52 protein-coding genes and 1 riboswitch (1 of these 53 only partly in view) are annotated in these 55,178 nt (G+C 56.1%); of the genes, 26 read left to right on the forward strand and 26 right to left on the reverse strand.

Going from position 1 to position 55,178, the window contains the following annotated elements:
• Window positions 1–326, reverse strand: partial view of an ADP-glyceromanno-heptose 6-epimerase gene (gene rfaD, locus DBY66_RS13745; RefSeq protein WP_039381236.1) — the beginning only. The gene continues 607 nt to the left of window position 1, outside the view; 326 of the gene's 933 nt are visible here — the first part of the coding sequence; it begins with the start codon at window positions 324–326; the stop codon falls past the left edge of the window.
• A 230-nt stretch (window positions 327–556) separates the two neighbouring features.
• Here rfaD and DBY66_RS13750 point away from each other — a divergent pair, with 230 nt between their 5' ends.
• Together DBY66_RS13750 and tdh are read left to right on the forward strand one after the other, a co-directional pair.
• On the forward strand, window positions 557–1,768 hold the full coding sequence (locus tag DBY66_RS13750; protein ID WP_039381234.1) for a glycine C-acetyltransferase: 1,212 nt from the start codon (window positions 557–559) through the stop codon (window positions 1,766–1,768).
• A complete protein-coding gene (tdh, locus tag DBY66_RS13755) occupies window positions 1,765–2,793 on the forward strand; it encodes an L-threonine 3-dehydrogenase (RefSeq protein ID WP_039381231.1) in 1,029 nt (342 codons plus the stop codon). The genes DBY66_RS13750 and tdh overlap by 4 nt, the downstream gene beginning before the upstream one ends.
• A 30-nt stretch (window positions 2,794–2,823) precedes the next feature.
• On the opposite strand, the gene DBY66_RS13760 is transcribed toward tdh, so the two are convergent.
• The 4 genes from DBY66_RS13760 to envC all read right to left on the reverse strand — a co-directional run bounded on the left by DBY66_RS13760 (window position 2,824) and on the right by envC (window position 7,264).
• Window positions 2,824–3,735: a hypothetical protein gene (locus DBY66_RS13760; RefSeq protein WP_094111633.1), complete on the reverse strand. Its 912-nt coding sequence runs from the start codon at window positions 3,733–3,735 to the stop codon at window positions 2,824–2,826.
• Window positions 3,728–4,957, reverse strand: coding sequence for a glycosyltransferase (locus tag DBY66_RS13765; RefSeq protein ID WP_108570142.1), 1,230 nt, complete (start codon window positions 4,955–4,957; stop codon window positions 3,728–3,730). The genes DBY66_RS13760 and DBY66_RS13765 overlap by 8 nt, the downstream gene beginning before the upstream one ends.
• 102 nt (window positions 4,958–5,059) lie before the next feature.
• The gene (locus tag DBY66_RS13770; protein WP_071668660.1) at window positions 5,060–5,959 is read right to left on the reverse strand and encodes a divergent polysaccharide deacetylase family protein; all 900 of its coding nucleotides are present in this window, start codon (window positions 5,957–5,959) and stop codon (window positions 5,060–5,062) included.
• 3 nt (window positions 5,960–5,962) lie between these two features.
• Window positions 5,963–7,264, reverse strand: a complete 1,302-nt coding sequence (gene envC, locus DBY66_RS13775) for a murein hydrolase activator EnvC (RefSeq protein WP_039381228.1) — start codon at window positions 7,262–7,264, stop codon at window positions 5,963–5,965.
• A gap of 249 nt (window positions 7,265–7,513) precedes the next feature.
• Here envC and DBY66_RS13780 point away from each other — a divergent pair, with 249 nt between their 5' ends.
• The 5 genes from DBY66_RS13780 (at window position 7,514) to cysE (ending at window position 10,623) form a co-directional block, all read left to right on the forward strand.
• A complete protein-coding gene (locus DBY66_RS13780; protein WP_039381227.1) occupies window positions 7,514–7,945 on the forward strand; it encodes a rhodanese-like domain-containing protein in 432 nt (143 codons plus the stop codon).
• An 18-nt stretch (window positions 7,946–7,963) separates the two neighbouring features.
• Window positions 7,964–8,218 carry a glutaredoxin 3 gene (grxC, locus tag DBY66_RS13785; protein ID WP_039381226.1) on the forward strand — a complete coding sequence of 85 codons (255 nt, stop codon included), beginning with the start codon at window positions 7,964–7,966 and terminating at the stop codon, window positions 8,216–8,218.
• Between the two features lie 40 nt (window positions 8,219–8,258).
• Complete coding sequence (gene secB / locus DBY66_RS13790) at window positions 8,259–8,723, forward strand: protein-export chaperone SecB (protein ID WP_039381225.1); 465 nt, start codon at window positions 8,259–8,261, stop codon at window positions 8,721–8,723.
• Entirely contained in the window at window positions 8,723–9,742 is a 1,020-nt protein-coding gene (gene gpsA / locus DBY66_RS13795) for an NAD(P)H-dependent glycerol-3-phosphate dehydrogenase (RefSeq protein ID WP_039381224.1), read from the forward strand. The genes secB and gpsA overlap by 1 nt, the downstream gene beginning before the upstream one ends.
• Window positions 9,743–9,807: 65 nt before the next feature.
• On the forward strand, window positions 9,808–10,623 hold the full coding sequence (cysE, locus tag DBY66_RS13800) for a serine O-acetyltransferase (RefSeq protein WP_039381223.1): 816 nt from the start codon (window positions 9,808–9,810) through the stop codon (window positions 10,621–10,623).
• On the opposite strand, the gene trmL is transcribed toward cysE, so the two are convergent.
• The 3 genes from trmL to cpxR are packed head-to-tail and all read right to left on the reverse strand — an operon-like array spanning window position 10,620 to window position 13,203.
• A complete protein-coding gene (trmL, locus tag DBY66_RS13805) occupies window positions 10,620–11,093 on the reverse strand; it encodes a tRNA (uridine(34)/cytosine(34)/5-carboxymethylaminomethyluridine(34)-2'-O)-methyltransferase TrmL (RefSeq protein WP_039381222.1) in 474 nt (157 codons plus the stop codon). The genes cysE and trmL overlap by 4 nt on opposite strands.
• A gap of 35 nt (window positions 11,094–11,128) precedes the next feature.
• Window positions 11,129–12,505: an envelope stress sensor histidine kinase CpxA gene (cpxA, locus tag DBY66_RS13810; RefSeq protein ID WP_039381221.1), complete on the reverse strand. Its 1,377-nt coding sequence runs from the start codon at window positions 12,503–12,505 to the stop codon at window positions 11,129–11,131.
• Window positions 12,502–13,203 carry an envelope stress response regulator transcription factor CpxR gene (gene cpxR / locus DBY66_RS13815; RefSeq protein ID WP_039381220.1) on the reverse strand — a complete coding sequence of 234 codons (702 nt, stop codon included), beginning with the start codon at window positions 13,201–13,203 and terminating at the stop codon, window positions 12,502–12,504. Before cpxR ends, cpxA begins: the two co-directional genes overlap by 4 nt.
• Before the next feature lie 150 nt (window positions 13,204–13,353).
• On the opposite strand from cpxR, the gene cpxP reads away from it, so the two are divergent.
• The 5 genes from cpxP to DBY66_RS13840 all read left to right on the forward strand — a co-directional run bounded on the left by cpxP (window position 13,354) and on the right by DBY66_RS13840 (window position 18,146).
• Entirely contained in the window at window positions 13,354–13,866 is a 513-nt protein-coding gene (cpxP, locus tag DBY66_RS13820; protein ID WP_039381219.1) for a cell-envelope stress modulator CpxP, read from the forward strand.
• 188 nt (window positions 13,867–14,054) lie between these two features.
• Entirely contained in the window at window positions 14,055–14,957 is a 903-nt protein-coding gene (fieF, locus tag DBY66_RS13825; protein ID WP_104086058.1) for a CDF family cation-efflux transporter FieF, read from the forward strand.
• 207 nt (window positions 14,958–15,164) lie between these two features.
• Window positions 15,165–16,127, forward strand: coding sequence for a 6-phosphofructokinase (pfkA, locus tag DBY66_RS13830; RefSeq protein ID WP_039381217.1), 963 nt, complete (start codon window positions 15,165–15,167; stop codon window positions 16,125–16,127).
• 140 nt (window positions 16,128–16,267) lie between these two features.
• Window positions 16,268–17,257 (forward strand): sulfate ABC transporter substrate-binding protein, encoded by a 990-nt coding sequence (locus tag DBY66_RS13835; RefSeq protein ID WP_039381216.1) that lies wholly within the window; start codon window positions 16,268–16,270, stop codon window positions 17,255–17,257.
• Between the two features lie 133 nt (window positions 17,258–17,390).
• A complete protein-coding gene (locus DBY66_RS13840; protein ID WP_108570141.1) occupies window positions 17,391–18,146 on the forward strand; it encodes a CDP-diacylglycerol diphosphatase in 756 nt (251 codons plus the stop codon).
• 52 nt (window positions 18,147–18,198) lie between these two features.
• Here DBY66_RS13840 and tpiA read toward each other — a convergent pair whose 3' ends face one another.
• The 4 genes from tpiA to DBY66_RS13860 form a co-directional block, all read right to left on the reverse strand.
• A complete protein-coding gene (gene tpiA, locus DBY66_RS13845) occupies window positions 18,199–18,966 on the reverse strand; it encodes a triose-phosphate isomerase (protein WP_108570140.1) in 768 nt (255 codons plus the stop codon).
• Window positions 18,967–19,087: 121 nt separating this feature from the next.
• Window positions 19,088–19,675 (reverse strand): YiiQ family protein, encoded by a 588-nt coding sequence (locus tag DBY66_RS13850; protein WP_039381214.1) that lies wholly within the window; start codon window positions 19,673–19,675, stop codon window positions 19,088–19,090.
• Between the two features lie 103 nt (window positions 19,676–19,778).
• Entirely contained in the window at window positions 19,779–20,525 is a 747-nt protein-coding gene (gene fpr / locus DBY66_RS13855; RefSeq protein WP_039381212.1) for a ferredoxin--NADP(+) reductase, read from the reverse strand.
• 59 nt (window positions 20,526–20,584) lie between these two features.
• Window positions 20,585–20,812, reverse strand: a complete 228-nt coding sequence (locus tag DBY66_RS13860) for a hypothetical protein (RefSeq protein WP_104086060.1) — start codon at window positions 20,810–20,812, stop codon at window positions 20,585–20,587.
• Here DBY66_RS13860 and emrD point away from each other — a divergent pair.
• Window positions 20,811–22,007, forward strand: coding sequence for a multidrug efflux MFS transporter EmrD (gene emrD / locus DBY66_RS13865; RefSeq protein ID WP_039381210.1), 1,197 nt, complete (start codon window positions 20,811–20,813; stop codon window positions 22,005–22,007). The genes DBY66_RS13860 and emrD overlap by 2 nt on opposite strands.
• Here the strand turns inward: emrD and glpX are convergent.
• The 3 genes from glpX to DBY66_RS13880 all read right to left on the reverse strand — a co-directional run bounded on the left by glpX (window position 21,997) and on the right by DBY66_RS13880 (window position 25,494).
• Window positions 21,997–23,007 carry a class II fructose-bisphosphatase gene (gene glpX, locus DBY66_RS13870; protein ID WP_071668634.1) on the reverse strand — a complete coding sequence of 337 codons (1,011 nt, stop codon included), beginning with the start codon at window positions 23,005–23,007 and terminating at the stop codon, window positions 21,997–21,999. The genes emrD and glpX overlap by 11 nt on opposite strands.
• 97 nt (window positions 23,008–23,104) lie before the next feature.
• Window positions 23,105–24,616, reverse strand: coding sequence for a glycerol kinase GlpK (glpK, locus tag DBY66_RS13875; protein WP_039381204.1), 1,512 nt, complete (start codon window positions 24,614–24,616; stop codon window positions 23,105–23,107).
• Window positions 24,617–24,645: 29 nt separating this feature from the next.
• A complete protein-coding gene (locus tag DBY66_RS13880) occupies window positions 24,646–25,494 on the reverse strand; it encodes an MIP/aquaporin family protein (protein ID WP_039381201.1) in 849 nt (282 codons plus the stop codon).
• A gap of 407 nt (window positions 25,495–25,901) precedes the next feature.
• On the opposite strand from DBY66_RS13880, the gene zapB reads away from it, so the two are divergent.
• Entirely contained in the window at window positions 25,902–26,141 is a 240-nt protein-coding gene (zapB, locus tag DBY66_RS13885; RefSeq protein ID WP_039381198.1) for a cell division protein ZapB, read from the forward strand.
• Between the two features lie 51 nt (window positions 26,142–26,192).
• Here zapB and rraA read toward each other — a convergent pair whose 3' ends face one another.
• The 6 genes from rraA to priA form a co-directional block, all read right to left on the reverse strand.
• On the reverse strand, window positions 26,193–26,678 hold the full coding sequence (rraA, locus tag DBY66_RS13890) for a ribonuclease E activity regulator RraA (protein ID WP_039381195.1): 486 nt from the start codon (window positions 26,676–26,678) through the stop codon (window positions 26,193–26,195).
• Window positions 26,679–26,833: 155 nt separating this feature from the next.
• A complete protein-coding gene (gene hslU, locus DBY66_RS13895; RefSeq protein WP_108570139.1) occupies window positions 26,834–28,168 on the reverse strand; it encodes an HslU--HslV peptidase ATPase subunit in 1,335 nt (444 codons plus the stop codon).
• An 11-nt stretch (window positions 28,169–28,179) separates the two neighbouring features.
• Entirely contained in the window at window positions 28,180–28,710 is a 531-nt protein-coding gene (hslV, locus tag DBY66_RS13900) for an ATP-dependent protease subunit HslV (RefSeq protein ID WP_071668633.1), read from the reverse strand.
• Between the two features lie 176 nt (window positions 28,711–28,886).
• On the reverse strand, window positions 28,887–29,831 hold the full coding sequence (gene ftsN, locus DBY66_RS13905; protein ID WP_108570138.1) for a cell division protein FtsN: 945 nt from the start codon (window positions 29,829–29,831) through the stop codon (window positions 28,887–28,889).
• A gap of 210 nt (window positions 29,832–30,041) precedes the next feature.
• The gene (cytR, locus tag DBY66_RS13910) at window positions 30,042–31,073 is read right to left on the reverse strand and encodes a DNA-binding transcriptional regulator CytR (protein WP_108570137.1); all 1,032 of its coding nucleotides are present in this window, start codon (window positions 31,071–31,073) and stop codon (window positions 30,042–30,044) included.
• A gap of 164 nt (window positions 31,074–31,237) precedes the next feature.
• Window positions 31,238–33,436 carry a primosomal protein N' gene (priA, locus tag DBY66_RS13915; RefSeq protein WP_039381185.1) on the reverse strand — a complete coding sequence of 733 codons (2,199 nt, stop codon included), beginning with the start codon at window positions 33,434–33,436 and terminating at the stop codon, window positions 31,238–31,240.
• A gap of 221 nt (window positions 33,437–33,657) precedes the next feature.
• On the opposite strand from priA, the gene rpmE reads away from it, so the two are divergent.
• A complete protein-coding gene (rpmE, locus tag DBY66_RS13920) occupies window positions 33,658–33,873 on the forward strand; it encodes a 50S ribosomal protein L31 (protein ID WP_039381182.1) in 216 nt (71 codons plus the stop codon).
• A 73-nt stretch (window positions 33,874–33,946) separates the two neighbouring features.
• Here rpmE and metJ read toward each other — a convergent pair whose 3' ends face one another.
• Entirely contained in the window at window positions 33,947–34,264 is a 318-nt protein-coding gene (gene metJ / locus DBY66_RS13925; RefSeq protein ID WP_065648453.1) for a met regulon transcriptional regulator MetJ, read from the reverse strand.
• Window positions 34,265–34,539: 275 nt separating this feature from the next.
• Here metJ and metB point away from each other — a divergent pair, with 275 nt between their 5' ends.
• Both metB and DBY66_RS13935 read left to right on the forward strand, forming a co-directional pair.
• Entirely contained in the window at window positions 34,540–35,700 is a 1,161-nt protein-coding gene (gene metB, locus DBY66_RS13930) for a cystathionine gamma-synthase (RefSeq protein WP_039381178.1), read from the forward strand.
• Between the two features lie 2 nt (window positions 35,701–35,702).
• Entirely contained in the window at window positions 35,703–38,135 is a 2,433-nt protein-coding gene (locus tag DBY66_RS13935; protein ID WP_039381176.1) for a bifunctional aspartate kinase/homoserine dehydrogenase II, read from the forward strand.
• A 57-nt stretch (window positions 38,136–38,192) separates the two neighbouring features.
• On the opposite strand, the gene ppc is transcribed toward DBY66_RS13935, so the two are convergent.
• On the reverse strand, window positions 38,193–40,844 hold the full coding sequence (gene ppc, locus DBY66_RS13940) for a phosphoenolpyruvate carboxylase (RefSeq protein ID WP_094111625.1): 2,652 nt from the start codon (window positions 40,842–40,844) through the stop codon (window positions 38,193–38,195).
• Window positions 40,845–41,093: 249 nt separating this feature from the next.
• A complete protein-coding gene (gene argE, locus DBY66_RS13945; RefSeq protein ID WP_039381171.1) occupies window positions 41,094–42,242 on the reverse strand; it encodes an acetylornithine deacetylase in 1,149 nt (382 codons plus the stop codon).
• Between the two features lie 164 nt (window positions 42,243–42,406).
• On the opposite strand from argE, the gene argC reads away from it, so the two are divergent.
• The 5 genes from argC (at window position 42,407) to oxyR (ending at window position 48,146) form a co-directional block, all read left to right on the forward strand.
• Complete coding sequence (gene argC / locus DBY66_RS13950; RefSeq protein ID WP_039381168.1) at window positions 42,407–43,411, forward strand: N-acetyl-gamma-glutamyl-phosphate reductase; 1,005 nt, start codon at window positions 42,407–42,409, stop codon at window positions 43,409–43,411.
• An 18-nt stretch (window positions 43,412–43,429) separates the two neighbouring features.
• Window positions 43,430–44,206 carry an acetylglutamate kinase gene (gene argB / locus DBY66_RS13955; protein ID WP_039381166.1) on the forward strand — a complete coding sequence of 259 codons (777 nt, stop codon included), beginning with the start codon at window positions 43,430–43,432 and terminating at the stop codon, window positions 44,204–44,206.
• 14 nt (window positions 44,207–44,220) lie between these two features.
• Window positions 44,221–45,438: an argininosuccinate synthase gene (locus tag DBY66_RS13960; protein ID WP_039381164.1), complete on the forward strand. Its 1,218-nt coding sequence runs from the start codon at window positions 44,221–44,223 to the stop codon at window positions 45,436–45,438.
• A 68-nt stretch (window positions 45,439–45,506) separates the two neighbouring features.
• Complete coding sequence (gene argH / locus DBY66_RS13965; protein WP_039381161.1) at window positions 45,507–46,880, forward strand: argininosuccinate lyase; 1,374 nt, start codon at window positions 45,507–45,509, stop codon at window positions 46,878–46,880.
• A 348-nt stretch (window positions 46,881–47,228) separates the two neighbouring features.
• Window positions 47,229–48,146, forward strand: a complete 918-nt coding sequence (gene oxyR / locus DBY66_RS13970; protein ID WP_039381159.1) for a DNA-binding transcriptional regulator OxyR — start codon at window positions 47,229–47,231, stop codon at window positions 48,144–48,146.
• Here the strand turns inward: oxyR and sthA are convergent.
• Window positions 48,129–49,529, reverse strand: a complete 1,401-nt coding sequence (gene sthA, locus DBY66_RS13975; RefSeq protein WP_039381156.1) for a Si-specific NAD(P)(+) transhydrogenase — start codon at window positions 49,527–49,529, stop codon at window positions 48,129–48,131. The two genes, oxyR and sthA, sit on opposite strands and share 18 nt — an antisense overlap.
• Window positions 49,530–49,722: 193 nt before the next feature.
• Between sthA and fabR the strand changes: the two genes are divergently transcribed.
• Window positions 49,723–50,367, forward strand: coding sequence for an HTH-type transcriptional repressor FabR (fabR, locus tag DBY66_RS13980; RefSeq protein WP_039381154.1), 645 nt, complete (start codon window positions 49,723–49,725; stop codon window positions 50,365–50,367).
• Between the two features lie 18 nt (window positions 50,368–50,385).
• Window positions 50,386–50,742 (forward strand): YijD family membrane protein, encoded by a 357-nt coding sequence (locus DBY66_RS13985; protein ID WP_039381151.1) that lies wholly within the window; start codon window positions 50,386–50,388, stop codon window positions 50,740–50,742.
• A 31-nt stretch (window positions 50,743–50,773) separates the two neighbouring features.
• Here the strand turns inward: DBY66_RS13985 and trmA are convergent, their stop codons facing one another.
• Window positions 50,774–51,877, reverse strand: a complete 1,104-nt coding sequence (gene trmA / locus DBY66_RS13990; RefSeq protein WP_108570136.1) for a tRNA (uridine(54)-C5)-methyltransferase TrmA — start codon at window positions 51,875–51,877, stop codon at window positions 50,774–50,776.
• A 112-nt stretch (window positions 51,878–51,989) separates the two neighbouring features.
• A riboswitch (cobalamin riboswitch) is annotated at window positions 51,990–52,171 on the forward strand.
• A 68-nt stretch (window positions 52,172–52,239) separates the two neighbouring features.
• On the opposite strand from trmA, the gene btuB reads away from it, so the two are divergent.
• Together btuB and murI are read left to right on the forward strand one after the other, a co-directional pair.
• Window positions 52,240–54,105: a TonB-dependent vitamin B12 receptor BtuB gene (btuB, locus tag DBY66_RS13995; RefSeq protein ID WP_108570135.1), complete on the forward strand. Its 1,866-nt coding sequence runs from the start codon at window positions 52,240–52,242 to the stop codon at window positions 54,103–54,105.
• Entirely contained in the window at window positions 54,050–54,901 is an 852-nt protein-coding gene (gene murI / locus DBY66_RS14000; RefSeq protein ID WP_039381143.1) for a glutamate racemase, read from the forward strand. The genes btuB and murI overlap by 56 nt, the downstream gene beginning before the upstream one ends.
• Window positions 54,902–55,178 lie beyond the last annotated feature (277 nt).

Below are 55,178 nucleotides of genomic sequence, written 5' to 3' on the forward strand. Positions count from 1 at the left end.
ATCTCGCGCTCAAGGCAGAAATGCAGCAGATCTTTAGAGTACTGATAGTTGTTATCCATCATGTACTTGCCATCCCACTCGGTGGTGGCGGAACAGGCACCTTGATGGAATACCGCTTCAATCGGCCCCAGATCTTCGCCTGACATGATGTAAGAGAGAAACTCCTCTTTATCCATATAATCAGCGATATCCAGATCCGCCAGATTGACGAATTTGGTGCCATCTTTCAGGTTATCCACGACCAGAATGTCGCTATGACCGCGATCGTTAAGCGCTTTAACGATGTTGCTGCCAATCATGCCAGCGCCGCCGGTAACGATAATCATATGCTTAGCCTTTAATCAGTTAGGGTGAAACAGAAGGTTTCACGCACGAATACTCATTATCATAACATTTCAGCCCTGTCCGGACAGCCAGATGCGTGAGGCGTATCGCACAAACGCTGACTACGGCGTGAACTATGCTGCAAAACGAACATTTAACTGGCTGAAATATCGTCTGCCTGCTATTTGCTCAGTAAGATGCTCCGGTAATTTGCGATCTAAGGAGCAGAATCATGTCCAATCAGTTTTATTCGCAAATCCGTCAGCAGCTTGAGACAACGCGTCAGGACGGATTGTTCAAACAGGAACGTCGCATTACGTCAGCCCAGCAGGCGGAGATCAGCGTTGATCACGGCACGCCGGTCATTAACTTTTGTGCCAATAACTATCTCGGTCTGGCGAATCATCCGGCGCTGATTCAGGCAGCGAAAGAGGGTATGGATTCCCACGGCTTTGGTATGGCGTCGGTGCGCTTTATCTGCGGTACGCAGGATACGCATCAGCAGCTGGAGCGTAAGCTGGCTGACTTTCTTGGTATGGAAGCGTCTATTCTTTTCTCCTCCTGTTTTGACGCTAACGGCGGCCTGTTTGAGGCGCTGCTGGGTCCGGAGGATGCCATTATTTCCGATGCGCTGAATCACGCCTCCATCATTGATGGCATACGCCTGTGTAAGGCGCAGCGCTATCGCTACGCCAATAACGATATGCAGGCGCTGCGTACCTGTCTGCAGGAGGCGCGTGATAAAGGTGCCCGGCATATCGCGATCGCTACCGATGGCGTGTTCTCTATGGATGGCGTGATTGCCAATCTGCAGGGGATTTGCGACCTGGCGGAGGAGTTTGATGCGCTGGTCATCGTCGATGACTCTCATGCGGTGGGCGTTATCGGCGCAGCAGGGCGCGGCACGCATGAATACTGCGACGTGATGGATCGCGTTGATATCCTCACGGGAACGTTAGGTAAAGCGCTGGGCGGTGCCTCCGGCGGCTATGTAGCCGCGAAAAAAGAGGTCGTGGAGTGGCTGCGTCAGCGTGCTCGTCCCTATCTGTTTTCTAACTCGCTGGCTCCGGCAATTGTCGCGGCCTCGCTGCGGGTGCTGGATCTGCTGAGTGAGGGTGACGGTCTGCGCCAGCGGCTATGGGATAACGCGCGCTTCTTCCGGGAGAAGATGACCGCGGCAGGCTTCACGCTGGCCGGCGCCGATCACGCCATTATTCCGGTGATGCTGGGTGAGGCTAACGTGGCGCAGCAGTTTGCCACGCTGCTGCAGCAGGAAGGCATTTACGTCACCGGCTTTTTCTATCCGGTGGTGCCGCAGGGTCAGGCGCGCATCCGCACGCAGATGTCTGCCGCTCACACGCAGGCGCAGCTGGAACAGGCTATCGCCGCTTTTATCCGCGTCGGCCAGCGGCTGGGCGTGATTGCTGCAGGAGCAGAAAAATGAAAGCACTTGCCAAACTGAAAGCTGAAGAGGGGATCTGGATGGTGCAGGATGCACCGGTGCCGGAACCGGGTCATAACGATCTGCTGATTAAGATCCGTAAAACCGCTATTTGCGGTACGGATATCCACATCTACAACTGGGATGAGTGGTCGCGTAAAACCATTCCGGTCCCGATGATCACCGGACATGAGTATGTCGGTGAAGTGGTTAGCATGGGACAGGAGGTGAAAGGCTTCGCCATTGGCGATCGCGTTTCCGGAGAGGGGCATATTACCTGCGGCCACTGCCGTAACTGCCGGGCAGGGCGAACGCACCTGTGCCGCAATACGGTGGGCGTGGGGGTCAATCGCCAGGGCTGCTTCGCGGAGTATCTGGTTATCCCGGCATACAACGCGTTTAAAATTCCCGATAACATTTCTGACGAACTGGCAGCCATCTTCGATCCGTTCGGCAACGCCGTACATACCGCGCTGTCATTTGATCTGCCCGGTGAAGATGTCCTGATCTGCGGCGCCGGGCCAATTGGTATTATGGCTGCCGCCGTCTGCAGGCACGTAGGTGCCCGTCACGTTGTGATCACTGACGTGAATGAATACCGTCTGAGTCTGGCTCGCGAGATGGGCGTGACCCGTGCGGTTAACGTGGCGCAGGAAAATCTGCGCGACGTGATGCAGGATCTCGGTATGACCGAAGGATTTGATGTCGGACTGGAGATGTCAGGCGCACCGGCAGCTTTCCGCACGATGCTGGAAACCATGAACCACGGCGGACGCATTGCGCTGCTGGGCATTCCACCCGGCGATATGTCGATCGACTGGAATCTGGTCATATTCAAAGGCCTGTTTATCAAAGGTATCTATGGCCGTGAGATGTTTGAAACCTGGTACAAGATGGCGGCGTTAATCCAGTCCGGACTGGATCTTACGCCGGTGATCACCCACCGCTATGACATCGACGCGTTTCAGCAGGGGTTCGATGACATGCGCTCCGGACGGTCAGGGAAAGTGGTGCTGAGCTGGGATTAAACGGACTCCGGCCCGCAGGCCGGAGTAGTATCAGCCGCGTTTTTTCTCTTCATCCGTCAGGTAGCGTACTTTGCGCGTATAGTCCTGACCTTTAAACTGCAGCGGCTGCGCCGGGTCCTGCAGATACTTCTGCCATTCGCTTAACGGAAAACCGCCGTGTGCGCCAATGACCTCAGGCGGAATGACCGCTGCCGTTCCGCCGATGCGCTTGGAGACCGGCCAGTTTGCCCACTCGCCCAGGTTAACCGTAACCAGATCGAGCATATCCAGCAGCGCAGAGAGCGGCAGCTGATCGGTGGGGGGCTGATTATCATTCATCAGCTCCCAGGTATCCTGAAACAGCGTCAGCCACAGCGGGCAGATACGCTTCCAGGTCTGACGCGTGGCGGCCAGATAAGCGCCGTTGACATGGTCAACCAGATAGGGCCGGATGGCGGGTTTATAGTAAGCCGGGATCTGCTCCTCAGCCGCGTTTTCAAGTTTGGCAATCATTCTGCCTTCTCTGAAGCTGGAGTAAAGATGGCCTTCACGCAGGCTGAGGGCAGGATCTTTAAGCAGGTTGAGGTCAGAGTCGATCATCAGAACCGCGTCACCGCTGGCCTGCAAAGGCGCCTGCAGTTTGATCAGCCGGCTGCGGTAAATCTGTTTATAACGGTAGCTCTCTTCACGGTGCGGAATGGTCAGCGTGGCAACGCGCGTCTTTGCCGGCAGCTCACCAAATTGTGTCGCGGGCTGGTCGCTGACGATAACAATCTCCGTGACGCTGGTGGCAAAACGGCTGGCAAAGCAGGCGCTGAGCAGCGCTTCTTCAATATAGTCCTCACCCGCACACGGGATCACCACGGAGGTGACAGGAGTCTTGCCCTGCACGCGACTCTGGCTGTAGGGAATATTATGCCGCGCGCGAATATGGCGGAAACGTTTATTAAAAAAATTAAGCATGACTCTTTTCCTGAATAACATTAGCCAGAACCGTTTCTACGCCCTGAATATAGTTTTCAATAGCGTAATGTTCGCGTACCTTTCCGGCAGCCGTGTCGGTTAATTTCTGACGTAATTCTCTGTTCTCCCACAGAGCGATCAGCTGCTGTGTCAGCTCTGCAATATCACCATATTCAAACAGCAGACCGGTCTGGTTGTGTTCAATCAGCTCAGCTGTCCCGGTTACCCGCGATCCGATAACGGCAGTATTGACCAGCATCGCTTCAAGCACCACGCGGGGTAAGCCTTCACTTTGCGAGGCCAGTATGAACGTGTCGAACGCGGCCAGAAAATCCAGCGCATTATTTTTAAAACCGGTGAAAACGATGCGGTCAGCAATCTGCTCTTTTTCTGCCAGCTGTGCAAGGTTAGCCTGTTCCGGACCGGTACCGACAATCAGCATTTTCCAGTCAGCGTGAGGGTAAAGGCGGTGAAACCGGCCCAGTGCGCTCAGCGTATGGTGATTGGCTTTACGCGCTATCAGTGACCCAATAGAGCCAAACACAAAGGTTTCCGGGGCAATCTGCAGCGCCTGACGAACCGCGGTACGATCGGGTAACGGCTGGTGGATATCGATGGCATTGCTGACGGTATGACAGAGATGCTGATGGACACCATGACGCTGCAGCGTATGACTGACACCGTGCGAAACGCAGATAATCGCCTCACAGTCCCGGTTCAGCATCGCGACCAGCTGGCGATTCAGTACCGGGTCAATACGGCAGTGCTGAACCACCGGAATATTAAGCGGGCGGGCTGCCAGATAGCCTTCAGTGTTGGTACTGGGCTGATTATTCATATAAAGCAGGTCAAACTGCCCGGCTTGCAGAAGCGCGCCAATCTTGTGCGCGTTCGGGATAATACGCCATCGGCGATCCACAAAATGAATCGCTTTTTTTCTGCTCTCTTTGCTGAAAAAAAGCAGCGTGCGGACTATTTCTTTGCTGATTTTTGCCCAGAGAGGTTGTCTGCGCTGCGGAATAAACGTCACCGGAATCGTTAACGATCCAAGAATTTGCTCAATGGTTTCGTTATTGCCGCGCGAATAATTATGATAAAAGCAGCAGGTAATATCGAACTGGTTACGATCGATCCGCTTCAGTAATTCCAGCATGCTATTCGTGCCGCCGCCCCACTCGCGACCATTATCAAGCAGTAGAATTTTTCGTTTATGCGGCGTCATTCCTGCTGATGTCCTTGTTCTGTGCCGTGAGTTTTCCGGCAAGAGTATAAACTTTCTGGCTGCAATGTGAATGTCAGCGGTGCGGTGGCCCACACCGCTGCTTTAAAACAGCGCTTTCAGTTTGAGCATGAAAGGGTTCTGCATCAGGCCTTCGCCGATAATTTCCACTGCCCGCTGCTGCGGCACTGGCGCGGCACTGACTTTACAGATGGCAGGCGCGCGGAAGCGCACGCTGGCGGGTTTAGCCGGAGAGGCTGCAGCAGGTTTTGCGCTGTGACGCAGCGGCTCATTCAGCAGCTGTCCTGGCGTAACCAGCGTAATATCAGCCGGAAGGGAAGGCAGCATCTGCTGCAGCACGCGCACTGTTGTCGGGTGCGGATGGCCGATAGCGATAGCAAACCCGTCCCGCTGTGCCAGCTTAACCGCCCGGGTAAACTGCTGTCGTACCATCGCTTCATTTTGATTATCATCAAGAAACACGCGGCGTTTCACGACTTTGACCTGCGTGCCCTGCGCCGCTGCAACGGCCTGACTATTGCCGATGGTCATGCTGTCGAGAAAATAGTAGTTGTAGTGATTCAGCACCTGCATCACTTTCTGCATGCCGGGCAGGCTGGAGGTCATTTTACTGCCCATATGATTGTTCAGGCCAACCGCGTAGGGAACTTTACCGCTGGCTTCACGGATAATGCGGGCGATTTCGTCGCTGCTCATCTCCGGCGTCAGGGTATCTTTTTCCAGCGGCTGTTTGCTGAGCGGCGCCATCGGCAGGTGAATCAATACTTCATGACCGCGCTGATGGGCTTTGGTTGCCATCTCACGCGCATGCGGGGCGTTGGGCAGTACGGCAACAGAGATGGCTGCCGGCATCGCCAGCACTTTGTTCTCTTCAGTGGGACGGTAGCCAAAATCATCAATGACAATCGCTAATTTTGCCGCCTGCACGCTGAAACTCAGAAGCGAGCCGCATAGCAGAGCGGGTAACGTTCGGGATAAAAACAGCACTTATCTTCCTAACCACGGTAGTGGGTTAACAGCTTTGCCCTGACGGCGGATCTCAAAATAGAGTGACGGCGTACCGCGGCCGCCACTGGTGCCTACCAGCGCCACCGGCTGACCAGCTTTGACCTGTGCACCGACGCTTACCAGTGCGCTCTGGTTATAGCCGTACAGGCTCATATCGCCTTTACCGTGCTCCAGTACCACAACCAGCCCGTAGCCCTGCAGCCAGTCGGCCATCAGTACCCGTCCATCCGCAATCGCTTTCACTTCGGTGCCTTCCGGTGCGTCGATTACCAGTCCTTTCCAGCGTAGCTCACCCTGCATCGCCTCACCGAAGCGGTGTTCAATTCTGCCGCGTACCGGCCAGAAAGCCTGGCCGCCTGCGCGCCCCAGTCCGCCGGTACGCGCCATCAGCTCACGCTCGCTCTGCGTGGGGGCATAGCTGGAGCCTTTCGCTTTGGCCTGCGCCTGACGCTGGCGCACCTTCTCGGCTTCACGCGCCTCGCGCTCGGCCCGCTGACGCGCTTCGCGCTCTGCTTTGGCAATTTTATCCTGCAGACGGCTTTCGTTCTGACGCATTTCAACCAGGTCTGCCTGATCTTTTTCCAGCGCGTTCTCCAGCGCGGAGAGGGTCTTTTTGCGGGCGGCGCTGGCGTTTTCCAGTTTGCTTTGCTGCGCCTGCTGCTGAACGAGCAGATTTTTTTGCTGCTGCTGTTTGCTCTGCATGGTCAGACGCTGCTCAGCCAGCTGCTGCCGGGTCTGCCGCAGCTCATCGATATTTTTTTGCCGCGCGGCGTTGAGGTAACCAAAATAGGCCAGGATGCGTTCACTGCGCTGCGCTTCTGCGCCGCCCAGCAGCAGCTGTACACCATTATGCTGCCCCTGGCGAAAAGCGGCGTCGAGCTGCTGCGCCAGCAGGCTTTCCTGCTGCGTCTGCTGCTTTTCAAGGCGGGAGATAGAGGCGGTAAGCTGAGCAACCTCTTTGTCGAGCGTGCTTAAGCTATTGCGCGTTTCGCGTAGCTGACGGCTCGCCTGGGCAATAATCTTCTCCTGACTCCGGAGCTGATCGAGCAGTTTACTGCGCTCAACTTTCTGAGCTTTAACGCTCTTCTCTTTTTCCGCGATACTTTGCTGAATGGTTTTTAGCTGCGCTTTATTGTCGTCAGCGCTGTAACCCGTAACAGGCAGCAAAAAAATACCCGCACACAGCAGGCTGAGGGAGAGGGGGGACCAGCGGAATACCAGCTGAGAAGCCGGGCCGTTGTAATGAGTCCTTGTAGGTGTAATGCGCGCTTTTCCCTTCATAGTTGATAATTATTCCACGATGAACAGCCGCTTACCAGTTATCCCGGCCAGCTTTTAGATTACGAAACGTGTCGCTTTAAAGCTTAGCGCGATAAACATTGTCTGAATTTTGCGATTAAAACATTTTTTTTGGAAAATGACGCACAAATCGTATCTCTGCCCGCATCGCGACTGTACATGCGAAGTGGCGCAGGTATACTCAGAACCCTTGTTTTAGCTTATAAGCCCGGTCTGGAGTCGTTACCTCTCATGCAAGAAATCATGCAGTTTGCAAGCAATCACCCCATCCTTAGTCTGGCATGGGTCGTTTTACTTATTCTGGTGATTGTGACCACCGTTAAAGGGATGTTCTCTAAGGTAAAAACCATCAGCCGTGGCGAAGCGACCCATCTGATTAATAAAGAGAACGCGGTGGTAGTAGACGTGCGTTCACGCGACGATTATCGCAAGGGACATATTTCCGGCGCGGTTAACGTAGCAGCAGCAGATATTAAAAAAGGCAGCTTCGGCGAGCTGGAAAAGCACAAGTCGCAGCCCATAATTGTGGTATGTGCCACCGGTCAGAGCGCGGGCGATTCAGCAGCAACGCTGAGCGCAGCAGGCTTTGAACATGTCGCTGTCCTGAAAGATGGCGTCAGCGGCTGGAGTGGCGAAAACCTGCCGCTGGTTCGCGGTAAATAATCATCTGAGGTATTCCGCATGGCTAATGTTGAGATTTACACCAAAGTAACCTGCCCATACTGCCATCGTGCAAAGGCGTTACTGGATCAGAAAGGCGTTTCTTATCAGGAGATCCCTATCGATGGGGACGCAATGAAACGTGAAGAGATGATCCGGCGCAGTGGCCGCACCACGGTGCCGCAGGTTTTTATCGACGCTCAGCACATCGGTGGTTGTGACGATCTCTACGCGCTGGACGGGCGTCAGGGACTCGATCCTCTGCTTCAGGCTTAACTCTTCTGCACTGATAATTATCACTTAAGGACTTAGTAACATGTCAGAACAAAGCACCAACGAAATGCAGTTCCAGATCCAGCGCGTTTATACCAAAGATGTCTCTTTTGAAGCGCCAAACGCACCACAGGTTTTTCAGAAAGAGTGGGAGCCGGAAGTCAAACTGGATCTGGATACCGCCTCTTCTCAGCTGGCTGATGAAGTGTATGAAGTGGTGCTGCGCGTGACGGTAACCGCAACCGTAGGCGAAGAGACCGCATTCCTGTGCGAAGTACAGCAGGCGGGTATCTTTACCATCAGCGGTATTGATGGCACGCAGATGGCGCACTGCCTTGGCGCATACTGCCCGAACATTCTGTTCCCTTACGCACGTGAGTGCGTGACCAGCCTGGTTTCACGCGGTACGTTCCCGCAGCTCAATCTGGCTCCGGTTAACTTCGATGCGCTGTTCATGAACTACCTGCAGCAGCAAGGTGAAGGCGAAGCGCCACGTCAGGATGCCTGATGACAACAGATAACGCGTCTATCAGCGTACTCGGTGCCGGCTCGTACGGCACCGCTCTCGCTATCACGCTGGCTCGCAACGGGCATCCGGTTCTGCTCTGGGGCCACAATCCGCAAAGCGTCGCCCGCCTGCAGGCTGACCGCTGTAACACCGCTTTCCTGCCCGATGTTCCTTTTCCCGATAATCTGATCCCTGAAGCCGATCTCGCCCAGGTGGTTCGCGCGAGCCGCGATCTGCTGGTAGTAGTACCGAGCCATGTTTTTGGCGACGTGCTGCAGCAGATTAAACCTTACCTGCGTATCGATTCCCGTGTTGTCTGGGCTACCAAAGGCCTGGAAAAAGAGACCGGCCGTTTGCTGCAGGACGTTGCGCGGGAGATCCTGGGCGACGCTATTCCGCTGGCGGTAATTTCCGGGCCTACTTTTGCCAAAGAGCTGGCCGCCGGTTTACCTACCGCTATCGCACTTGCGGCGACCGATGCGGAGTTTGCTGACGATCTGCAGCAGAAGCTGCACTGCGGCAAAAGCTTCCGCGTTTATAACAACGCCGATTTTACCGGTGTTCAGCTGGGCGGGGCCGTTAAAAACGTTATTGCTATCGGTGCCGGCATCTCAGACGGTATCGGCTTCGGCGCTAACGCACGTACCGCACTGATCACCCGTGGCCTGGCAGAGATGAGCCGTCTGGGCGCGGCGCTGGGTGCCGATCCGGTAACGTTTATGGGCATGGCAGGACTGGGCGATCTGGTGCTGACCTGCACCGATAACCAGTCACGCAATCGCCGTTTTGGCATGATGCTGGGTCAGGGCGAGAGCGTTGAAGAGGCGCAACGCATTATCGGACAAGTTGTAGAAGGCTACAGAAATACCAAAGAAGTCAAAGCCCTGGCAGCGAGAATGGGCGTTGAAATGCCGATAACCGAGCAGATTTATCAGGTACTGTATTGCGAAAAAACGGCGCGAGAGGCAGCATTAAGCTTACTGGGTCGTGCAAGGAAGGACGAAAACAGCCCGGGCTAGAGCAGGATGCTCAGCACACCAACCTGTAGCGCCTCTGCGGCGCTTTTTTATGGGAGTAAACAGCAATGTCGTCTGAAGAGTTAGAACTGGTCTGGAACCATATCAAAGCAGAAGCCAGAGCGCTGGCAGATTGCGAACCGATGCTGGCCAGCTTTTATCACGCGACTTTGCTGAAACATGAAAATCTCGGCAGCGCGCTCAGCTACATGCTGGCGAACAAGCTGGCGAATCCGATTATGCCTGCTATCGCTGTGCGTGAAATTGTTGAAGAAGCGTATCGTCAGGATCCGGAGATGATTGTCTCAGCGGCCTATGATATTCAGGCCGTACGCCAGCGCGATCCGGCAGTAGACAAATACTCTACGCCGCTGCTCTACCTGAAAGGCTTCCATGCGCTGCAGGCCTATCGTATTGGCCACTGGCTGTGGAAAGAGGGTCGCCGCGCGCTGGCTGTCTATCTGCAAAATGAGATCTCCGTTTCCTTCGCCGTTGATATTCACCCGGCGGCCCGTATCGGGCGCGGGATCATGCTGGATCACGCTACGGGTATTGTGATCGGCGAAACGGCCGTAGTAGAAAATGATGTCTCTATCCTGCAATCCGTTACACTGGGCGGGACCGGCAAAACCAGCGGCGATCGCCATCCTAAAATTCGCGAAGGCGTTATGATTGGTGCCGGCGCTAAAATCCTCGGCAACATAGACGTAGGTCGCGGAGCAAAAATCGGTGCCGGCTCGGTGGTACTGCAGCCTGTTCCCCCGCATACCACCGCCGCTGGCGTTCCGGCGCGCATTGTGGGCAAACCCGCCAGCGATAAACCCTCAATGGATATGGATCAGCATTTTACCGGCGCCGGTTTTGAATACGGTGACGGGATTTAATCTCTGATCAGCGCGCCGGCGAAATCGAGCTGGCGCCACGCTTCATACACCACCACTGATACGGCATTGGAGAGATTCATGCTGCGGCTTTCGGCGCGCATCGGGATGCGTATCTTCTGTCCGGCAGGCAGGGCGTCAAGGATTTCCGCGGGCAGGCCCCGGCTTTCCGGGCCAAACAGCAGGTAGTCCCCGGCCTGATAGCTGACGGCGCTGTGTGCTGGCGTACCTTTCGTGGTCAGGGCAAACAGACGCTGCGGCGCCTCAGACGCGAGGAAAGCGCTGTAGCTGGCGTGTTTTTTCAGCGCGGTATATTCATGATAATCAAGTCCGGCGCGGCGCAGCCGTTTGTCATCCCACGCAAAGCCAAGCGGCTCAATCAGATGCAGCTGAAAGCCGGTGTTAGCGCACAGGCGGATGATATTACCAGTGTTGGGTGGTATTTCAGGTTCGAATAAAACAATGTTCAGCATAAGGCCCCCGCAATCAGGGGCCGAAGCATAACAAATTACTGGCGGGCAGAGTATAGCGGGAGCCAGAGCGTCAGGCGCAGCCCGCCCAGCGGGCTGTTATCTGCTTTGACCCAGCCGCGGTGCTGCTGTACGGCCGTCTCCACAATTGCCAGCCCAAGCCCGGTGCCGCCAGACTCGCGATCGCGCGCTTCATCAGTGCGATAAAACGGGCGGAAAATCTGCTCGCGATCTTCTTCGCTTACGCCCGGACCGTCATCATCCACGTGAACGGTAATGCCCTGAATATCCACCGAGAAGCTCACGCTGATGTGTGAATCAGAATAGCGCAGCGCATTGCGCACGATGTTCTCCAGAGCGCTCTCCAGCGCATGCGGGTTGCCATACAGCGGCCACGGGCCAGGCGGATAGGGCACTTCCATGGTTTTACCCATCTGTTCCGCTTCAAAGCGCGCATCCTCCAGCACGCCGTTCCATAGCTGGTTTGCTTTCATCGCCTCGCTGACCAGGGCGTTTTTATGCTGGGTACGTGACAGCACCAGCAGATCGTTGATCATGCCATCCAGCCGCTGCGCTTCGGTCTCAATGCGCTGCAGCTCTTTCCCTTCGCCATGACGACGACGCAGCAGAGCCGTAGCCAGCTGGAGGCGCGTCAGCGGAGTGCGCAGCTCATGGCTGATGTCGGACAACAGGCGCTGCTGGGCAGTCATCATGCGCTCAAGCGCGCTGACCATCTGATTAAAACTGGATCCGGCCGCCAGAAACTCCTGCGGACCTGACTCCAGTTCAGGATGCTGACGCAGATTGCCGCTGGCCACTTCATCCGCCGCGTATTTCAGCTTGCGCGCCGGTCGAGCCAGGCTCCATGCCAGCCAGAGCAGCAGCGGAGAGCTAATCAGCATCGTGACAATCAGCAGCAGCAGCGGCCGGTCGAATAACAGGTTGATAAAATCGAGCTGAGAACTGGTGGCTGGTCGGATCAGATAGAGCTGATAGTTATCTTCACCGTCGCGTACGGCAAAGGGACCAACCATCTCAACGCGGCCATATTTTTTCTTCTGCGGGTGATCGGCGTTATCTGACTGACCGATAAAGTTGCGGATCACCTGCATTTCATTGTGCTGTGCGCCGATGACCCGGCCTTCACTGGTGACCAGCAGCAGGCGCTGACCCGGCGGCGCCCATTTGTCGATAGCGCGAAACAGCCGGCGCCACCACATCAGGTCATTAGGCGGATCCTGAGAGAGTTCCGCTTCCACATGCTGCTCAATCATGGTGCCCTGCCGCTGTTCGCTTTCCATCAGAGCGGTCATCTGACGCGAATCGAGCTTGGGCACCATCAGGACCAGCATCAACACCAGCGCCAGCGTAAGCCAGAAGATGGCGAAGATGCGGGTCGTCAGACTGCCTATCATGATGCAGAAACCATCAGATAGCCGCGTCCGCGCAGCGTTTTGAACCATGGATGGCCATCACGACGCTCAGGGAGTTTGCGGCGCAGGTTGGAGATATGCATATCGATGGCACGGTCAAAGGGCGTCAGGCGTTTGCCAAGCACTTCCTGACTGAGATGCTCGCGCGATACCACCTGGCCAAGATGCTGCGCCAGCAGGTAAAGCAGCGTGAACTCGGTGCCGGTGAGATCGAGCGTTTCGTTATCGAAGCTCGCCTCCTGGCGCCCCGGATTCAGACGCAGGCAGTCGACTTCAAGCGTCGGCGAACTGGTATCGTGCTGCTGTTGCTGCTGCTCGCTCCAGTTTGAACGACGCAGGATCGCACGAATACGCGCCACCAGTTCACGGTCGTTGAACGGTTTAGGCAGGTAGTCATCCGCCCCCAGCTCCAGCCCCAGAACGCGATCCAGTTCGCTGCCGCGCGCGGTCAGCATAATGACCGGCGTCTGATGCTGCTGACGCAGCTCTTTCAACGTATCGATACCGTTTTTCTTCGGCATCATGACATCCAGCAGCAGCAGGTCAACAGAGCTGTCCAGCAGAGTAAGTGCCTGCTCTCCATCGCTGGCTACAATGACTTCAAACCCTTCCATTTCGAGTAATTCTTTAAGCAGCGAAGTTAATTCGCGGTCGTCATCTACCAACAGGATTTTATTCATTTTTTATTGCCCTCCGCAGGCAAAATACCGTGTTCCCACACTGGCAATCCAACGCTTTACGTAGTTTTACACCCCCTGACGGTTGTTTGCAGCTGCCGCCGTAAACTGGGTCTCGTTGAATCGCAAAACAGAGCAAACCGGGAGTAAACGATGCGCAACTTAACCGTCATCGTCATTGCTTCAGCGATGGTTCTTAGTCACGCCAGCGCAGTTGCAGCAGAGACGACAGCGATTGAAGAGATGCATCAAAACGGCGGCTTGACGACAGGCAGTATGACGCAAAATCCGCAAAGTCACATGTTCGATGGTATTGAGCTTACCGAACAGCAGCGGCAGCAAATGCGGGACCTGATGCAGCAAGCACGTCATGAGCGCCCGGTGTTAAGCGTTCAGGATATTGAAACTATGCATGACCTTGTCACTGCAGACAAATTTAACGAATCGGCGATCCGCCAGCTGGCTGAAAAACAGGCCCGCGCGCAGGTTGACCTGCAGGTTGAGATGGCCCGGGTTCGTAATCAGATGTATCACCTGCTGACACCTGTGCAGCAGGCAGCGTTAAAAAAGAATCATGAACGCCGGCTGAATGATGTTCGTCGGTTCTCAGGATTGCAGTCGTCGTCATCGCTGCAAGCAGTGAGTAGCACCAGTAGTAACCAGTAACATAGTATCCCTGTTTTTCCTTGCCATAGACACCATCCCTGTCTTCCCCCGCCATGATGGCGGGGTTTTTTTTGCCCGCCGTATGCCGTTGCCGGTGAATAGCGCATCGCAGACGCAGCTCTGCCGGACTGATGATAAACTTGTTTTCAGTTAAGGCGGGCACGCGCATCTGTTTAATAGGGCGAAACATGGATTCTGAGTACGCAACACTGGTCCGGCGCGCTGCGCTGGCCGCTACCTCACTGGCGCTGGCGCTGCTGCTGGTCAAGATTTTTGCCTGGTGGTACACCGGATCGGTCAGCGTGCTGGCGGCACTGGTGGATTCGCTGGTCGACATCGCCGCCTCGCTGACCAATCTGCTGGTGGTGCGTTATGCGTTGCAGCCCGCCGACGATGATCACACTTTCGGCCATGGCAAAGCAGAATCGCTGGCGGCGCTGGCGCAGAGCATGTTTATCTCCGGCTCCGCGCTCTTTCTGTTTCTGACCGGCATTCAGCACCTGGCAAAACCGGAAGCGCTGCGCGCGCCGCTGGTCGGCGTTGTCGTAACCATTGTTGCCCTCTTTTCCACGCTGGCGCTGGTGGCTTTCCAGCGCTGGGTTGTACGGCGCACCCGCAGTCAGGCGATTCGCGCCGATATGCTGCACTATCAGTCAGATATCGTTATGAATGGCGCGATTCTGGTGGCGCTGGGTCTGAGCAGCTACGGTTTTGCGCGTGCTGATGCGCTGTTTGCGCTGGGGATCGGCGTCTATATCCTCTATAACGCGCTGCGTATGGGATATGAAGCCGTGCAGGCGCTGCTGGATCGCGCGCTGCCGGAGCAGGAGAAGCAGCAGATTATTGCACTGGTGACACAGTGGCCTGGCGTATGCGGCGCGCATGCATTGCGTACCAGGCAGTCAGGGCCGACGCGGTTTATTCAGCTGCATCTGGAAATGGAAGATGCGCTGCCGCTGGTTCAGGCGCATCACGTTGCTGATGAGATTGAACAGGCGCTGCGCCGGAAATTTCCAGGTTCTGACATCATTATTCACCAGGATCCCTGCTCGGTCGTACCGGAACATCAGCAGGGCTTTTTCCGCTTTTAGCTTTTCTAATTCAGGCGCTTATATGTTAAAAATGACAAAACGCTAACAACTCTTTAAAAAATTAGCGAAAACTTGTCTGACCTGAATCAATTCAGCATTGAGCCTTTGATATACTATCTGCAACTATTAAGCCCCACGTTCGGGAGCAGGCATGACCCGGTCGATCGGCGGGAATAATCCTTAGTTTTGAACAATCCAGAGGTTGTCATGATCAAAAAAATCGGAGTACTGACCAGTGGCGGCGACGCCCCGGGCATGAACGCAGCCATTCGCGGAGTTGTCCGTTCCGCCCTGAGTGAAGGCCTGGAAGTTTTTGGTATCTATGACGGCTATCTGGGTCTGTATGAAGATCGCATGATCAATCTCGACCGCTACAGCGTTTCTGACATGATTAACCGCGGCGGCACTTTTCTTGGCTCGGCGCGCTTTCCTGAGTTCCGTAATGAAGAGGTACGCCAGGCAGCGATCGAAAACATGAAGAAGCGGGGTATCGACGCGCTGGTGGTGATTGGTGGTGACGGCTCCTACATGGGTGCCAAACGGCTGACTGAGATGGGGTTCCCCTGCATCGGTCTGCCAGGCACCATCGATAACGATGTGGCCGGGACTGACTACACCATCGGTTATTTCACCGCGCTGGAAACGGTGGTGGAAGCGATTGACCGCCTGCGCGATACCTCCTCATCGCATCAGCGTATCTCAATTGTGGAAGTGATGGGCCGCTACTGTGGCGATCTGACGCTGGCCGCGGCGATTGCCGGCGGCTGCGAATTTATTGTGCTGCCGGAAATCCCGTATACCCGTGAAGAGCTGGTTGAAGAGATTAAGGCGGGCATTGCAAAAGGGAAAAAGCACGCCATCGTGGCGATTACCGAGCACATCTGCGATATCGACGATCTGGCGCGCTTCATCGAAGAAGAGACAAAGCGTGAAACCCGCGCCACCGTGCTCGGACATATCCAGCGCGGCGGCGCGCCCTGTGCTTACGACCGCATTCTGGCGTCGCGTATGGGCGCTTACTCGATTGAGCTGCTGCTGCAGGGCTATGGCGGCCGCTGTGTCGGGATCCAGAATGAGAAGATGGTGCACCACGATATCATCGACGCGATTGAGAACATGAAGCGTCCGTTCAAGCGCGACTGGCTCGATACGGCGAAAAAGCTCTACTGATCTGCATGCAGGCGCGATCCCGTTCGCGCCTTTTCCTCTTTTTTATATTCCTGCAAGTTATAACTGCTTATTTTTAATTCTTTAATCCACTGTTCGCTTTGTGTCACTCTTGCGGCATAACCTACGCGGGAGAGCAGGAAATGAATAAGTGGAGTATCGGCATCACCTTGTTACTGGCATCGTCTGGTGCGCTGGCAAAGGATTATCAGCTGTTAAACGTCTCATACGATCCGACCCGCGAACTGTACGAACAATATAACAAGGCCTTCAGCGCCCATTACAAGCAGGAAACCGGTGATAACGTGGTGATCCGTCAGTCGCACGGCGGTTCCGGCAAGCAGGCGACCTCCGTCATCAACGGTATTCGTGCCGATGTGGTTACGCTGGCGCTGCAGTCCGATGTGGATGCGATTGCTGAGCGCGGCCGTATCGACAAAAACTGGATCAAACGCCTGCCGGATAACTCTGCGCCCTATACCTCCACCATTGTGTTTCTGGTACGCAAAGGCAATCCCAAAAATATTCATGACTGGTCAGATCTGACTAAGCCTGGCGTATCCGTGATCACGCCAAATCCGAAAACTTCCGGCGGTGCCCGCTGGAACTATCTGGCGGCATGGGGCTGGGCGCTTGATCAGAATCAGGGCGACCAGGCTAAAGCGCTCGCTTATGTGAAAGCGCTGTTTAAAAATGTTGAGGTGCAGGATTCCGGTGCGCGCGGCGCAACCAATACGTTTGTAGAGCGCGGAATAGGCGACGTACTGATCGCCTGGGAAAACGAAGCGTATCTGGCGGTAGAAAAACTGGGTAAAGATAAGTTTGAAATCGTGACGCCAGGCGAGTCTATTCTTGCAGAGCCAACGGTTTCTGTAGTGGATAAAGTGGTCGACGCGCAGGGTACACGCAGCGTGGCGGAAGCTTACCTGAAATATCTCTACTCGCCGGAAGGCCAGACTATCGCGGCGCAGAACTTCTATCGTCCGCGTGATGCAGAGGTCGCGAAGAAGTTCGCCAGTACCTTTGCACCAGTAAAACTCTTCACCGTAGATGAGAAATTTGGCGGCTGGAGTAAAGCGCAGAAAGATCACTTCGCCGACGGTGGCAGCTACGATCAGGTTATGAAGCCCTGATTACTCACTATGAGCGATAAAAAAGGTCAGCTTTTAGCTGACCTTTTTTTGTATAAAAATCGATATATGATAGTCATCACGCTGTGTAACTGATTAAAATAAGACCATTTCATCAGTAGCTAAGGGATTGATTATGAAAGAAAGGAATCGGTTTTTATCAGGCCTGGTGTGGAGTCTGGTTATCATTATTGTCATGCTGAGCATAGCCATTTTTTATTACTACCGGAATGGCGAGGCGCTGTGGCGGATTGTAAGCGAACAGTGTGTGCCCGCTATGGCGCAACACAGCAAACCAGCCCCTTGCAAAGAAGTTAATCTCCGGCAGGGTCATGTTATCTACAAAGATATTAAAGGCCCGCATCATTATCTGTTGATGCCCATCGAAAAAATATCTGGTATGGAAAGTCCGGTGTTGCTGGACCCGGACACGCCCAACTTTTTCGCGGCTGCCTGGCAGCATCGCGATCTGCTGGTTCAGGGCAGTCAGCCAGTCAGCGATAGCGCATTTTCTCTGGCGATCAATGCGCAGTATGGACGCTCTCAAAATCAGCTGCATATCCATCTCTCCTGTCTGCGTCCGGAGGTGCGTCAGCTGCTCGATAGTCAGGCATCTCACCTGCATGACGCGTGGCAGCCTGTGACAATAAACCGGCATCGCTATCTGGTTCGCGCAATCTCTGAAGCACACTTGTTCAATCAAAGTGCGTTTATCCGTCTGGCGAAAGAAGTGGCAGGGGCGCGCGAAAAAATGGGGCACTATGGGATGGCATTGACAGCATTACCGGATGGCCGATTAGCGTTGCTGGCGCTGGAGCGTAACTGGCTGATGCTGAATGGTGGATCGGCAGGCGAACTCCAGGATTATCAGTGTCAGCTGCTCAATAAGTAAATGTACAAAAAAGGCGGCCGTAAGGCCGCCCTGAAACAGGTTATAAAAAAGCTTATGCTTTTTTCGCTGCTGACGCCGCTTTTACGATTACGGCAAAGGCGTCTGCTTTCAGCGATGCGCCGCCTACCAGCGCCCCGTCGATATCGGGCTGGGTAAAGAGTTCAGCCGCATTTTTATCGTTTACTGAGCCGCCATACTGAATAATGACCTGCTGTGCGACAGCGGCATCTTTCTTCGCAATATGATCGCGAATAAATTTGTGCACCGCCTGCGCCTGCGCTGGCGTGGCCGACTTGCCGGTGCCGATAGCCCAGACGGGTTCATAGGCGATGACTGCACCTTCAAACGCTGCTGCGCCCTGAGTTTCCAGCACGGCATCCAGCTGACGCGCGCACACTTCTTCGGTTTTGCCTGCTTCATTTTCCGCTTCGGTTTCGCCGATGCAGAGTACCGGCACCAGACCTGCCTCTTTCAGCACCGCAAACTTCTTCGCGATAAATTCGTCGCTCTCTTTGTGATAAGTGCGACGCTCAGAGTGACCGATGATGATGTACTTTGCGCCGATATCTTTCAGCATCTCTGCGGAGGTTTCACCGGTGAATGCACCTGAAAGGTTAACATCGACATTCTGCGCGCCCAGCGCAATGTGGCTACCGGAAATCGCATGTTTTGCCTGATCCAGATAAATTGCCGGTGGAGCAATCGCTACACCACAGCCGTCCACGCCTGACAGCGCGGTACGCAGACCTTCAATCAGCTCGCCGGTCATCTGCTTGCTGCCATTCAGTTTCCAGTTACCCATAACCAGTGGATGTCGCATTCGTTCCTCCGCATTACGCGATTCATGAAATAGCGCTGCCGTCATGGCAGCGATGTCTGCCAGACAGTATAGAGATCAAAAGGGGCGCTGGCTTTGCTTTTCGTCACTTCTGCCTGCGATATCAGGGAGTAGCCAGCGTGAGCTTAATCGGCTCTACGGCAAACGTCAGGCCCTTGTCGCCATTGTCAGCCACCACAAAGCGCAGTGCGCCCTCCGTGCGGCTGAAATAGCGAACGCCTTTGCCGGCGCTCAGTAACGCGTCCAGCTTCTGGCGTCCCTCTTCGGGCGAGAGTCCCGGCACGAAATAGCGCAGCAGAGCGCTCATATAATTCATCGCCTGCAGCTGAGCCTGCTTCATCTCCGGACCCGGCACCGGCAGCCAGGTGATCTGCAGCGTTTTAATCTTTCCGGTGCCCTGTTCCAGCGCGGTGGAAGAGTAAAGCGTTTCGCTGATTTTGCTGGCTGCGCGCGTCAGATGGCTCTTGTCATCACGATTGTCTATTGCACGATATTCCAGCAGCGGCAGTGCAGGATTAGCCGCGTTATAGCTTTCACGAAACTGCGCGATCGTCATATCAAACGCAGGCGCGCCCGTCAGCAGATAAGGCGCCACCGGCAGATGCGCACTGCGATCGGGTGGCGGCTCGTCTGCCCGGGCGGGAGATGACAGCGCGCAGCTAAGCAGCAGCGCGGCTGACAGTTTCTTCATTGCATCGGCCCTGAATCATTCACTTATGGCAGATTAAAACGGGTTTTACCGCCGAAAGTCAAAATCCGCGCGGTGAAAAGCGTGGCGGGATGTTACGGCATCCTTACCAGTAGTGTTCGCTGGTCATGTGGCCCGGCTTGCGTTTGAAATGTTTGCGCATATCGCGGCTCTCTTTCAGCAGCTGCTGGGTATCGCGCACCATCTGTGGATTACCACACAGCATAACGTGGCTGCTCTCTGCGTCGAGCGACAGACCCACGGCACGCTCCAGCTCACCGCTCTCAATCAGCTGCGGTACCCGGCCCTGCAGCGAACCCGGGCTGTTTTCACGGCTGACCACGGTCTGAATCTGCAGCTTGCCCGCATACCGCTGCTGCAGCGTCTGCATCAGCGGCAGAAAGCTAAGGTCGCTGGCATAGCGCGCAGCGTGAATCAGGACAATATGGTCAAAGCGATCCAGACCTTCGCCCTGCTGTAAAATTGACAGGTAGGGGCCGATGGCGGTGCCGGTCGCCAGCATCCACAGGGTGCGGCAGTCAGGGATTTCATCCAGGGTGAAAAAGCCGGCTGCCTCTTTGGTCAGCATGACGTGATCACCCGGCTGCAGCGCCTGCAGGCGCGGACTGAGTTTACCCTCCGGTACGGTGACCAGATAAAACTCCAGCAGCGGATCGTCGGGGGCGTTAACGTAGGAGTAAGCGCGCTGCACGCGCTCACCCTCTATTTCCAGCGCCAGTTTGGCAAACTGCCCGGCGATAAACCGATCGATAGGGGCAGTAACGCGCAGGCTGAACAGCGCGTCGGTCCAGTTTTTCACCTCTTTAACTTCTGCATTAATCCACTCGGCCATAGGTGCTCCTGTTGAATTCTCCCGGTTATCGCTATCTTTACCAGCCCGCTCTGCGCTTGTCAGCCCGGCGGCGGCGAAAGCGCTCTTTGCGACAAATCCGCCGCACAGATCACTACCTGTAGCAACCTGTTTACAGTCTGGTACAGGAGGTTGACGGCTGGCAACCTGGCTTCCTGCAGCTCAGCTCTCGATTTGCCACGTAATCCTGATATTTTTGCCGCCATTACTGCCGGCGAACCCTGAGTGCTGCCGGCGCGTTCTTTTTTCAGGCTGATATTTTGTTCCATGCAGATCGATAAAACTCAAAACCGTTTTCTGTTATTCATGCTGATTGTGCTGGTGGCCGTGGGTCAGATGGCACAAACCATTTATGTGCCCGCTATGGCAGTGATGGCAGAAGCGCTCAACGTGCGCAGCGGCGCAATGCAGCAGGTCATGGCGGCCTATCTGATCACCTATGGCGGATCGCAGCTGATCTACGGCCCGCTCTCGGACAGCGTCGGACGTCGCCCGGTGATCCTTACCGGCATGACGATCTTTGCCTGTGGTGCGCTGATCGCGCTGTTCGCCTCATCGCTGCAGATGCTGGTGCTGGGCAGCGCTATCCAGGGGCTCGGCACCGGCGTTGCCGGCGTTATGGCGCGCACGATGCCGCGCGATCTGTATGCCGGAACCGCGCTGCGGCGGGCCAACAGCCTGCTGAATATGGGCATTCTGGTGAGTCCGCTGCTGGCACCGGTAATAGGTGCGCTGCTGACCCGGCTGATTGGCTGGCACGCCTGCTTCGCCTTTCTGCTGCTGCTGTGCCTGGGCGTTACGGCATCTATGGCGCGCTGGCTGCCGGAAACCCGGCCGGGCGATGCACCGGCTACGCCTTTTCTGCGCCGCTACGCCACGCTGCTGAGCGACGGCAATTTTATCCGTTATCTGCTGCTGCTGGTGGGCGCGCTGGCGGGCATCGCCGTCTTTGAAGCGAGCTGCGGTGTGCTGATGGGCGGCGTACTGGGACTGGATGGCCTGACCGTCAGCATTCTGTTTATTCTGCCTATTCCGGCCGCCTTTTTTGGTGCCTGGTTTGCCGGCCGGGAAGAGACCTCCTGGCATACGCTGATGTGGTATGGGGTAAACAGCTGCCTGCTGGCTGGCCTGCTGATGTGGATCCCGTCATGGTTTGGCGTAATGAATATCTGGACGCTGCTGGTGCCGGCGGCGCTGTTTTTCTTCGGTGCCGGCATGCTGTTCCCGCTGGCAACATCGGGTGCCATGGAGCCTTACGCCTGGCTGGCGGGCAGCGCCGGAGCGCTGATTGGCGGCCTGCAGAACCTGGGCTCAGGAGTGGTTGCGTGGCTCTCTGCCCTGCTACCGCAGCACGATCAGTCCAGCCTTGGCCTGCTGATGTTTGTCACGTCGCTGGTGATGCTGCTGTGCTGGTGGCCGCTCTCACGTCATCCCGAGAGCGGCAAGCAGACGGTTACAGGATAAACGGGTGCAGCGCCGTATCCTTGCGATCCAGATAGTGGATCGACTGGATGCGGCGAATGGTACGCGACTTGCCGCGTACCAGCAGCGTCTCGCTGGTGGCGATATTGCCGTTACAGGTAATGCCCTTCAGCAGATCGCCGCTGGTGATGCCGGTGGCCGCAAAAATCACGTTGTCGTTGCGCGCCATCTCATTCAGCGTTAACACGCTGCCCACCGCAATCCCCATTTCCGCGCAGCGCAGCAGCTCCTGTTCGCCCAGCCGGCGATTCTCTTCGCTCTCTCCTTTAACCTGATGCCGCGCCAGCAGGCGTGCCTGCATGTCACCATCCATGGCGCGGATCACGGCTGCCGAGACGACGCCTTCAGGCGCGCCGCCGATGCCATACAGCACATCGACTTCACTGTCAGGCATACAGGTGAGGATCGACGCGGCCACATCGCCATCGGGAAAAGCAAACACGCGCACGCCGAGCGCCTGCAGCTGGGCAATAACTGCGTCATGGCGTGGCTTCGCCAGAATGGATACCGTCAGCTGCGCGAGCGGCTTACCGAGCGCAATGGCGATATTTTTAAGATTGGTTTCCAGCGGCAGACTGAGGTCGATAGCGCCGCGCGCTCCCGGTCCGACGATCAGCTTCTCCATGTACATATCTGGTGCGTGCAGAAAGCTGCCTTTATCGCCGACTGCCAGCACCGCCAGCGCGTTAGCCTGGCCCAGAGCGGTCATGCGCGTGCCTTCAATCGGATCGACCGCAATGTCCACGGCATCACCCTGACCGGTGCCGACCTGCTCGCCGATATAGAGCATCGGCGCCTCATCAATTTCGCCTTCACCAATAACGATGCGGCCATCAATGTTGATGGTGTTGAGCATAATGCGCATGGCGTTAACGGCGGCACCGTCGGCCGCATTTTTATCGCCACGCCCTAACCAGCGATAGCCAGCCAGCGCTGCCGCTTCAGTGACACGGGAAAATTCAATTGCGAGTTCGCGTTTCATGGTTTGCACCTGACAGAAAAACAGGCGGGCAGTGTAGCACAGCGGTAAAAGCGAGAGAGGGGGAAACCCGCGGCACGGACCGCGGGCAGGGGGTTACTTACGCTTCATCTTCCCAGGCTTTGGCACGGGCAACCGCTTTCTGCCAGCCCGCGTAGCGCAGGTTGCGTTCAGTGGTTTCGATGCCAGGGCGGAATTCGCGTTCCACGACGGCTTTAGCACGCACCTCGTCCAGATCGTTCCAGAAGCCGACGGCCAGGCCTGCCAGATAGGCTGCGCCCAGCGCCGTGACCTCACGCACTTCCGGACGTTCAACGCGGGTGCCGAGAATGTCAGACTGGAACTGCATCAGGAAGTTGTTCGCGACTGCGCCGCCATCAACGCGCAGCGACTGCAGGCGGGTGCCGGCGTCGTTCTGCATCGCTTCCAGTACATCGCGCGTCTGATAGGCGATCGACTCCAGCGTCGCGCGGATAATGTGGTTGGCATTGGCACCGCGCGTCAGGCCGAAGATAGCACCACGGGCATAGGGGTCCCAGTAAGGCGCGCCCAGGCCGGTAAATGCCGGCACCATATAGACGCCGTTCGTATCTTTAACTTTCAGCGCAAAATATTCTGAATCGGTGGAGTCGTTGATCAGCTTCATTTCGTCGCGCAGCCACTGAATCGAGGCGCCGCCGATAAATACGGCACCTTCCAGCGCATAGTTCACTTCGCCACGCGGGCCGCAGGCGATAGTGGTCAGCAGGCCGTGGGTAGAGGTTACCGCTTCAGTACCGGTATTCATCAGCATAAAGCAGCCGGTACCGTAGGTATTTTTCGCCATGCCAGGCTGTACGCAGAGCTGGCCATACAGGGCCGCCTGCTGATCACCCGCAATCCCGGCGATCGGAATACGCGTGCCGCCTTTACCGCCAATGTTGGTCTGACCATAAATTTCAGAAGAGCCTTTAACTTCCGGCAGCATTTCGCGCGGAATGTCGAGGATCTCCAGCATGCGTGCATCCCACTCCAGCTTGTGGATGTTATACATCATGGTACGCGAGGCGTTGGTATGGTCAGTGATATGCACACGGCCCTGCGTCATCTTCCAGACCAGCCAGGTATCCACGGTACCAAACAGCAGCTCGCCGCGTTTCGCACGCTCGCGTGCGCCTTCGACGTGATCGAGGATCCATTTCACTTTGGTGCCGGAAAAGTAAGGGTTAATCACCAGACCCGTGGTGTGCTGGATATACTCTTCCAGTCCCTCTTTCTTCAGCTTATTACAGTAGTCAGCGGTGCGCGGATCCTGCCAGACAATGGCATTGTAGATAGGTTTGCCGGTCTCTTTATCCCAGACGATGGCGGTTTCACGCTGGTTAGTGATACCGATAGCGGCGATCTGATCGGAGTTAATGTCAGCGTGTGCCAGCACTTCCACCAGCGTTGAGCTCTGTGAAGCCCAGATATCCATCGGGTCATGCTCAACCCAGCCCGCTTTCGGGTAGATCTGCGTGAACTCACGCTGTGAAACAGCAACGATGTTGGCGTCATGGTCGAGTACGACGGCACGGGAGCTGGTAGTACCCTGATCGAGCGCGACGATATATTTTTTATCTGGCGTAGTCATAATAATGTCCTGATGATTAAGAGTGAAACTTACGCTTTACGCTGTTCAGCGCGCGCTACAGGTTTTTCTGTTTTGCTGGTTTCTGCGATATTTACCGGCAGGTGGCGACCAATCAGCGCACGATAGCTAAAGGCACCCAGACATGCACCCACCAGTGGACCAAACACAGGCACCAGGAAGTAAGGAATATCTTTACCGCCGGTGAAGGCTACGTCACCCCAGCCAGCGATAAAGGCAAACAGTTTTGGTCCAAAGTCACGTGCCGGGTTGAGCGCAAAGCCGGTCAGGGGACCCATTGAACCACCGATAATAGCAACCAGCAGACCAATCAGCAGCGGCGCCAGCGGGCCGCGCGGTACGCCGTTGCCATCGTCAGTCAGCGCCATGATAACCGCCATCAGTACGGCTGTGATCACCATCTCTACCAGAAACGCCTGACCGACCGTGATGTGCGGATTAGGATAAGTAGAGAAGATACCCGCCAGGTCGAGGCTCTGCACGCTGCCACGCACCATTTGATGGCTCGCTTCATAATCGAAAAACAGATTGTAATAAAGGCCGTATACCAGTGCAGCGGCACAGAAGGCGCCGGCAACCTGCGCCAGAATGTAAGGTAAAACTTTACGCCCTTCAAAATTAGCAAACAGGCAGAGCGCCACGGTGACCGCCGGATTGAGATGCGCGCCGGAGACGCCCGCACTCAGATAGACAGCCATCGAAACAGCCAGACCCCAGATGATGCAGATTTCCCACTGACCGAATGCCGCACCGGCCAGCTTCAGCGCAGCCACACAGCCCGCGCCAAAAAAGATAATCAAACCGGTGCCGAGAAACTCGGCGATACATTGACCTTTGAGTGTGTTCGTTGTCTGACTCATAATGGAATTCCTGAAGCGAGGTTAAATGTTATCAGTTTTTGTTCTCAATCCCTGAGTCGCCCAGCGCTAATGTAGGGTTGATGTGAATTTATCGTTAACGAACATAAACGAGAAATAGCGAAATTGAATTCTGTGTACTGCGTCATAAAAATGCGCGTTTTCGCGTCTTTTACCTTTCTTTAAGGCCAATTAATCTGTCTCTTAACGCACTTAGCGCATCATGACTGGCAACGGGTTTATTTTTTAAGCATTAGCTGAAAAGTGTTACAGACTGGCCGCCAATGCCCCGTGCCGCTGGACTTGCCGGGTTTGGCTACATACAATCGGGACAACATGGCTGTATGCGTCTTTATTGAGGCAGCTACAGCTTCATCAACGCCTTGCGAGTTTTAGGAGAGGTCAGAACGATGTCATTTGAAGTATTTGAGAAACTGGAAGCGAAAGTACAGCAGGCGATTGATACCATCACGCTGCTGCAAATGGAAATTGAAGAGCTGAAAGAGCAGAACAATACGCTGAAAAACGAAGTGAGCCAGGCTTCCGGCAATCAGGACGCGCTGGCGCGTGAAAATCAGCATCTGAAGGAAGAGCAGCATGTCTGGCAGGAACGTCTGCGGGCACTGCTGGGAAAAATGGAAGAGGTTTAAGCACCTGCGCTTAAACCTGCGGGTGCTCAGGCACCCGTTTTTGTTTGCGGTTTACTCAATATCAAGCGCATCTTCTGACAGAATGATGCCCGTGTTATCCGCATAGAGATGATCGCCGGAGAAAAAGGTTACGCCGCCAAAGTTTACGCGTACGTCGCTCTCACCAATGCCTTCACCGGCCGCCCCAGCGGGGATAGCAGCAATCGCCTGGATGCCAATTTCCAGCTCTTCCAGTTCATCAACCTGCCGCACCGAGCCGTAAACGACCAGACCTTCCCACTCATTTTGCGCCGCAAGCCGCGCCAGCTGGGCATCCACCAGCGCACGACGTACCGAGCCACCGCCATCTACCAGCAGCACTCGTCCACGCCCGTTCTCTTCCAGCAGGTCGTAAAGCAGGCCGTTGTCTTCAAAACATTTGACTGTGGTAATCTGCCCACCGAATGAGGTGCGTCCACCGAAGTTGGAAAAAAGTGGTTCAACCACATTCACTTCTTCATGGTAGATGTCACAGAGTTCAGATGTATCGTATTTCATAAGGATGCCGTCTGTTTGCCACAGGAAAGATAAGTATATCGCTATCTGAAGAGTGTTGGCAAAATCATCACCGGCAAAAAGCAGCGCCGCATCAATATGCTGCGCAAAAAAATGCCCGGCGCAGTGGCCGGGCAGCAGAAACGATCAGAAGGGTGTTACAGGATGAAGCGGCTGAGATCTTCGTCTGCGACCAGTACATCCAGATGCTTGCCGACATACTCAGCGTCGATGGTAATGGACTCACCGTGGCGATCGCTGGCGTCATAGGAGATATCTTCCATCAGACGCTCCAGTACAGTATGCAGGCGGCGTGCACCGATATTTTCAGTGGTCTCATTAACCTGCCAGGCTGCTTCAGCAATCCGGCGGATACCATCCTCGGTGAAGTCCACATTAACGCCTTCCGTACCCATCAGCGCTTTGTACTGCACGGTGACGGAAGCGTTAGGCTCAGTAAGGATGCGCTCGAAGTCGTTCACGGTCAGCGCCTGCAGCTCAACGCGAATCGGCAGACGACCCTGCAGTTCCGGGATCAGATCGGACGGGCTGGCTACCTGGAATGCGCCGGAGGCGATAAACAGGATATGGTCGGTTTTAACCATGCCGTGCTTGGTCGAAACGGTACAGCCCTCAACCAGCGGCAGCAGATCGCGCTGCACGCCTTCGCGTGAAACGTCCGGACCAGAAGACTGGCCGCCGCGCTTACAGATTTTGTCGATCTCATCGATAAACACGATACCGTGCTGCTCTACCGCGTCGATAGCGTCCTGCTTCAGCTCTTCCGGGTTAACCAGTTTTGCCGCTTCTTCTTCAATCAGCAGCTTCATGGCATCTTTGATCTTGAGCTTGCGCGGCTTCTGTTTCTGACCGCCCAGGTTCTGGAACATGGACTGCAGCTGGCTGGTCATCTCTTCCATGCCCGGAGGTGCCATGATCTCTACGCCAGCAGGCGCGGCGGCAAGGTCGATCTCAATCTCTTTATCATCCAGCTGGCCTTCGCGCAGTTTTTTGCGGAAAGACTGACGCGCAGCTGATGGCTCGGCGTTCTGCTCTGGCTGGCCCCAGTTGTTTTTAGCCGGTGGGATCAGCACGTCGAGAATGCGCTCCTCGGCCATCTCTTCAGCACGATATTTATTCTTTTCAATCGCCTGGCTGCGCACCATTTTGATGGCGGAGTCGGTCAGATCGCGGACAATCGAATCGACCTCTTTACCAACATAGCCAACTTCGGTGAATTTTGTCGCTTCAACTTTAATGAACGGGGCGTTGGCCAGCTTCGCCAGACGACGGGCAATTTCGGTTTTACCGACGCCGGTCGGGCCAATCATCAGGATATTTTTCGGGGTCACTTCGTGACGCAGCTCTTCGTCAAGCTGCATGCGGCGCCAGCGGTTACGCAGCGCAATGGCAACCGCTTTTTTAGCGCCGTCCTGGCCGATGATAAAGCGATTAAGCTCGCTGACAATCTCGCGTGGAGTCATCTCAGACATGATTCAGGTCCTTACGCCTTAGACGGTAATTCTTCGTAGTTAATATTATGGTTGGTGTAGATACAGATATCGCCGGCGATGTTCAGCGCTTTCTCAACAATATCGTGTGCACCAATGTCGGTATTTTCCAGCAGCGCGCGTGCCGCTGCCTGGGCGTAGGGGCCGCCGGAGCCGATCGCTATCAGGTCGTTTTCCGGCTGAATAACATCGCCGTTACCGCTGATGATCAGCGAAGAGTTCTCATCCGCTACCGCCAGCAGCGCTTCAAGACGGCGCAGCATGCGATCGGTCCGCCAGTCTTTTGCCAGCTCAACCGCGGCTTTAACCAGATGACCCTGATGCATTTCCAGCTTACGCTCAAACAGTTCAAACAGGGTAAAGGCGTCGGCAGTGCCGCCCGCAAAGCCCGCAATCACTTTATCGTTGTAAAGACGACGCACTTTTTTGACGTTGCCTTTCATTACGGTGTTGCCAAGCGTTGCCTGGCCATCACCACCAATAACGACCCGGCCGTTGCGTCGTACACTTACTATTGTTGTCACGGGCAGACCCCTTGTTGCAGTTGAAAAAAGACACCGCGCACCCGGCGCGGCGTATCATGCAAACAGATATGGGGTGGGTTAAGAAGGTTTCAACCCCTCAGGGCGATGGGGTTTGTCTTAATTCGGCTACGCCTGCTCCCGGCGGTAGAGTGAGGCCGGGAGCAGGGCTCAGGCTATCAGGGCAGGGCGAGCGGAATACAGCTGCCGTGACCGGAACTGTGCAGCCGCTTCACGGTACTGTCAGCTTTACTCCGATCTTTAAACGGACCAATCACCACGCGATTCCAGCCGCCGCCGGTCGTGATACGGCTTTCAAAACCTTCAAAAGCGAGACCGGCGCGCACAGATTCCGCCTGATCGCTGCCTTTAAAGGAGCCACACTGCACCATCCAGCGCTGTGTGGAGGCTTTCTCTTCCGGCTTCACTTTGGTGGTTTCTGGTTTTGCCTGCTGTACCGGTGCCGGTCGTTCAGCCTGCTGCTGCTGCTGGCGCTGCTGAGCCTGCAACTGCTGCTGACGCTGCTGCTGTGCCTGTATCTGCTGCTGACGTTGCTGTTGCTGCTGTTGTCGTTGCTGAGTCTGCTGCTGCAGCAACTGCTGCTGCTGTGCCTGTATCTGCTGCTGACGTTGCTGCTGCTGTACCTGCTGACGCTGTAATGTCTGCTGACGCTGAGCCGGCGTCTGCTCGTTCCACGGCACTTCGTTCAGCTGCGTAGGCTGCTGGCGCATATCCGCCTGCATCTGCTCCAGCAGCTGGCGCTGTTCATCGGTCAGCTGCGTCTGCGACTGCACTTCGCCGCCGGCTGAAGGCTCAGTCGGTGAGGGAACCGTAATTTGCCGGTTTTCCAGCTCTTTGATGTATTTCCAGCGCTCTTCCGGCTTGGGCGGCAGGCCATTACCACTAACTTTATGATTCGGGATAACCGGCGTATCTTCTTTTTTATGGTGCGCGATGAACCATAAACCACCGGCAAAAGTGACCAGTACTGCGGCAGCGAGCACTACCATCAGTTTCGATATACCCGATCCGCCTTTGCTTTTTTTGCTGCTGCTGCGACCGGCGGGTTTTTTGCGACGCGTCCCTGTTGAACGCCCGCGGCCTACATAATCTCTCTGTGCCACTTTCGTCCTGATACCTTCAAAATGCCTGCGGGCGTAGACCCTGAACAGTGTGAGTTGCAGCCAGCCTGGCTACAGCTTGAAAAATGACGGGTATAAATGAGGTGTAAACCGCCCGGCAATGAATGCGCCATGTTACTCAAGGGTGCGAACTTTGACCAGCAGAGTCTGCCTTCAGAATCTGCTGAAAATGTGCAGTGCGGCACGTGTGACCTAACGCTTTTTAGCCGGTGCTGTACTGCCGCGCACGCGCAGTTCTGCATCCAGCAGGCGCGAACCATTATTTACCCGCTTGCCCTGCAGCTCATCCAGCAGCAGCAGCATCGCTTCGCGGCCAATATCAAAGCGCGGCTGCGCCACGGTAGTCAGGGGCGGTTCGTAATAGCGCGCCAGCTCAATATCATCAAAGCCAACGATGGAGAGATCCTGCGGAATGCGCATCCCCAGTTTGCGCGCCTGATTCATGGCACCCAGCGCCATCAGATCGCTGTGACAGAATAGCGCTTCCGGGGGCTGCGGCAGACTCATCAGCTGTTTCAGGGCGCGGGCACCGGCTTCAAACGAGAAATCACCGCGTACGATAAACATCGGTTCAACGAGGATGCTGCTGCGGCGCAGCGCCTGAATATAACCCTGCAGCCGATACTGGCTGAGCGGAACCGCTTCAGGCCCGGTAATACAGGCGATACGACGATGCCCGAGCTGCAGCAAATGGTTAACGGCTTCAAACGCCGCGGTCAGGTTGTCAATGTGCACGGTGGGCAGCGCCATCTCCGGCGCGAATTCATTTCCCATAACCATGGGCGGCAGGCTGCGCAGCGCTTCAGGATCGGCGTCAAACGGCAGCTGTGAACCCAGCAGCACCATGCCGTCAATCTGTCGCGTCAGCATCAGATCAAGAAAGGTTTTTTCCTGATGATCCTGATGCGCGCAGTCGCCAATCAGCACCAGGTACCCCTGCTGCGCGGCGGTGACCTCAATGCCGCGGATAATTTCGCTAAAAAAGGGATCGCAGATATCGGGCACAATCACCAGGATAGTCCGGGTTTCATTGCGTCTGGCATTGCGCGACAGGCCATGCGATGCATAGCCTGTCGCAATGACCGCCTGCTCGACTTTTTGCCGGGTTGCGGCTGACACTTTCTCCGGATTCATCAGCGCCCGGGAAACGGTCGCCGTAGAGACGCCTGCGTGCTCAGCCACATCTTTCATCGTGGCAGCAGATGAAGTTTGCTTCGGGTCCAACGTGTTACTCCTGGCGTGATACAGCGTACAGTTTGTCTGCAAGGGCCGGTCCTGGCCGGGTGATCCTATTGATAACGCATTGGCGGGCAGGGCTGTTACTTAATTTGCATAAAAACTGTGACTTGTTCGACTTTTTTCGATCTGGCTCGCAGATGCGGATGCCATCAGCTCTCGCCGGGATCGATATCCAGCGTCCATTTTACTTTGCGTGCAGCGGGCAATGTGCTCAGCAGCGGCAGCGAACTGCTTAATAACTGCTGCAGGCGTTTGCGTGACGGATGCTGCAGCAGCAGCTGCCAGCGCCACCGACCGCTGCGTTTTGGCGCCAGCGCCGGCACCGGGCCCATCAGCCAGGTGGCTTCATCTTTCAGCGGGCTCGCCTCCAGCAGATTACGCAGCTGGACGAGAAAAGCGGCAGCCTGCTGATTATCCATATCTTCGGCACGAAATAGCGCGTGGCTGGTCCAGGGCGGCAGCTGCACCGACTGGCGTTCAAGCAGCGCCTGGTCAGCAAAGGCGAAGTAGCCGCGATGCAGCAGCGTCTGCAGCAACGGATGCTCCGGATGGTGCGTCTGCAGCAGTACTTCACCCTGTTTGCCGGCGCGTCCGGCGCGACCTGCAACCTGGGTATAGAGCTGCGCGAAACGTTCTGCGGCACGAAAATCAGCCGAGAAGAGCGCGCCGTCAACGTCCAGCAGCGACACCAGCGTAACATCAGGAAAATGATGGCCTTTTGCCAGCATCTGCGTGCCCACCAGAATACGCGCGCCGCCGCGATGCACATCCGCCAGATGCTGCTCCAGCGCACCTTTACGGCTGGTAGTATCACGATCGATGCGCGAAACCGGCACGTCCGGAAACAGCGTGCCCAGCTGCTGCTCCAGCTGTTCTGTGCCTACGCCAACCGGCATCAGATGGGTAGAACCGCAGCCGGGACACTGCAGCGGCAGCGGACGCTGGCTGTCGCAATGGTGGCAGCGCAGCTGGCGGTGATGCTGGTGCAGCGTGTAGTAGCTGTCGCAGCGCTGGCATTCCGCCAGCCAGCCGCAGTCGTGGCACATCAGCGCCGGTGAAAAGCCGCGCCGGTTCAGAAACAGCAGCACCTGATTATCCGCCTGCAGGTGCTGGCGCATTTTACTGAGCAGCGCCGGCGCCAGACCACCCTTAAGCGGCTGTCCTTTCAGATCGATCAGCTGCTGCAAAGCGGGCTTTGCATTACCGGCGCGCTGGGTGAGATTAAGCTGCCGGTATTTGCCGACGCGCACGTTATGCAGCGTCTCCAGCGCGGGCGTGGCCGAACCCATGACAATCGGGATGTTCTCTTCATGTGCACGAAACACCGCCAGATCGCGGGCCTGATAACGCCAGCCCTCCTGCTGTTTATAGGAGCTGTCATGCTCTTCATCAATAATGATTACGCCAGGCCGCGCCAGCGGGGTGAACAGCGCAGAGCGCGTACCAATAATAATCGCGCTTTCGCCGCGCCGGGCGCGCAGCCAGACCGCCAGCCTTTCGCTGTCATTCAGCGCAGAGTGCAGCACATCAATCGGGGCATCAAAACGTTCCCGGAAGCGCGCAATGGTCTGCGGCGTGAGGCCAATCTCCGGCACCAGCACCAGTGCCTGCATGCCGCGTGACAGAATGTTTTCCAGGATAGTGAGATAGACCTCGGTTTTACCGGAGCCGGTGATCCCGGCCAGCAGCCACGGAACGTAGCGATCGTCTTCCGCCCGGATAGCCCCGACGGCCATGGCCTGATCGGTATTGAGCCGCAGACGCTCGCCTTTAATGGCAAAATGCGTCCGCCAGTCCGCGGCAGATGGCGCATGCTCGCGCAGCTCGCACAGCCCTTTGGCTCTGAGCGCCTGCAGAGCGGCGTCGTTAAAGCTCTGTTCGTTTACCTGATGACGATAGAGCGGTTGCTGACGCAGCGCGGCCAGCGCCTGCTGCTGCTTTGGTGCACGCTTCAGACTTTCCGGCGCCACTTCCCGTCCGGCCTCCGTGATCGCCCACTGCCACAGCGGCGCTTCCTGTGCCGGTTTCCCCTGGCGGAGCAGAACCGGTAACGCATGACTCAGCACTTCCCCGACGGGTGAATGATAGTAACCGGCCGCCCAGTTGAGGATGCGCCACAGCGCGGGCGAAAACAGACTGCTGTCATCCAGCACGGCTTCTATCGGTTTCAGCTGCTTCAGCGGCAGATCGCTGCTTTCGGTCACGCCGGTCACAATGCCAGTCAGCTTACGGTTGCCAAAAGGCACGCTGACGCGACTGCCGGTTGCCGGCTGCGCAGCGTCAGCAGGGAGCAGATAATCAAACAGGCGCGGTAGCGGGACGGGCAGGGCAACCTTTACGACGGACATTGCGATCTCTATCCAGTTCTGTAATCAGGGACGGTAGTGTACACGCTGGGGCCGCAGGCGTGTATGGCTGAGCAATGTTTGCCTCGGGCGGTTAAATTCTGTATACTATGCCGCCTCTGGTGAGATAGCTCGTCAGAGATACATATAATGTTCAACCGCGTGTGGTGCTGTGCAGGTTCGCCTGGCATGGAGAGCGACACGGCCTTTTATGAGGTTTTCCCATGAAACAAGGTATTCACCCGAAGTACGAAGCAGTGACCATCACTTGCTCTTGCGGTAACGTGATCAACACCCGTTCTACCATGAACCACGACCTGAACCTGGACGTGTGCGGCAAATGCCACCCGTTCTACACTGGTAAGCAGCGTGTTGTTGACACCGGCGGCCGCGTTGATCGCTTCAACAAGCGTTTCAGCATTCCGGGCAGCAAAAAATAAGATTTGTTTGCCGCCGGGTTATCCCGGATGCAAAAGAAAACCCAGCCTCGGCTGGGTTTTTTTATACCAGAATTTAATATTCCCAGCTATCCGGGTCGATGCCCATCTCGCGCATAATCTGCTTCGCTTCTTCCGGGATCTCATCGCTGCGCTCTTTGCGCAGGTCAACGTCGTCGGGCAGAGGCTGACCGGTAAACGCGTGCAAAAAAGCTTCACACAGCAGCTCACTGTTCGTGGCGTGACGCAGATTGTTCACCTGACGACGTGTACGCTCATCGGTTAAAATTTTAAGCACTTTCAGCGGGATAGAAACCGTTATTTTTTTAACCTGCTCGCTTTTTTTACCGTGCTCAGCGTACGGGCTGATATATTCGCCGTTCCATTCAGCCATGAGTTACCTTAATTAATAAAAGTGTTATAGGGGATGATCCGTGGATTATGCCCGATTTTTGCGTGCCTGACCGCCTGCGCCGTGGATTTTGTGCTTCAGCGCCGCGTTAATGAAGCGCATGCGCTGCTCAGCAGGCAATAACCTATAATTTTAGCGGTTATTCGCTCTGCGCTCAATCTATACGCAAAGACATTTAGATGTCCAGATGTATTGACGTCTGTTAGCGGAATGTTATCCTGTGGGCACTTTACCCCTCTTCAGGAACAGCAGAGCCCATGACGCGCAAACAGGCAACCATCGCAGTACGCAGCGGTTTGAATGATGACGAGCAGTATGGCTGCGTAGTCCCGCCGATCCATCTCTCCAGCACCTATAATTTTCTCGACTTTAATGAGCCGCGCGCCCACGACTATTCGCGCCGTGGCAATCCGACGCGCGATGTGGTGCAGCGCGCGCTGGCCGAGCTGGAGGGCGGGGCGGGTGCCGTACTGACAAATACCGGCATGTCTGCGATTCACCTGGTGACCACTGTATTCCTGAAGCCCGGCGATCTGCTGATCGCACCCCACGACTGCTATGGCGGCAGCTACCGCCTGTTTGACAGCCTCAGCAAGCGCGGTGCTTACCGTGTGAAGTTTGTCGACCAGGGTGACAGCGCAGCGCTGGCCGCAGCGCTGGCCGAAAAGCCAAAACTGGTGCTGGTGGAAAGCCCGAGCAATCCTCTGCTGCGCGTAGTGGATATTGCGGCAATCTGTCAGGCGGCGCGCGCGGCGGGTGCCGTCAGCGTGGTGGATAACACCTTCCTGAGCCCGGCGCTGCAAAATCCGCTCGCCCTCGGGGCCGACCTGGTGATCCACTCCTGTACAAAATATCTCAACGGCCACTCTGACGTGGTGGCCGGGACGGTGATTGCAAAAGATCCGGCCGTTGCCACCGAGCTTGCCTGGTGGGCCAATAACATCGGCGTGACCGGCGCGGCGTTTGACAGCTATCTGCTGCTGCGCGGTCTGCGGACGCTGGCACCCCGCATGGCAGCGGCCCAGCGCAACGCGCTGGCGATAGTGGACTATCTGAAGCAGCAGCCGCTGGTGAAGAAGCTGTATCATCCTTCTCTGCCGGAAAATGCCGGTCATGAATATGCGCGACGTCAGCAACGCGGCTTTGGCGCCATGTTAAGCTTTGAGCTGGATGCAGATGAAGCGCGGCTGCGTCGTTTTCTGAAAGCGCTGCAGCTGTTTACGCTGGCGGAGTCGCTGGGCGGAGTAGAGAGCCTGATTTCACATACGGCCACCATGACACATGCCGGCATGTCTGCGGAAGCACGCGCAGCCGCCGGCATCTCTGAAACACTGCTGCGGGTCTCCGTCGGCATTGAAGATCACGAAGATTTAATTGCCGATTTGGATAACGCCTTCCGAATCGCAGCCGGGGAGTAATCATGACCAGTACAGCAGGCGCGGGAACGCCGACGAAGCAGCTGCATAAATTTGGTGGCAGCAGCCTGGCGGATGCCAGCTGCTACCAGCGCGTAGCGGCCATTATGGCTGATTACAGTCAGCCAGGCGATCTCATGGTGGTCTCTGCTGCAGGCAGCACCACGAATCAGCTGATCGGCTGGCTGAAGCTGAGCCAGAGCGATCGCCTCTCGGCGCACCAGGTGCAGCAGACGCTTCGCCGCTACCACAGCGAGCTGATTGCTGCGCTGCTGCCAGCGGAGGCGGCCGACCGGCTGACTACCCTTTTTATCCGCGATCTGGAGCGCCTGGCGGCGCTACTGGATGGCGCGATAACTGAAGCGGTATATGCAGAAGTGGTCGGGCATGGCGAAATCTGGTCGGCGCGGCTGATGGCTGCGGTACTGAGTCAGCGCGATGTTGACGCCGCCTGGCTGGACGCACGTGATTTTCTGCGGGCGGAGCGCGCGGCTCAGCCGCAGGTGGATGAGGGAAAATCCTGGCCGCTGCTGCAGGCGCTGCTGGCGCAGCATCCGCATAAGCGTCTGGTCGTCACCGGTTTTATCAGTCGTAATGAGGCAGGTGAAACCGTGCTGCTGGGGCGCAACGGTTCTGACTATTCCGCTACCCAGATCGGGGCGCTCGCGGGTGCGGGGCGCGTGACCATCTGGAGCGATGTGGCTGGCGTCTATAGCGCCGATCCACGCAAAGTTTCCGATGCCTGCCTGCTGCCGCTGCTGCGGCTGGATGAAGCCAGCGAGCTGGCGCGACTGGCGGCGCCGGTACTCCATACCCGTACGTTGCAGCCGGTCTCCAGCAGCGATATCGATTTACAGCTGCGCTGCAGCTATCAGCCTGAGCAGGGTTCAACCCGTATTGAGCGCGTGCTGGCCTCCGGCACCGGCGCGCGTATTGTCACCAGTCACGACGATGTCTGTCTGGTGGAGATCCAGCTTGCTGAAGGTCACGATTTTGCTACGCAGCAAAAAGAGATCGATCAGCTGCTGAAGCGCGCCCAGCTGCGTCCGCTGGCAAGCGGCCTGCATCCCGATCGTCGCCTGCTGCAGCTCTGCTATACCGCGGAAGTGGTTAACAGTGCCTTTACGCTGCTGCAGGATGCGGCGCTGCCGGGCCATCTGCAGCTGCGCGATGGCATGGCGCTGGTGGCGCTGGTGGGAGCTGGCGTAACGCGCAATCCGCTGCACAGCCACCGTTTCTGGCAGCAGATTAAAGATCAGCCGGTTGAGTTTGTCTGGCAGTCAGAAGAGCATATCAGCCTGGTCGCGGTGCTGCGCACAGGACCGACCCGCCATCTGATTCAGGGACTGCATCAGTCGCTGTTTCGCGCAGAAAAACGTATCGGCCTGATGCTGTTCGGAAAGGGCAATATCGGCGCGCGCTGGCTGGAGCTGTTCGCCCGCGAGCAGGAAACGCTCTCCGCCCGTACCGGCTTTGAGTTTGTGCTGGCTGGCGTGGCTGACAGTCGTCGCAGCCTGCTGAGTTACGAAGGGCTGGATGCCAGCCGCACGCTGGCTTTTTTCGACGATGAAGCGCAGGCGCTGGATGAGGAGTCGCTGTTTCTGTGGATGCGCGCGCATCCGTTTGATGACCTGGTGGTGCTTGACGTAACCGCCAGCGCGCCGCTGGCGCAGCAGTATCTCGATTTTGCCAGTCACGGTTTTCACGTGATCAGCGCAAATAAAGTGGCTGGCGCATCAGACAGCCAGAGCTGGCGTCAGATCCGCGATGCCTTCGCCAAAACCGGGCGCCACTGGCTTTATAACGCGACGGTCGGTGCCGGTTTGCCGGTTAACCACACGGTACGCGACCTGCGCGAAAGTGGCGACTCAATACTCTCCATCAGCGGAATTTTCTCCGGCACGCTGTCGTGGCTGTTTTTGCAGTTTGACGGCAGCGTTCCCTTCAGCGAGCTGGTGGATCAGGCGTGGCAGCAGGGGCTGACTGAACCCGATCCGCGCGTCGATCTCTCCGGGCAGGATGTGAAGCGCAAGCTGGTGATCCTGGCGCGTGAGGCGGGCTACGATATCGAGCCGGATCAGGTGCGGGTAGAGTCGCTGGTACCAGTCGACTGTGAGGCGGAATCGGTTGATCACTTTTTTGAAAACGCAGACGAGCTGAATAACCAGATGCTGCAGCGCTACGAAGCGGCGCAGGAGCTGGGCCTGGTGCTGCGTTATGTGGCGCGCTTTGATGCCAGCGGTAAAGCCCGCGTCGGCGTGGAAGCGGTGCGGCCTGAACATCCGCTGGCAGCGCTGCTGCCGTGCGATAACGTCTTTGCCATTGAGAGCCGCTGGTACCGCGATAATCCGCTGGTGATCCGCGGACCCGGTGCCGGACGTGATGTTACCGCGGGTGCGCTGCAGTCGGATCTGAACCGTCTCGCCCAGCTGCTTTAATCCGGACTGCTGCAGAGAGAATAAAAAAGGAGCCTGAGGCTCCTTTTTTTGTATCGGCTAACCGGTGTTGCGCATGCCGGCGGCCACGCCGGCGATGGTTACCATCAGCGCCTGCTCAACCCGCGCGTCCGGTTCGTCACCGCGTACTTCCTGCGCACGGGCGCGCAGCAGCAGCTCTGCCTGCAGCACGTTCAGGGGATCGGTATACACGTTGCGCAGCGCAATGGATTCGGCAATCCACGGCTGATCCGCCATCAGATGCGCATCATTTGCAATGGTCAGCACCGCTTTAATATCCGCTTCCAGCTGGTCGCGCAGCTGTTTACCCAGCGGCCAGAGCGCTTTATCAACCAGGCGCTGATCGTAATACTCGGCCAGCCACAGGTCAGCTTTGGAGAAGACCATCTCCAGCATCCCGAGGCGGGTTGAGAAGAACGGCCAGTCGCGGCACATCGTTTCCAGCTGATCCTGATGACCTTCATCCATCGCTTTCTGCAGCGCCGCACCGGCGCCGAGCCAGGCTGGCAGCATCAGACGGTTTTGCGTCCAGGCAAAAATCCACGGAATGGCGCGCAGGGATTCAACGCCACCGGTCGGACGACGTTTAGCCGGACGTGAGCCCAGCGGCAGTTTGCCCAGCTCCTGCTCCGGTGTGGCAGAGCGGAAGTAGGGAACAAAGTCAGCATTTTCACGGACGTAGCCGCGATACATGGCGCAGGAGTGCGCAGAAAGACCGTTCATGATCTCCCGCCACTCCTGTTCAGGCTCCGGCGGCGGCATCAGGTTCGCTTCCAGAATGGCCCCGGTATAGAGCGAGAGGCTGGCGATGGTGACTTCCGGCAAGCCATATTTAAAGCGGATCATTTCGCCCTGTTCTGTCACGCGCAGGCCACCTTTAAGACTGCCCGGCGGCTGAGAGAGCAGTGCAGCGTGCGCAGGCGCGCCGCCACGGCCAATGGAGCCGCCTCGCCCGTGGAACAGCGTCAGGGTAATGCCCGCTTTTTCACAGGTTTTAATCAGCGCGTCCTGCGCCTGATACTGTGCCCAGCTGGCCGCCATCACGCCGGCATCTTTTGCCGAGTCGGAATAGCCAATCATTACCATCTGTTTGCCGTTGATAAAGCCGCGATACCAGTCGATATTCAGCAGCTGCGTCATAACATCATTGGCGTTGTTCAGGTCATCCAGCGTTTCAAACAGTGGCGCGACCGGCATAGCGTACGGAATGCCCGCCTCTTTCAGCAGCAGATGAACCGCCAGCACGTCAGAAGGCGTTTTCGCCATAGAGATCACGTAGGCCGCGATGGAACCCTGCGGCGCTTCGGCGGCGACTTTACAGGTTTCCAGCACTTCGCGCGTGTTGTCGCCCGGCTCCCACTGGCGCGGCAGCAGCGGACGTTTTGAATTGAGTTCGCGGATCAGAAACGCCTGTTTGTCCGCTTCTGACCAGCTTTCGTAGTCGCCGAGGCCGAGATAGCGCGTAACTTCCGCAATCGCTTCGGTATGACGGGTGCTCTCCTGGCGGATGTCGATGCGCACCAGCGGAACGCCAAAGCATTTTACCCGGCGCAGCGTGTCCAGCAGCTGGCCATTAGCGATAATGCTCATACCACACTGCTGCAGCGACTGATAAATAGCAAACAGCGGCTGCCAGAGCTGCTCATTGGAGACCAGCAGATCGGTCGGGCGCGGCAGGCGTTCGCCTTTCAGGCGCTGCTCCAGATATGCCTGCGTGTTCATCAGCTGGCTGCGCATGCGTTTCAGGATCATGCGGTAAGGTTCAATCGCGTCCGGATCGCCGCACATTACGCGCACTTCGTCGCTACACTCCGACATCGACAGCTCAGAGATCAGCACCCCTACATCGCGCAGGAAGAGGTCGGCTGCTTTCCAGCGGCTCAGCTGCATAACGTGGCGGGTAATAGGTGCGGTCACGTTCGGATTGCCGTCACGATCGCCGCCCATCCACGACGTGAATTTAATCGGCACAAAATCCACCGGCAGCTGAATGCCAAACGTCTCTTCAACCTGCTCATTCAGTTCACGCAGAAACGCGGGAACGCCCTCCCACAGGCTATTTTCCACGACAGCGAAGCCCCATTTCGCTTCATCGACCGGGGTAGGGCGATATTTACGGATCTCATCCGTATGCCACGCCTGGGCTACCAGCTGGCGCAGACGGCGCATCACCTGATTGCGCTCATAGTCGGTAATATCAGCGTGGTCGAGCTGCTCCAGGCAGCTGTTCACTTCGCCGAGCTTGTGGATCAGGGTGCGGCGGGTAATTTCAGTCGGGTGTGCGGTCAGGACCAGCTCCAGCGACAGCTCTTCAATCGCCTGACGGATAGCCATTTCGCTGAGATCGTTATGCTGCTTCAGGCGCTCAAACGTCTTTTTCAGCAGCTCCGGATGGTTAGCGCCATCGCCGCTGCGTGAAATGGTCTGATACTGTTCAGCCACGTTAGTAAGGTTAAGAAACTGACTAAAGGCGCGGGCCACCGGCAGCAGCTCATCGTTAGAAAGGTTCTGCAGCGTTGACAGCAGCTCCCGGCGATGAGAGTCATTGCCTGCACGGGATGACTTAGAGAGTTTGCGGATGGTTTCCACCCGATCGAGAATGTTCTCTCCCAGTGCATCCTTTATCGTATCCCCGAGCAGTTTGCCGAGCATACTGACATTACTTCGCATTGCGGAATATTGTTCGTTCATTTGACCCTGACACCCTTATCGTCTTTTAACCCCTCTGGACCCAACCAGCGGGTATAACATCATCTTTTATCTAGCCACGATTTGTGAACTCCGTCAATTAGCCTGAACTGACGAAAACAGGCAGCTAACGTGCGGAAAGTGATAAGTTTTATCGGGGATAGAGAGAGATAAGTTATTCTTATCAGCAAACACCGGATAATGACGGGGCATTTTGCTGATTAAACAGTGAAATGCCCCGCAGATTATCTATCAGTGACAAAAATGCTGCACAACCTGCGTGATCAGGGCGTGAGTTGGCTTAATAAATGCGGTATCGATAAATTCATCCGGCTGATGCGCCTGCTCGATTGAACCTGGTCCCAGCACCAGCGTCGGGCAGATCTGCTGAATAAACGGCGCTTCGGTACAGTAGTTGACCACTTCCGTCGGCACGCCCAGCAGCTTCTCCACCACCGTAACCAGTTCATGATCGGCCGGACACTCATAACCCGGAATAGGCGGATGCAGTTCGCCTACGGTCAGGCGGCCAGGCCAGCGGGCGCTCACCGGTGCCAGCGCTTCATTCAGCAAGCCATCCAGATCGTTCAGGCTCAGGCCCGGCAGCGGCCGGATATCCATATGCAGTTCGCAACAGGCGCAGATGCGGTTAGCCGCGTCACCACCATGAATATGACCAAAGTTCATAGTCGGATAAGGAATGGCAAAGCCATCATGGTGATAGCGCTCTTTCAGGGTATGGCGCAGCTTCATCAGTTCTGTAATAGAGGCGTGCATCAGCTCAATCGCATTCACGCCGCGCGCCGGATCGCTGGAGTGGCCTGACTGGCCCTCAATGCGGATAGCGTGTGAAAGGTGGCCTTTGTGGGCGCGCACCGGTTTGAGCGAGGTAGGCTCACCGATAATGGCGCAGTCGGGGCGCAGCCGGGCTGACTCAGAGAAATATTTGGCACCTGCCATCGTGGTCTCTTCGTCAGCGGTCGCCAGCACATAGAGCGGTTTTTTAAGCGTAGTGACGTCAACATCGCGCAGCGCATCGAGAATAAAGGCGAAGAAGCCTTTCATATCTGCCGTGCCCAGCCCGTAAAGTTTATTGTCATGTTCAGTCAGGACAAACGGATCGCGTGTCCAGCGTCCGTCATCAAAGGGTACGGTGTCAGTATGACCCGCCAGCAGCAGTCCGCCTGCGCCTTCACCGCTGCGCGCCAGCAGGTTGAACTTATGTCGCGTGCCCGGCACCGGCTGAACTTCAACGCTGAAGCCCAGATCGCGGAACCAGCCCGCCAGCAAATTGATTAAACTTTCGTTGCTCTGGTCAAGCGCGCTGTCGGTTGCGCTGATTGACGGTGAGGCGATCAACTGGCGGTAGAGTTCGATAAAAGGTGGAATTTTTGACTTCACTGTTGACGGTCCTTAGGTTAGGATGTATCAATATTCATGCACTAATAGTGAATAAAAATACATTAACGTCGTCTGCATGTGAACTGAAAAAGTGCAAACGGCATCGTGGGCAACGGGGCACGGCCGCGACCCGATACGTTGACTGTAAAAAGGTATACAGCCTGATGTTGAATACGCTGATCGTTGGTGCCAGTGGTTATGCTGGCGTAGAGCTTGCCACTTACCTGAATCGCCATCCGCATATGAACATAACCGCTTTAGCGGTTTCAGCGCAAAGCCCGGATGCCGGAAAATTGCTCTCCGATCTCCATCCGCAGCTGAAAGGTATCGTGGATCTGCCGCTGCAGCCGCTGAGCGATCCGGCGGCGTGGGCAGAGAAAGTAGATGTGGTGTTCCTCGCGACGGCGCATGAAGTCAGCCACGATCTGGCACCTGAATTTCTGAAAGCAGGCTGCGTGGTCTTCGATCTCTCAGGCGCCTTCCGGGTCAACGATGAGGCGTTCTACACCCGCTATTATGGCTTCAGTCATCAGCATCAGGCGTGGCTGGATAACGCGGTATATGGTCTGGCCGAATGGAATCACGAACGTATTAAAGAGGCCCAGCTGGTGGCCGTGCCTGGGTGCTATCCCACCGCAGCGCAGCTGGCGCTGAAGCCGCTGCTCAAAGCGGATCTGCTGAATGACGCGCAGTGGCCGGTAATCAATGCCACCAGCGGCGTCAGCGGAGCCGGGCGTAAAGCCAGCGTCGCGACCAGCTTTTGCGAAGTGAGCCTGCAGCCCTACGGCCTGTTTAACCACCGTCATCATCCGGAAATAGTTGCCCATCTTGGCGCGCCGGTTATTTTTACCCCGCATCTGGGTAATTTTCCCCGCGGTATTCTCGCAACCATCACCTGCCGTCTGAAAGCGGGCATTACGCAGCAGGATGTGACCGATGCGTTTTATGCGGCCTATCACGACAAGCCGCTGGTGCGCCTCTATGACAACGGCGTACCGGCGCTGAAAGCGGTAGTGGGCCTGCCGTTCTGCGATATCGGTTTTGCCGTACAGGATGAGCATCTGATTGTAGTCGCGGCAGAAGATAACCTGCTGAAAGGCGCGTCATCACAGGCGATTCAGTGTCTGAATATTCGTTTCGGTTTCCCTGAAACGCTCTCTCTGATTTAACGGACGGATAACGTAACCATGAGCAATCCACTGATCATTAAACTGGGCGGCGTACTGCTGGATAGCGAAGAAGCACTGGCCCGGCTGTTTGATGCGCTGCTGGCGTACCGCAATGAACATCAGCGTCCGCTGGTGATTGTGCACGGCGGCGGCTGTCTGGTCGACGAACTGATGAAAAAGCTCGCGCTGCCGGTGAAAAAGAAAGATGGCCTGCGCGTTACACCCGCCGATCAAATCGACATTATTACCGGCGCGCTGGCGGGCACTGCGAATAAAACGCTGCTGGCGTGGGCAACCCGTTACGGCATTAATGCTGTCGGGCTGTGTCTGGGCGATGCCGGACTGGTCAGCGTCGCGCAGTTTGATGAAGAGCTGGGGCATGTCGGGCAGGCCACGCCGGGCAACCCTGCGCTGCTGAATACGCTGCTGAATGCAGGCTATATGCCGGTTATCAGCTCAATTGGCATCACTGCCGGCGGAGCGCTGATGAATGTGAATGCCGATCAGGCAGCGACGGCGCTGGCAGCCACTATCGGAGCCGATCTGGTGCTGCTCTCTGACGTCAGCGGCATTCTCGACGGCAAAGGCCAGCGCATCGCTGAAATGACCGCAGCGAAAGCGGAACAGCTGATTGCGCAGGGCATTATTACCGACGGTATGATTGTTAAAGTCAATGCTGCGCTGGATGCGGCACGCACGCTGGGCCGTCCGGTCGATATCGCCAGCTGGCGCCATGCTGAGCAGCTGCCCGACCTTTTCAACGGCGTGTCGATTGGCACCCGGATTCTCGCATAATCAAGGATTAAGACATGAGCACGCAAAACATTAAAAAAATCGTTCTGGCCTACTCAGGCGGCCTCGATACCTCAGCCATCATTCCATGGCTGAAAGAGAACTACGGCGGCTGCGAAGTTGTGGCGTTTGTCGCCAATATTGGTCAGGACCCGGCCGACCTGGAAGGCGTTGAGAAAAAAGCGCTGCAGTCGGGCGCATCTGAATGTCACGTAGTAGATCTGCGTGAAGAGTTCATCAGCGATTACGTCTATCCGGTGCTGCAGACCGGTGCCCTGTATGAAGGCACCTATCTGCTGGGCACGTCAATGGCGCGTCCTATCATTGCTAAAGCGCAGGTTGAACTGGCGCTGAAAGTGGGTGCTGACGCGCTGTGCCACGGCGCAACCGGTAAAGGCAACGACCAGGTGCGTTTCGAAACCACCTATACCGCGCTGGCACCACAGCTTAAAGTTGTTGCGCCATGGCGCGAGTGGGATCTGCGTTCGCGTGAGGCGCTGCTCGACTATCTGAAAGAGCGCAATATCCCGACGACCGCGTCGCTGGAGAAGATCTACAGCCGCGATGAGAACGCGTGGCATATCTCCACCGAAGGTGGCGTGCTGGAAAGTCCGTGGAATGCACCGAATAAAGATTGCTGGGTATGGACCGTGGATCCGCTTGAAGCGCCGGACCAGCCGGAAAATGTCACCGTGACCGTTGAAAAAGGCTGCGTGGTTGCCGTAAACGGCGAGCAGCTGAGCCCGTTCCAGTGCCTGGAAAAACTCAACGTACTGGGTGCTAAACATGGCGTTGGCCGGATCGATATCGTGGAAAACCGTCTGGTTGGCATCAAATCACGCGGCTGCTATGAAACCCCTGGCGGTACCATCATGGTAAATGCGCTGCGTGCGGTTGAGCAGCTGGTTCTGGATCGCGACAGCTTCAAATGGCGTGAGCAGCTGGGCCAGGAGATGTCTTACGTGGTTTACGATGGTCGCTGGTTCGCGCCGCTGCGCCAGTCTATTCAGGCGGCGGCGGCATCGCTGGCTGAAGAGGTCAACGGCGAAGTGGTTCTGCAGCTTTACAAAGGTCAGGCTACGGCGATTCAGAAGAAATCGGCTAACAGCCTCTACTCAGAAGAGTTCGCCACCTTTGGTGAAGATGAGGTGTATGACCATCGTCACGCGGGCGGCTTTATTCGCCTGTTCTCCCTCTCTTCGCGCATTCGTGCGCTGAACGAGCAGAAGAAGTAAGCACGCGGCAGCAGTTATATAAGGGCGGCTCAGGCCGCCTTTTTCAACACGATTTCAGGAGCAAGCAGATGGCACTTTGGGGCGGACGGTTCTCGCAGGCAGCAGACCAGCGGTTTAAACAGTTTAATGATTCACTGCGTTTTGATTACCGCCTGGCGGAGCAGGACATTACCGGCTCTGTGGCGTGGTCAAAAGCGCTGGTAACCGTGAACGTTTTAACCTCAACGGAACAGCAGCAGCTTGAAGCGGCGCTGAACGAGCTGCTGGCGGACGTACGCGCGAATCCGTCACAGATCCTGGAAAGCGATGCAGAAGATATTCACAGCTGGGTCGAGGGCAAGCTGATCGATAAGGTCGGGGCGCTGGGTAAAAAGCTGCATACCGGACGCAGCCGTAACGATCAGGTTGCCACCGATCTGAAGCTCTGGTGCAAAGAGCAGGTTGCCCTGCTGCTGGACGCGACGCGTCAGCTGCAGAGCGCGCTGGTGGCGACGGCAGAAGCGAATCAGGATGCCGTCATGCCGGGCTATACGCATCTGCAGCGCGCGCAGCCGGTTACATTCGCCCACTGGTGTCTGGCGTATACCGAAATGCTGGCGCGCGATGAGAGCCGTCTGCAGGATACGCTGAAGCGGCTGGATGTCAGCCCGCTGGGCTGTGGTGCGCTGGCCGGTACCGCTTATGAGATTGACCGCGAGCAGCTGGCAGGCTGGCTCGGTTTTGCTTCGGCAACGCGTAACAGCCTGGATACCGTATCCGATCGCGATCATGTGCTGGAGCTGCTCTCCGACGCGTCAATTGGCATGGTGCATCTGTCGCGCTTTGCAGAAGACCTGATTTTCTTTAACACGGGCGAGGCGGGCTTCGTCGAGCTGTCTGATAAAGTCACCTCAGGTTCATCGCTGATGCCGCAGAAGAAAAACCCGGATGCGCTGGAGCTGATTCGCGGTAAATGCGGCCGTGTCCAGGGCGCACTGACCGGCATGATGATGACGCTGAAAGGCCTGCCGCTGGCCTACAACAAAGATATGCAGGAAGATAAAGAAGGGCTGTTTGACGCGCTGGATACCTGGCTCGACTGTCTGCACATGTCAGTGCTGGTTCTGGATGGTATTCAGGTTAAACGTCCGCGTTGTCAGGAAGCGGCTGAACAGGGCTACGCCAATGCCACTGAGCTGGCAGACTATCTGGTCGCGAAAGGCGTGCCGTTCCGCGAGGCGCATCATATTGTGGGAGAAGCGGTCGTCGCGGCTATCCAGCAGGGTGTGGCGCTGGAAGCGCTGAGTCTGGCTCAGCTGAAGCAGTTCAGTGACGTCATCGAAGAGGATGTCTATCCGGTGCTTTCGCTGCAGTCCTGCCTCGACAAGCGTAACGCGCGCGGTGGTGTTGCGCCGCAGCAGGTAGCCCAGGCGATTCGCGAAGCACAGGCGCGTCTGCAATAGCCGCTCCCGGACGCTGGCCGGTTTGATACGCCATAAAAAAAGCGGGCTTTATAAAAAGCCCGCCAACCTCTGGCTTCGGAATTGCATATTTTTATAGGCACATCATCAGCGTACCGGCACTCCCCGCCAGCACAGTGATTGGGTTCAGCAAAACAGATTTGCTGCGTAAAAAGCGTTTTTTGTAAAAGCGTTCAGCCCCGGCACATGTTCAGCAAATAAATAAATTTCTCTACAAATGCATGGGCTTAAATCAGTGAGCGCTATTATTCCCGTGCATAGCTTGATAGGGCCAATCGTTCGTTGCTATTCTATCTATCGCCACGGGCTATCGTGGTTTGGAGGATATTAATGAACATTCGCGATCTCGAGTATCTGGTTTCACTTGCGGAACACCGCCATTTCCGTCGCGCTGCTGATGCCTGTCATGTCAGTCAGCCGACTCTGAGCGGACAGATCCGCAAGCTGGAAGATGAACTGGGCGTCATGCTGCTGGAACGTACCAGCCGTAAAGTGCTGTTCACCCAGGCAGGATTACTGCTGGTTGATCAGGCGCGAACCGTACTGCGTGAGGTTAAGGTGCTGAAAGAGATGGCCAGCCAGCAGGGTGAAGCGATGTCCGGACCGCTGCATATCGGACTGATCCCCACGACCGGCCCCTATCTGCTGCCCAATATTATTCCTATGCTGCATCAGACTTTCCCGAAGCTGGAGATGTATCTGCATGAAGCACAGACTCAGCAGCTGCTGGCACAGCTCGACAGCGGGAAACTTGACTGCGCTATTCTGGCGCTGGTTAAAGAGAGTGAAGCCTTTATTGAAGTGCCGCTGTTTGATGAGCCCATGAAGCTGGCGATCTACAAAGATCACCCGTGGCACGATCGCGATCGCGTGCCGATGTCCGATCTGGCGGGTGAAAAACTGCTGATGCTGGAAGATGGTCACTGCCTGCGCGACCAGGCGATGGGCTTCTGCTTTGAGGCGGGTGCGGACGAAGATACCCATTTTCGCGCCACCAGCCTGGAAACGCTGCGTAATATGGTGGCGGCCGGCAGCGGCATTACGCTACTGCCTTCACTGGCGGTGCCTAAAGAGCGCGTGCGCGATGGTGTCTGCTATCTGCCCTGTTATAAACCGGTACCGCAACGCACTATCGCGCTGGTTTACCGGCCAGGTTCGCCTCTGCGCAGCCGCTATGAGCAGCTGGCAGAAGCAATCAAAACCCATATGCAGGGCCATTTTGACGCCGCGTTAAAACAGGCGGTTTAATCCGTTCAGCGCGGCTACACGATAGGCTTCAGCCATGGTGGGGTAGTTAAAGGTGGTATTCACGAAGTACTCAATCGTGTTACCGCCGTTTTTCTGCTCCATAATGGCCTGCCCGATGTGAATAATCTCCGCCGCGCGCTCACCAAAGCAGTGGATCCCCAGAATCTCTTTTGTCTCGCGGTGAAACAGGATTTTCAGGCTGCCGACGTGCATGCCAACAATCTGCGCGCGTGCCAGATGCTTAAACTGCGCACGACCTACTTCATAAGGTACTTTCATCGCGGTCAGCTGCTGCTCTGTTTTTCCGACTGAACTGATTTCAGGGATGGTATAGATACCGGTCGGGATATCTTCGATCAGATGCGCACTCGCTTCACCTTTGATGATCGCCTGAGCGGCAATGCGTCCCTGATCGTAAGCGGCGGAAGCCAGACTCGGATAGCCAATCACATCGCCCACGGCATAAATGTGCGGCTGCGCGGTCTGATACATGCTGTTAACTTTCAGCAGGCCGCGTCCATCGGCTTCCAGCCCCACGTTCTCCAGCGAAAGCGAGTCGGTATTCCCGGTGCGGCCGTTCGCATATAGCAGACAATCCGCTTTGACTTTTTTGCCGGACTTCAGGTGCATGATCACGCCATCGCTGACGCCTTCAATCTTCTCAAACTCTTCGTTGTGACGGATCACCACACCGCTGTTCCAGAAGTGGTAAGAGAGAGAGTCGGACATCTCCTGATCGAGGAACGCCAGCAGACGATCGCGGGTGTTGATGAGATCGACCTTGACGTTAAGACCGCGGAAGATAGAGGCGTATTCGCAACCAATCACGCCGGCACCATAGATGATCACATGACCCGGTTCATGATGCAGGTTCAGGATAGAGTCGGAATCGTAGATGCGCGGGTGTGTAAAGTCGACGTCGGCCGGGTGATAGGGACGTGAGCCGCAGGCAATGACAAATTTTTCTGCCGTAAGCTGCTCGCGGGTGCCATCAGGCTGCTCCACCTCTATCGTGTTGGCATCAACAAAATGCGCGTCGCCCTGATAGAGTTCACAGCGGTTACGCTCATAAAAGCCCTGGCGCATGGCAGTCTGCTGACTGATAACATTTTCGGTGTGGTTAAGGATGTCAGCGAACGAGGAGCGGAGAAGACGGGTATGATCGCTGTAGAGCGGGTTCTGATTGAATTCAATGATGCGGCTGACGGCATGACGCAGCGCTTTGGAAGGGATGGTTCCCCAGTGTGTACAACCGCCGCCAATGTTGTGGTAGCGTTCGATCACTGCGATGCGCGCTCCCTGCTTGACCAGCCCCATCGCCGCACCTTCGCCGCCCGGACCGGAGCCAATTACAATGGCATCGTAATCGTAAGACTTTTGCATACCAGTACGTCCTATTCTTCTATACATTTTTACAACGAGATTCTAACATCTCGCCGCGCACATCTGAATTCTAACAGTGAAAAATGCAGAAGTTTGACATTCAGTGAGGTTAACAGGCGGTGACAAAGTTTGCCCGGCTGTACGCTGAAAAGTTTGTTATAGTGAGCGCCTGATTACTCACAAGGCCGCAAAAATGGGCGTTCGGGCGCAACAAAAAGAACGTACAAGACGTTCGCTGATTGAAGCTGCATTCAGTCAGCTTAGTGCAGAAAGGAGTTTTGCCAGCCTGAGTTTACGCGAAGTGGCACGTGAAGCCGGCATTGCCCCAACCTCATTCTATCGTCACTTTCGCGATGTGGATGAGCTTGGACTGACCATGGTTGATGAGAGCGGGCTGATGCTGCGCCAGCTGATGCGCCAGGCGCGCCAGCGTATCGCGAAAGGCGGCAGCATCATTAAAACGTCGGTGGCAACCTTTATGGAGTTCATCGGCAACAACCCGAATGCGTTTCGGCTTCTGCTGCGCGAACGTTCCGGCACGTCAGCCGCCTTCCGCGCTGCTGTTGCACGTGAGATCCAGCATTTTATCGCAGAACTGGCTGACTACCTTGAGCTGGAAAGCCGTATGCCGCGCAGCTTTACCGAAGCACAGGCTGAGGCGATGGTGACCATTGTTTTTAGCGCCGGCGCTGAAGCGCTGGATGTCGACTCTGACCAGCGGCGTAAGCTGGAAGAGCGGCTGGTACTGCAGCTGCGTATGATCGCCAAAGGCGCCTACTACTGGTATCGCCGGGAACAAGAGCGGCTGGCCGTGACCCTGGAAATCCCTGAAAAATAACGTGATAAGGATAATGAAATGATTGAGCAGCATCCTCGTGATAAAGGAACGTTATTACTCTCTTTTATCACTGGTTTAGCAATCAACGGCTCCTTTTCGGCGCTGTTCAGTAGCTTTGTGCCGTTTTCCATTTTTCCGCTGATAGCGCTTGGGCTGTCAGCATGGTGCCTGCACCAGCGTTATCTCAATCGCAATATGCCGGACGGCATGCCGTCACTGGCCGCGGCATTTTTTCTGCTGGGCATTCTGGTTTATAGCGCCATGGTGCGCGCAGAATATCCGGATATCGGCTCGAACTTCATTCCTGTCATTCTGATGACGGGACTGGTGTTCTGGATTGGCACGCGCTTCCGCCGCGCCAGAAGCCGGCAGTAAAAAAAACGGGAACCTGCGGGTTCCCGTTTTTTTATGCTTTGCGCGTCAGCAATACGCCGCATTCCATATGGTGGGTGTACGGGAACTGATCGAACAGCGCCAGTCGCTCAATCTGATGCGTGCCTGACAGCGCGGCCAGATTGTCGCACAGAGTCTGCGGGTTACAGGAGATATACAGAATACGCGGATACGCCTGCACCATTTTTACCGTTTCATCATCCAGCCCGCTGCGTGGCGGATCGACAAAAATGGTCTCGCACTGATAGCTGCTGAGATCGATGCCTTCCAGCCGGTTAAAGCTGCGCACGCCGTTCATGGCCTGGGTAAACTCTTCCGCTGCCATACGAATAATCTGTACGTTATCGATCTGATTCACAGCGATATTGTACTGAGCCGACGCCACCGAGGGCTTGGCTATCTCTGTGGCCAGTACGCGGCGGAAATTGCGCGCCAGCGCCAGCGAAAAGTTACCGTTACCGCAGTAAAGCTCCAGCAGGTCGCCACGCGACTGCTGCGTAACATCCAGCGCCCACTCCAGCATCTGAATGTTCATGGCGGCATTAGGCTGGGTAAAGCTGTTTTCCACCTGGCGGTAAATCAGCTCTTTGCCCGCCACCGGCAGACGCTCATCCACGTAGTCGCGATCCAGACAGATTTTGGTTTTGGTCGCGCGTCCAATCAGCTGCACATCAAATCCTTCAGCGCGCAGCTGGTCACGCAGCGTGCTGGCGGCGGCATGCCACTCTTCTTCCAGTTTGCGATGATAAAGCAGGGAGATCACAATCTGGTTGCTCAGCGTGGAGAGATAATCGATCTGGAACAGCTTAAAGCGCAGCACCTGATTATCACGTATCGCTGCCATCAGTCTGGGCATCATCTGATTAATCAGCTCGCTGGCGGCTGGAAAGCTGTCCACGCGAATGCGCTGTTTGGTCGTCTGGTCGAAGATGATGTGATAGAGGTCGTCACCGTCGTGCCAGATGCGAAACTCTGCGCGCATACGGTAGTGACTGACCGGCGATCGGAACACCTCCACGTCAGGCGCGGTGAAAGGGGTCATCATCGTCTGTAAACGGCTGACTTTTTCAGCGAGTTGCGCGTCATACTGGTCAATCGGGAGCTGTTCGGGTGTCATCTTCAATCCTGGTAATAAGCCTGCTTGCCGGGCGATTGTAGGCATTCAACTGCTGATGTCCAGCCCAACCGAACGTCAGAAAGCGGGAGGGGTGGATCGGCGGCGGGCTTAACCGTAGACTGCGGCCGCCGGCCTCATTGAGTTAAAAGGGAATCCAGTGCAAATCTGGAGCTGACGCGCAGCGGTAAAAGAATGTCGTGGTGATCGCCCAGGCAGACACTGTCCTGACGGATGGGAAGTCTTCACCATTTATGGTTCTCAGCCCGAAGACCTGCCGGTGTATCGTCGCAAACGCTGAGATCATCGCGTGCTATCGATCTCAGGCCTGCGGCATCCGGCTCGATCCTTTGGATGCTATAACAATGAAAATAACCTCTGCTTCGCTGTTCGCCCTGAGTGCAACAGCGCTGTCGCTCTGGGCGCCCTCTGGCTATGCCCGGCAAAATGATAATACGCAACTTGTCACCGCTAACCGTTTTCAGCAGCCGGTCAGCAGCGTGCTGGCACCAGGTGAGGTGATCACGCGGGAAGATATCGATCGCTGGCAGGCTAAATCGCTGACGGATGTCATGCGGCGCCTGCCGGGCGTGGATATTGCGCAAAACGGTGGTCCGGGCCAGACCAGTTACATCTATATTCGCGGTGCGGAAGCGCGTCATACGCTGGTGCTGATTGATGGGATCCCGCTGGCGAAGTCGGGGATCACCGGCATCGCTGACTTTAGCCAGATTCCGCTGGCGTTGATTCAGCGTATTGAGCTGATCCGCGGACCACGCTCCGCCGTTTACGGCGCCGATGCCATTGGCGGCGTGGTGAACATCATTACTGAGAACAGTGAGCCAGGCGGGCAGATAACGGCGGGCCTCGGGTCGAATCGCTATCAGGAGTATGATGCGGCGCTGCGACACAAGGTGGGCGAGGATACGCTGGTAACCGTAGCGGGGGCCTTTCAGTCGACGCGCGGCTATAACATCCAGCCGCAGTCGGCGTACGCAGTGGATGGCGATCGGGACGGCTTTCGCAGTAAAACATTCTGGGCCGGTGTGAATCACCGTTTCAGCGACAGTTTATCCGCCTTCTTTCGCGGCTACGGCTACGGTAATAATAGTGCGTATGATGCAGGTTATCAGGACGGCAGTGATAAACGGCAGATCTATAATCATACCTATGAAGGCGGTATGAAGTTCAGTGAAGAGTGCTACTCTTCTGAACTGAGCTACAGCTACCAGCGCTATAAAGATTACAACTATGCCAGTACGCTCGGCCTCTATCGTCCGGGCACGTCGCTGGATGATATGAGCCAGCGCAATCTGCAGTGGGGTAACAGTGTTGCCATGGCGCATGGCACACTCAGCGCCGGCATCGACTGGCAGCAGCAGAAACTGGCGTCCAGCGATCGGTTCAGCGCTGACAACTACACGCGTAACAGCACCGGTTACTATCTGACCACGCAGCAGCAGTTCAATACGCTTACGCTGGAAGGTGCGCTGCGCGGTGACAATAACAACCAGTTTGGCTGGAACGGTACGTGGCAGGCAGCGGCGGGATGGGCGTTTATGCCCGATTATCGCCTCATCTTTTCGTATGGCACCGCTTTCCAGGCACCTACACTGGGGCAGATGTATGGGCAGAGCCGTCTGTTTATTGCATCCAATCCCGATCTCCGGGCTGAGAGGTCACATCAGATTGAAACCGGTCTCGAAGGACTCAGCGGTCCGGTCGAATGGCACCTCTACCTTTACCAGAATAAAATCAATAACCTGATCGACTACAGAGCTGACGAAAACTTTACTGGCACCTACTACAACGTACAGTCAGCGACGATTAAAGGCGTGGAGTGGAGCGGCAGTGCAGATACCGGTATTTTTACCCACCGTATCACGCTGCAATATATCGATCCGCGCCGCGATGACGATAATGAGGTGCTGGCACACCGTTCCCGCCAGCAATATAAGTATCAGCTGGACTGGACCGCACTGGATATCGACTTTGATCTCGCCTGGCAATATTTTGGTAAAAGCTACAACAACAATACCAACCAGTACGCAGCAACACAGCGTCGCATGCCGGGTTATAGCCTGGTTGATTTCTCAGCTGCGTATCCGGTCACGTCTCATCTGACAGTTCGTGGTAAAATTGCCAATCTGTTGGATAAGGATTATGAGACGGTTTATGGCTATCGCACCCCTGGACGAGAATACTACCTTAGCGCCAGCTACAGCTTCTGATCTCCGTCCCACCGTGCTGGTGTTTGATTCCGGCGTAGGTGGGCTCTCCGTCTATGATGAAGTCCGGCAGCTGCTGCCGGACCTGCACTATCTCTACGCTTTCGATAATGAAGGGTTTCCCTATGGCGAAAAAACGGAAACGTACATTGTTGAACGCGTAGTAGCAGTGGTCACGGCCATTACGCAGCGTTTTCCGCTCGCATTAGTCATCATTGCCTGTAACTCGGCCAGTACCGTCTCTTTACCTGCACTGCGCGAACGCTTTGCGTTTCCGGTCGTCGGCGTGGTGCCGGCAATTAAACCGGCGGCTCGCCTGACACGTAACGGAGTCGTCGGGCTGCTGGCAACGCGGGGAACGGTAAAGCGTCCTTATACCCATGAACTGGTGAAACAGTTTGCCCGGGAGTGCACCATTGAGATGCTGGGGTCTGCTGAGCTGGTGGAACTGGCAGAGGCGAAGCTGCATGGTGAACCGGTATCACTGAATGATGTTCGCCGGGCAGTGCAACCCTGGTTACGTATGAAAGAGCCGCCGGATACGGTCGTGCTGGGCTGCACGCACTTTCCACTGCTGCGCGATGAACTGCAGCAGGTTCTGCCGGATGGAACCCGGCTGGTTGATTCCGGTGCTGCTATAGCCAGGCGTACCGTCTGGCTGCTTGAGCACGAGGCGCCTGATGCGGCTTCTGCTGACAGCAACATCGCGTTTTGCACATCTATGGATGAAGAAGCGGTACAGTTATCCGGCGTTTTACAGCGTTATGGCTTTCCGCTGCTCGAAAAACTGGCAGTTTGAGGCGGTTTCGCTGAAAAAAACAACACTCAGAAAATAATTCAAAATTAGCACTTGTCAGCCCGGAAGAACTCCCTATAATGCGCCTCCACTGACACGGCACAACGGCTTACGAAGCGTCGCGTTAAGCAGGTGGCTTTTACAGCAACCTTCAGAAAAGCAAAAATAAATGCTTGACTGAAAATGCGGAAAGCGTAATATACGCATCCCGCGCCGCTTGAGAAATCGCGGCACTGCTCTTTAACAATTTATCAGACAATCTGTGTGGGCACTCGCAGGA

The sequence above is a fragment of the Pantoea sp. RIT413 genome (genome assembly GCF_003057675.2).
GTDB lineage: Bacteria > Pseudomonadota > Gammaproteobacteria > Enterobacterales > Enterobacteriaceae > Pantoea > Pantoea eucrina.

What these genes read in the sequence shown, in the direction of transcription:
- cysE (WP_039381223.1), top strand. Translation starts at nt 9,808, where the DNA reads ATGTCGTCTGAAGAGTTAGAACTGGTCTGGAACCATATCAAAGCAGAA.
- DBY66_RS13765 (WP_108570142.1), bottom strand. Translation starts at nt 4,957, where the DNA reads ATGACGCCGCATAAACGAAAAATTCTACTGCTTGATAATGGTCGCGAG.
- cpxP (WP_039381219.1), top strand. Translation starts at nt 13,354, where the DNA reads ATGCGCAACTTAACCGTCATCGTCATTGCTTCAGCGATGGTTCTTAGT.
- trmL (WP_039381222.1), bottom strand. Translation starts at nt 11,093, where the DNA reads ATGCTGAACATTGTTTTATTCGAACCTGAAATACCACCCAACACTGGT.
- sthA (WP_039381156.1), bottom strand. Translation starts at nt 49,529, where the DNA reads ATGCAAAAGTCTTACGATTACGATGCCATTGTAATTGGCTCCGGTCCG.
- murI (WP_039381143.1), top strand. Translation starts at nt 54,050, where the DNA reads ATGGCTATCGCACCCCTGGACGAGAATACTACCTTAGCGCCAGCTACA.
- DBY66_RS13985 (WP_039381151.1), top strand. Translation starts at nt 50,386, where the DNA reads ATGATTGAGCAGCATCCTCGTGATAAAGGAACGTTATTACTCTCTTTT.
- cpxA (WP_039381221.1), bottom strand. Translation starts at nt 12,505, where the DNA reads ATGATAGGCAGTCTGACGACCCGCATCTTCGCCATCTTCTGGCTTACG.
- rraA (WP_039381195.1), bottom strand. Translation starts at nt 26,678, where the DNA reads ATGAAATACGATACATCTGAACTCTGTGACATCTACCATGAAGAAGTG.
- metB (WP_039381178.1), top strand. Translation starts at nt 34,540, where the DNA reads ATGACGCGCAAACAGGCAACCATCGCAGTACGCAGCGGTTTGAATGAT.
- DBY66_RS13880 (WP_039381201.1), bottom strand. Translation starts at nt 25,494, where the DNA reads ATGAGTCAGACAACGAACACACTCAAAGGTCAATGTATCGCCGAGTTT.
- secB (WP_039381225.1), top strand. Translation starts at nt 8,259, where the DNA reads ATGTCAGAACAAAGCACCAACGAAATGCAGTTCCAGATCCAGCGCGTT.
- argH (WP_039381161.1), top strand. Translation starts at nt 45,507, where the DNA reads ATGGCACTTTGGGGCGGACGGTTCTCGCAGGCAGCAGACCAGCGGTTT.
- DBY66_RS13935 (WP_039381176.1), top strand. Translation starts at nt 35,703, where the DNA reads ATGACCAGTACAGCAGGCGCGGGAACGCCGACGAAGCAGCTGCATAAA.
- cpxR (WP_039381220.1), bottom strand. Translation starts at nt 13,203, where the DNA reads ATGAATAAAATCCTGTTGGTAGATGACGACCGCGAATTAACTTCGCTG.
- btuB (WP_108570135.1), top strand. Translation starts at nt 52,240, where the DNA reads ATGAAAATAACCTCTGCTTCGCTGTTCGCCCTGAGTGCAACAGCGCTG.
- DBY66_RS13840 (WP_108570141.1), top strand. Translation starts at nt 17,391, where the DNA reads ATGAAAGAAAGGAATCGGTTTTTATCAGGCCTGGTGTGGAGTCTGGTT.
- tpiA (WP_108570140.1), bottom strand. Translation starts at nt 18,966, where the DNA reads ATGCGACATCCACTGGTTATGGGTAACTGGAAACTGAATGGCAGCAAG.
- glpX (WP_071668634.1), bottom strand. Translation starts at nt 23,007, where the DNA reads ATGAAACGCGAACTCGCAATTGAATTTTCCCGTGTCACTGAAGCGGCA.
- priA (WP_039381185.1), bottom strand. Translation starts at nt 33,436, where the DNA reads ATGTCCGTCGTAAAGGTTGCCCTGCCCGTCCCGCTACCGCGCCTGTTT.
- metJ (WP_065648453.1), bottom strand. Translation starts at nt 34,264, where the DNA reads ATGGCTGAATGGAACGGCGAATATATCAGCCCGTACGCTGAGCACGGT.
- tdh (WP_039381231.1), top strand. Translation starts at nt 1,765, where the DNA reads ATGAAAGCACTTGCCAAACTGAAAGCTGAAGAGGGGATCTGGATGGTG.
- hslU (WP_108570139.1), bottom strand. Translation starts at nt 28,168, where the DNA reads ATGTCTGAGATGACTCCACGCGAGATTGTCAGCGAGCTTAATCGCTTT.
- pfkA (WP_039381217.1), top strand. Translation starts at nt 15,165, where the DNA reads ATGATCAAAAAAATCGGAGTACTGACCAGTGGCGGCGACGCCCCGGGC.
- emrD (WP_039381210.1), top strand. Translation starts at nt 20,811, where the DNA reads ATGCAGATCGATAAAACTCAAAACCGTTTTCTGTTATTCATGCTGATT.
- rpmE (WP_039381182.1), top strand. Translation starts at nt 33,658, where the DNA reads ATGAAACAAGGTATTCACCCGAAGTACGAAGCAGTGACCATCACTTGC.
- grxC (WP_039381226.1), top strand. Translation starts at nt 7,964, where the DNA reads ATGGCTAATGTTGAGATTTACACCAAAGTAACCTGCCCATACTGCCAT.
- DBY66_RS13850 (WP_039381214.1), bottom strand. Translation starts at nt 19,675, where the DNA reads ATGAAGAAACTGTCAGCCGCGCTGCTGCTTAGCTGCGCGCTGTCATCT.
- DBY66_RS13835 (WP_039381216.1), top strand. Translation starts at nt 16,268, where the DNA reads ATGAATAAGTGGAGTATCGGCATCACCTTGTTACTGGCATCGTCTGGT.
- oxyR (WP_039381159.1), top strand. Translation starts at nt 47,229, where the DNA reads ATGAACATTCGCGATCTCGAGTATCTGGTTTCACTTGCGGAACACCGC.
- ppc (WP_094111625.1), bottom strand. Translation starts at nt 40,844, where the DNA reads ATGAACGAACAATATTCCGCAATGCGAAGTAATGTCAGTATGCTCGGC.
- fabR (WP_039381154.1), top strand. Translation starts at nt 49,723, where the DNA reads ATGGGCGTTCGGGCGCAACAAAAAGAACGTACAAGACGTTCGCTGATT.
- trmA (WP_108570136.1), bottom strand. Translation starts at nt 51,877, where the DNA reads ATGACACCCGAACAGCTCCCGATTGACCAGTATGACGCGCAACTCGCT.
- DBY66_RS13780 (WP_039381227.1), top strand. Translation starts at nt 7,514, where the DNA reads ATGCAAGAAATCATGCAGTTTGCAAGCAATCACCCCATCCTTAGTCTG.
- DBY66_RS13860 (WP_104086060.1), bottom strand. Translation starts at nt 20,812, where the DNA reads ATGGAACAAAATATCAGCCTGAAAAAAGAACGCGCCGGCAGCACTCAG.
- argB (WP_039381166.1), top strand. Translation starts at nt 43,430, where the DNA reads ATGAGCAATCCACTGATCATTAAACTGGGCGGCGTACTGCTGGATAGC.
- DBY66_RS13760 (WP_094111633.1), bottom strand. Translation starts at nt 3,735, where the DNA reads ATGCTTAATTTTTTTAATAAACGTTTCCGCCATATTCGCGCGCGGCAT.
- fpr (WP_039381212.1), bottom strand. Translation starts at nt 20,525, where the DNA reads ATGGCCGAGTGGATTAATGCAGAAGTTAAAGAGGTGAAAAACTGGACC.
- fieF (WP_104086058.1), top strand. Translation starts at nt 14,055, where the DNA reads ATGGATTCTGAGTACGCAACACTGGTCCGGCGCGCTGCGCTGGCCGCT.
- DBY66_RS13960 (WP_039381164.1), top strand. Translation starts at nt 44,221, where the DNA reads ATGAGCACGCAAAACATTAAAAAAATCGTTCTGGCCTACTCAGGCGGC.
- gpsA (WP_039381224.1), top strand. Translation starts at nt 8,723, where the DNA reads ATGACAACAGATAACGCGTCTATCAGCGTACTCGGTGCCGGCTCGTAC.
- envC (WP_039381228.1), bottom strand. Translation starts at nt 7,264, where the DNA reads ATGAAGGGAAAAGCGCGCATTACACCTACAAGGACTCATTACAACGGC.
- zapB (WP_039381198.1), top strand. Translation starts at nt 25,902, where the DNA reads ATGTCATTTGAAGTATTTGAGAAACTGGAAGCGAAAGTACAGCAGGCG.
- argC (WP_039381168.1), top strand. Translation starts at nt 42,407, where the DNA reads ATGTTGAATACGCTGATCGTTGGTGCCAGTGGTTATGCTGGCGTAGAG.
- DBY66_RS13750 (WP_039381234.1), top strand. Translation starts at nt 557, where the DNA reads ATGTCCAATCAGTTTTATTCGCAAATCCGTCAGCAGCTTGAGACAACG.
- glpK (WP_039381204.1), bottom strand. Translation starts at nt 24,616, where the DNA reads ATGACTACGCCAGATAAAAAATATATCGTCGCGCTCGATCAGGGTACT.